Source organism: Aeromonas sp. CD (assembly GCF_033349375.1).
GTDB lineage: Bacteria > Pseudomonadota > Gammaproteobacteria > Enterobacterales > Aeromonadaceae > Aeromonas > Aeromonas hydrophila.
Genome location: NZ_CP137631.1, coordinates 90001 through 147671 on the forward strand (window position 1 = coordinate 90001; position 57671 = coordinate 147671).

45 protein-coding genes, 1 tRNA gene, 2 rRNA genes and 1 pseudogene (2 of these 49 only partly in view) are annotated in these 57671 nt (G+C 62.9%); 25 read left to right on the forward strand and 24 right to left on the reverse strand.

Annotated elements, in window-relative coordinates:
• From R2E40_RS00390 to tcdA, 4 genes are all read left to right on the forward strand, one after another.
• Positions 1–1119 (forward strand): 23S ribosomal RNA (locus R2E40_RS00390); it begins 1770 nt to the left of the window's first position.
• 122 nt (positions 1120–1241) lie between these two features.
• Positions 1242–1356 (forward strand): 5S ribosomal RNA (gene rrf, locus R2E40_RS00395).
• Between the two features lie 98 nt (positions 1357–1454).
• Positions 1455–1531, forward strand: a tRNA-Asp gene (locus tag R2E40_RS00400).
• A 147-nt stretch (positions 1532–1678) separates the two neighbouring features.
• A complete protein-coding gene (gene tcdA / locus R2E40_RS00405; RefSeq protein ID WP_318164489.1) occupies positions 1679–2515 on the forward strand; it encodes a tRNA cyclic N6-threonylcarbamoyladenosine(37) synthase TcdA in 837 nt (278 codons plus the stop codon).
• Between the two features lie 21 nt (positions 2516–2536).
• Here tcdA and R2E40_RS00410 read toward each other — a convergent pair whose 3' ends face one another.
• Together R2E40_RS00410 and R2E40_RS00415 are read right to left on the reverse strand one after the other, a co-directional pair.
• The gene (locus tag R2E40_RS00410; protein WP_318164490.1) at positions 2537–2971 is read right to left on the reverse strand and encodes a SufE family protein; all 435 of its coding nucleotides are present in this window, start codon (positions 2969–2971) and stop codon (positions 2537–2539) included.
• A gap of 13 nt (positions 2972–2984) precedes the next feature.
• Positions 2985–4205, reverse strand: a complete 1221-nt coding sequence (locus R2E40_RS00415; RefSeq protein ID WP_318164491.1) for a SufS family cysteine desulfurase — start codon at positions 4203–4205, stop codon at positions 2985–2987.
• 152 nt (positions 4206–4357) lie between these two features.
• Between R2E40_RS00415 and rep the strand changes: the two genes are divergently transcribed.
• The gene (gene rep / locus R2E40_RS00420) at positions 4358–6370 is read left to right on the forward strand and encodes a DNA helicase Rep (protein ID WP_016352380.1); all 2013 of its coding nucleotides are present in this window, start codon (positions 4358–4360) and stop codon (positions 6368–6370) included.
• Positions 6371–6377: 7 nt separating this feature from the next.
• Here the strand turns inward: rep and R2E40_RS00425 are convergent, their stop codons facing one another.
• From R2E40_RS00425 to R2E40_RS00445, 5 genes are all read right to left on the reverse strand, one after another.
• A complete protein-coding gene (locus R2E40_RS00425; RefSeq protein ID WP_318164492.1) occupies positions 6378–8663 on the reverse strand; it encodes a putative bifunctional diguanylate cyclase/phosphodiesterase in 2286 nt (761 codons plus the stop codon).
• Between the two features lie 85 nt (positions 8664–8748).
• Positions 8749–9204 (reverse strand): c-type cytochrome, encoded by a 456-nt coding sequence (locus R2E40_RS00430; RefSeq protein WP_187364575.1) that lies wholly within the window; start codon positions 9202–9204, stop codon positions 8749–8751.
• A gap of 200 nt (positions 9205–9404) precedes the next feature.
• The gene (tdh, locus tag R2E40_RS00435; RefSeq protein ID WP_318164493.1) at positions 9405–10433 is read right to left on the reverse strand and encodes an L-threonine 3-dehydrogenase; all 1029 of its coding nucleotides are present in this window, start codon (positions 10431–10433) and stop codon (positions 9405–9407) included.
• Between the two features lie 56 nt (positions 10434–10489).
• On the reverse strand, positions 10490–11680 hold the full coding sequence (locus R2E40_RS00440) for a glycine C-acetyltransferase (RefSeq protein WP_043163991.1): 1191 nt from the start codon (positions 11678–11680) through the stop codon (positions 10490–10492).
• Positions 11681–11795: 115 nt separating this feature from the next.
• Entirely contained in the window at positions 11796–12440 is a 645-nt protein-coding gene (locus R2E40_RS00445) for a TetR/AcrR family transcriptional regulator (RefSeq protein WP_011707886.1), read from the reverse strand.
• 156 nt (positions 12441–12596) lie between these two features.
• Here R2E40_RS00445 and rfaD point away from each other — a divergent pair, with 156 nt between their 5' ends.
• From rfaD to R2E40_RS00475, 6 genes are all read left to right on the forward strand, one after another.
• Entirely contained in the window at positions 12597–13553 is a 957-nt protein-coding gene (gene rfaD, locus R2E40_RS00450) for an ADP-glyceromanno-heptose 6-epimerase (RefSeq protein WP_318164494.1), read from the forward strand.
• A 109-nt stretch (positions 13554–13662) separates the two neighbouring features.
• Positions 13663–15426 carry a polysaccharide deacetylase family protein gene (locus R2E40_RS00455; protein ID WP_318164495.1) on the forward strand — a complete coding sequence of 588 codons (1764 nt, stop codon included), beginning with the start codon at positions 13663–13665 and terminating at the stop codon, positions 15424–15426.
• The gene (locus tag R2E40_RS00460; RefSeq protein WP_318164496.1) at positions 15427–16641 is read left to right on the forward strand and encodes an O-antigen ligase family protein; all 1215 of its coding nucleotides are present in this window, start codon (positions 15427–15429) and stop codon (positions 16639–16641) included.
• On the forward strand, positions 16638–17303 hold the full coding sequence (locus tag R2E40_RS00465) for a glycosyltransferase family 25 protein (RefSeq protein ID WP_318164497.1): 666 nt from the start codon (positions 16638–16640) through the stop codon (positions 17301–17303). The genes R2E40_RS00460 and R2E40_RS00465 overlap by 4 nt, the downstream gene beginning before the upstream one ends.
• Positions 17304–17385: 82 nt before the next feature.
• Positions 17386–18414 carry a lipopolysaccharide heptosyltransferase family protein gene (locus R2E40_RS00470; protein ID WP_318164498.1) on the forward strand — a complete coding sequence of 343 codons (1029 nt, stop codon included), beginning with the start codon at positions 17386–17388 and terminating at the stop codon, positions 18412–18414.
• Between the two features lie 55 nt (positions 18415–18469).
• A complete protein-coding gene (locus R2E40_RS00475; RefSeq protein ID WP_318164499.1) occupies positions 18470–19582 on the forward strand; it encodes a glycosyltransferase family 9 protein in 1113 nt (370 codons plus the stop codon).
• On the opposite strand, the gene R2E40_RS00480 is transcribed toward R2E40_RS00475, so the two are convergent.
• The 9 genes from R2E40_RS00480 to R2E40_RS00520 all read right to left on the reverse strand — a co-directional run bounded on the left by R2E40_RS00480 (position 19518) and on the right by R2E40_RS00520 (position 30845).
• Complete coding sequence (locus tag R2E40_RS00480; RefSeq protein ID WP_016352369.1) at positions 19518–20585, reverse strand: glycosyltransferase family 9 protein; 1068 nt, start codon at positions 20583–20585, stop codon at positions 19518–19520. The two genes, R2E40_RS00475 and R2E40_RS00480, sit on opposite strands and share 65 nt — an antisense overlap.
• Positions 20586–20754: 169 nt before the next feature.
• A complete protein-coding gene (locus R2E40_RS00485; RefSeq protein ID WP_318164500.1) occupies positions 20755–22935 on the reverse strand; it encodes a TonB-dependent receptor in 2181 nt (726 codons plus the stop codon).
• A 129-nt stretch (positions 22936–23064) separates the two neighbouring features.
• Complete coding sequence (locus R2E40_RS00490) at positions 23065–24021, reverse strand: siderophore ABC transporter substrate-binding protein (protein WP_318164501.1); 957 nt, start codon at positions 24019–24021, stop codon at positions 23065–23067.
• A complete protein-coding gene (locus tag R2E40_RS00495) occupies positions 24018–24800 on the reverse strand; it encodes an ABC transporter ATP-binding protein (protein WP_318164502.1) in 783 nt (260 codons plus the stop codon). Before R2E40_RS00495 ends, R2E40_RS00490 begins: the two co-directional genes overlap by 4 nt.
• Positions 24797–25732: an iron chelate uptake ABC transporter family permease subunit gene (locus R2E40_RS00500; RefSeq protein ID WP_318164503.1), complete on the reverse strand. Its 936-nt coding sequence runs from the start codon at positions 25730–25732 to the stop codon at positions 24797–24799. Before R2E40_RS00500 ends, R2E40_RS00495 begins: the two co-directional genes overlap by 4 nt.
• Before the next feature lie 11 nt (positions 25733–25743).
• On the reverse strand, positions 25744–26682 hold the full coding sequence (locus tag R2E40_RS00505; RefSeq protein ID WP_017764943.1) for an ABC transporter permease: 939 nt from the start codon (positions 26680–26682) through the stop codon (positions 25744–25746).
• Positions 26679–28418 carry an ABC transporter ATP-binding protein gene (locus tag R2E40_RS00510; RefSeq protein WP_318164504.1) on the reverse strand — a complete coding sequence of 580 codons (1740 nt, stop codon included), beginning with the start codon at positions 28416–28418 and terminating at the stop codon, positions 26679–26681. The genes R2E40_RS00505 and R2E40_RS00510 overlap by 4 nt, the downstream gene beginning before the upstream one ends.
• On the reverse strand, positions 28412–30217 hold the full coding sequence (locus R2E40_RS00515) for an ABC transporter ATP-binding protein (protein WP_318164505.1): 1806 nt from the start codon (positions 30215–30217) through the stop codon (positions 28412–28414). The genes R2E40_RS00510 and R2E40_RS00515 overlap by 7 nt, the downstream gene beginning before the upstream one ends.
• A gap of 115 nt (positions 30218–30332) precedes the next feature.
• A complete protein-coding gene (locus R2E40_RS00520) occupies positions 30333–30845 on the reverse strand; it encodes a sigma-70 family RNA polymerase sigma factor (RefSeq protein WP_253627211.1) in 513 nt (170 codons plus the stop codon).
• Between the two features lie 648 nt (positions 30846–31493).
• Between R2E40_RS00520 and R2E40_RS00525 the strand changes: the two genes are divergently transcribed.
• Entirely contained in the window at positions 31494–33200 is a 1707-nt protein-coding gene (locus tag R2E40_RS00525; protein WP_318165522.1) for a condensation domain-containing protein, read from the forward strand.
• A 36-nt stretch (positions 33201–33236) separates the two neighbouring features.
• Here the strand turns inward: R2E40_RS00525 and basC are convergent, their stop codons facing one another.
• Positions 33237–34541 carry a putative histamine N-monooxygenase gene (gene basC / locus R2E40_RS00530; RefSeq protein WP_318165523.1) on the reverse strand — a complete coding sequence of 435 codons (1305 nt, stop codon included), beginning with the start codon at positions 34539–34541 and terminating at the stop codon, positions 33237–33239.
• A gap of 66 nt (positions 34542–34607) precedes the next feature.
• Positions 34608–38893 (reverse strand): annotated as a pseudogene (locus tag R2E40_RS00535) (amino acid adenylation domain-containing protein).
• Between the two features lie 290 nt (positions 38894–39183).
• Between R2E40_RS00535 and R2E40_RS00540 the strand changes: the two are divergent.
• Positions 39184–39426, forward strand: a complete 243-nt coding sequence (locus R2E40_RS00540; protein ID WP_318164506.1) for a phosphopantetheine-binding protein — start codon at positions 39184–39186, stop codon at positions 39424–39426.
• Positions 39427–39492: 66 nt separating this feature from the next.
• A complete protein-coding gene (locus tag R2E40_RS00545; protein ID WP_318164507.1) occupies positions 39493–40692 on the forward strand; it encodes a histidine decarboxylase in 1200 nt (399 codons plus the stop codon).
• Between the two features lie 50 nt (positions 40693–40742).
• On the opposite strand, the gene R2E40_RS00550 is transcribed toward R2E40_RS00545, so the two are convergent.
• Positions 40743–41606, reverse strand: a complete 864-nt coding sequence (locus R2E40_RS00550) for a YicC/YloC family endoribonuclease (RefSeq protein ID WP_042067209.1) — start codon at positions 41604–41606, stop codon at positions 40743–40745.
• 147 nt (positions 41607–41753) lie between these two features.
• On the opposite strand from R2E40_RS00550, the gene rph reads away from it, so the two are divergent.
• From rph to R2E40_RS00595, 9 genes are all read left to right on the forward strand, one after another.
• Positions 41754–42470, forward strand: coding sequence for a ribonuclease PH (gene rph, locus R2E40_RS00555; RefSeq protein ID WP_024945517.1), 717 nt, complete (start codon positions 41754–41756; stop codon positions 42468–42470).
• A 75-nt stretch (positions 42471–42545) separates the two neighbouring features.
• On the forward strand, positions 42546–43199 hold the full coding sequence (gene pyrE, locus R2E40_RS00560; RefSeq protein ID WP_005356114.1) for an orotate phosphoribosyltransferase: 654 nt from the start codon (positions 42546–42548) through the stop codon (positions 43197–43199).
• A 179-nt stretch (positions 43200–43378) separates the two neighbouring features.
• Positions 43379–45811, forward strand: coding sequence for a heavy metal translocating P-type ATPase (locus tag R2E40_RS00565; protein ID WP_318164508.1), 2433 nt, complete (start codon positions 43379–43381; stop codon positions 45809–45811).
• Between the two features lie 10 nt (positions 45812–45821).
• Positions 45822–46211 carry a Cu(I)-responsive transcriptional regulator gene (cueR, locus tag R2E40_RS00570; protein WP_010635698.1) on the forward strand — a complete coding sequence of 130 codons (390 nt, stop codon included), beginning with the start codon at positions 45822–45824 and terminating at the stop codon, positions 46209–46211.
• A 126-nt stretch (positions 46212–46337) separates the two neighbouring features.
• Positions 46338–47492, forward strand: a complete 1155-nt coding sequence (locus tag R2E40_RS00575) for a diguanylate cyclase (RefSeq protein WP_017409683.1) — start codon at positions 46338–46340, stop codon at positions 47490–47492.
• 30 nt (positions 47493–47522) lie between these two features.
• Positions 47523–47786, forward strand: coding sequence for a YihD family protein (locus tag R2E40_RS00580; protein ID WP_005306857.1), 264 nt, complete (start codon positions 47523–47525; stop codon positions 47784–47786).
• Between the two features lie 199 nt (positions 47787–47985).
• On the forward strand, positions 47986–49434 hold the full coding sequence (gene ccoG, locus R2E40_RS00585) for a cytochrome c oxidase accessory protein CcoG (protein ID WP_016352365.1): 1449 nt from the start codon (positions 47986–47988) through the stop codon (positions 49432–49434).
• An 88-nt stretch (positions 49435–49522) separates the two neighbouring features.
• Positions 49523–50512: a serine/threonine protein kinase gene (locus R2E40_RS00590; protein ID WP_017409685.1), complete on the forward strand. Its 990-nt coding sequence runs from the start codon at positions 49523–49525 to the stop codon at positions 50510–50512.
• Between the two features lie 137 nt (positions 50513–50649).
• The gene (locus R2E40_RS00595; protein ID WP_043126077.1) at positions 50650–51258 is read left to right on the forward strand and encodes a thiol:disulfide interchange protein DsbA/DsbL; all 609 of its coding nucleotides are present in this window, start codon (positions 50650–50652) and stop codon (positions 51256–51258) included.
• A 91-nt stretch (positions 51259–51349) separates the two neighbouring features.
• Here the strand turns inward: R2E40_RS00595 and phnE are convergent, their stop codons facing one another.
• The 5 genes from phnE to R2E40_RS00620 all read right to left on the reverse strand — a co-directional run bounded on the left by phnE (position 51350) and on the right by R2E40_RS00620 (position 56529).
• Complete coding sequence (gene phnE, locus R2E40_RS00600; RefSeq protein ID WP_318165524.1) at positions 51350–52888, reverse strand: phosphonate ABC transporter, permease protein PhnE; 1539 nt, start codon at positions 52886–52888, stop codon at positions 51350–51352.
• Positions 52885–53646 carry a phosphonate ABC transporter ATP-binding protein gene (locus R2E40_RS00605; RefSeq protein WP_318164509.1) on the reverse strand — a complete coding sequence of 254 codons (762 nt, stop codon included), beginning with the start codon at positions 53644–53646 and terminating at the stop codon, positions 52885–52887. The genes phnE and R2E40_RS00605 overlap by 4 nt, the downstream gene beginning before the upstream one ends.
• Positions 53643–54488 (reverse strand): putative selenate ABC transporter substrate-binding protein, encoded by an 846-nt coding sequence (locus R2E40_RS00610; RefSeq protein WP_318164510.1) that lies wholly within the window; start codon positions 54486–54488, stop codon positions 53643–53645. The genes R2E40_RS00605 and R2E40_RS00610 overlap by 4 nt, the downstream gene beginning before the upstream one ends.
• Positions 54489–54613: 125 nt before the next feature.
• Complete coding sequence (gene pncB, locus R2E40_RS00615; RefSeq protein WP_318164511.1) at positions 54614–55792, reverse strand: nicotinate phosphoribosyltransferase; 1179 nt, start codon at positions 55790–55792, stop codon at positions 54614–54616.
• 101 nt (positions 55793–55893) lie between these two features.
• Positions 55894–56529, reverse strand: coding sequence for a nicotinamidase (locus R2E40_RS00620; RefSeq protein ID WP_045788782.1), 636 nt, complete (start codon positions 56527–56529; stop codon positions 55894–55896).
• Between the two features lie 75 nt (positions 56530–56604).
• Here R2E40_RS00620 and R2E40_RS00625 point away from each other — a divergent pair, with 75 nt between their 5' ends.
• Positions 56605–57255, forward strand: a complete 651-nt coding sequence (locus R2E40_RS00625; protein WP_011707866.1) for an NUDIX hydrolase — start codon at positions 56605–56607, stop codon at positions 57253–57255.
• A gap of 100 nt (positions 57256–57355) precedes the next feature.
• Positions 57356–57671, forward strand: the 5' portion of a protein-coding gene (locus R2E40_RS00630) for a DUF523 domain-containing protein (RefSeq protein WP_318164512.1). It continues 170 nt past the right edge of the window; only the first 316 of its 486 coding nucleotides appear in the window; it begins with the start codon at positions 57356–57358; the stop codon falls past the right edge of the window.

The following is a 57671-nucleotide window of genomic DNA, read 5'->3' on the forward strand; positions in this document are numbered from 1 at the left end:
ACACAGCACTCTGCAAACACGAAAGTGGACGTATAGGGTGTGACACCTGCCCGGTGCCGGAAGGTTAATTGATGGGGTTAGCGCAAGCGAAGCTCTTGATCGAAGCCCCGGTAAACGGCGGCCGTAACTATAACGGTCCTAAGGTAGCGAAATTCCTTGTCGGGTAAGTTCCGACCTGCACGAATGGTGTAACCATGGCCATGCTGTCTCCACCCGAGACTCAGTGAAATCGAATTCGCCGTGAAGATGCGGTGTACCCGCGGCTAGACGGAAAGACCCCGTGAACCTTTACTACAGCTTGGCACTGAACATTGAACCTACATGTGTAGGATAGGTGGGAGGCTTTGAAGGCGTGACGCCAGTTGCGCTGGAGCCGTCCTTGAAATACCACCCTTGTATGTTTGATGTTCTAACGCAGGCCCATGAATCTGGGTCGCGGACAGTGCCTGGTGGGTAGTTTGACTGGGGCGGTCTCCTCCCAAAGAGTAACGGAGGAGCACGAAGGTTGGCTAATCCTGGTCGGACATCAGGAGGTTAGTGCAATGGCATAAGCCAGCTTAACTGCGAGACGGACAGGTCGAGCAGGTACGAAAGTAGGTCATAGTGATCCGGTGGTTCTGAATGGAAGGGCCATCGCTCAACGGATAAAAGGTACTCCGGGGATAACAGGCTGATACCGCCCAAGAGTTCATATCGACGGCGGTGTTTGGCACCTCGATGTCGGCTCATCACATCCTGGGGCTGAAGTCGGTCCCAAGGGTATGGCTGTTCGCCATTTAAAGTGGTACGCGAGCTGGGTTCAGAACGTCGTGAGACAGTTCGGTCCCTATCTGCCGTGGGCGTTGGATGATTGAAGGGAGTTGCTCCTAGTACGAGAGGACCGGAGTGAACGAACCTCTGGTGTTCGGGTTGTCACGCCAGTGGCACTGCCCGGTAGCTAAGTTCGGAATCGATAACCGCTGAAAGCATCTAAGCGGGAAGCGAGCCCTGAGATGAGTCATCCCTGACCCCTTGAGGGTCCTAAAGGGCCGTTGGAGACCACAACGTTGATAGGTGGGGTGTGTAAGCGCGGCGACGTGTTGAGCTAACCCATACTAATTACCCGTGAGGCTTAACCATACAACACCCAAGAAGTGTTTCTGGCCTTGTAGCGAATGAGTGAACTACTAATTCAGTGATAGCGACCACCTCACCAGGTGACAGTTGTTATTCACGTCAGCTTTCCGAGATTGAAGAATTTGCCTGGCGGCCATAGCGCCGTGGAACCACCTGAACCCATGCCGAACTCAGAAGTGAAACGCGGTAGCGCCGATGGTAGTGTGGCATTCGCCATGCGAGAGTAGGACACTGCCAGGCACCCAATTAAACAGTGATGTGAAGAATCACATTACTGGCTGCGAGGATGACACCTCAATGAAGCGGCAGACAATTTAGCAAAAAGCTAACCAGACAGCGGAGCGGTAGTTCAGTCGGTTAGAATACCGGCCTGTCACGCCGGGGGTCGCGGGTTCGAGTCCCGTCCGCTCCGCCACTACTCAAGAAGCCCAGTCTAACGACTGGGCTTTTTTTCGTTTCCGACACCGCACTCCTTTTCCCTCACATCAACACCGCCATCATCCGATCATCGCCCCTGAGAGAGGTTGCCGCTATAATGGCCGCCCTCAAGCAAGGTGGTGGTATGAAAGCAGAGTATCTACAGCGATTCGGGGGCATTGCCCGTCTTTATGGTCAGAGTGCGCTGCGCTCCTTCAGCCAGGCGAAAGTCTGTGTGGTCGGGATCGGTGGCGTCGGTTCCTGGGCGGCCGAGGCGCTGGCTCGGGCCGGCATCAACCAGATCACCCTGATCGACATGGACGACATCTGCATCACCAACACCAATCGCCAGATCCACGCCATGCAAGGTACGGTCGGCCGTCTCAAGACGGAGGTGATGGCCGAGCGCATCCGTGCCATCAATCCGGATTGCGAGGTGATCGAGGTGGATGACTTCGTCACCGCCGACAACCTGGGCGAGCATATCAAGCGGGAGTTTGATTATGTGGTGGACGCCATCGACTCGGTCAAGGCGAAGGTGGCGCTGATTGCCTTCTGCAAGCGCAACAAGATCCCGGTGATCGTGGCGGGTGGTGCCGGCGGGCAGATGGACCCGACCCAGATCACCGTGGCCGATCTGGCCAAGACTATTCAGGATCCGCTGGCCGCCAAGGTGCGCTCCGACCTGCGCCGGCTGCACAACTTCAGCAAGAATCCGGCGCGCAAGTTCGGGGTTGAGTGTGTCTTCTCAACCGAGCAGCTGAGTTATCCGGATGGTAATGGCGGCACCTGCCAAGCCAAGGCGGCCAGCGACGGCAATATGAAGATGGATTGCGCCTCCGGCTTCGGTGCCGTGACGCCGGTGACGGCCACCTTTGGCTTGGTTGCCGCGTCACGGGTATTGAAGAAGATTGCCGAGCGGGGAGCCCGTGCCGAGAAAGAGGCCGGAAATGAAGACACAGGGTCGATTGGAGAAGCCTGATCGACCACTGCACAAGGCGGGTTAGACAGCCTGCTCCCGGATTGCCAACACGATAGCTCTGAGCCCGTTGCCTCGCGACGGGCTCAAATGTTTCTCAAGCCCCAGTTCGCTGAAATAGCCCTCCATGTCGAAGGAGTGGATCGCCGCTGCAGGTTGGTGGTTGAGTGCCGCCAGCACTATGACGATAAGGCCCCGCACGATGCGGGCATCGGAATCACAGGCAAAGTGCCAGTTACCATCCTCACCTTTCTCCCCCTTCAGCCAGGCCTGGCTCTCACATCCCTTGAGGCGAAATGCCTCCTGCTGCCATTCGCCGGGCAGGGCAGGCAGCTGTTTGCCGAGCTGGATGATGAGCCGGTACTGGTTTTCCCAACCGTTTGCTGCCGCAAACTGCTGACAAATGCTATTTGCGTCGGGCTCAACGCCTATCCGGGTATAGGTTGCGAGGCTGTTCATTGGATTGTCTGCCTTAGAAGAAGTCACTGAGTTTGTGCAGGGCGGCCAGCAGGGCGTCGACATCGTCCCGATTGTTGTAGCAGGCCAGCGAGGCGCGCAGGGTACCGCCGATACCGAGCGATTCCATCAGCGGCATGGCACAGTGATGGCCGACCCGCAGCGCGATCCCCTGCATGTCGAGCAGGGTGGCGGCGTCCTGCGGGTGGATATCCTCCAGCAGGAAGGAGACTGCGCCGGCGCGTCGGCGAGGTTCGCCGACCAGACGCAGCCCCGGCACCTGTTGCAGCCCGGCAACCAGATAGTCTGTCAGCGCCGCTTCATGGCTGGCCAGTGACTCCCTGTCCTGCTCCATCACAAAGTCGATGGCAGCGGCGAGGCCGATGGCGCCAGCAATATGAGGGGTGCCGGCTTCAAACTTGAAGGGCAGGGAGTTGAAGGTGGTGCCGGTGAAGCTGACTCTGTCGATCATCTCGCCCCCCGCTTGCCAGGGCGGCATCCGTTCCAGCCGTTCGGTGCGGCCCCACAGCACGCCGATCCCGGTCGGGCCATAGAGCTTGTGGCCGGAGAAGGCGTAGAAGTCGCAGCCGATGGCTTGTACATCCACTTCAAGGTGGGCCACCGCCTGAGCGCCGTCGATCAGGGTCAGGGCCCCGACCGCCTTGGCGGCAGCCACCATCTCTTTGACCAGATTGACGGTACCGAGGGCATTGGAGACGTGGGCCACGCTCACCAGCCGGGTGCGTGGCCCCAGCATGGCGTGATAGGCCGCCAGATCGAGATCGCCCCGCTCATCGAGGGGGATGACCCGGAGCACGGCGCCGGTACGCTGGGCAATCAGCTGCCAGGGGACAATGTTGGCGTGGTGCTCCAGGGTGCTGAGCACGATCTCGTCCCCCGCCTTGAGCTCGCTCATCCCCCAGCTCTGGGCCACCAGATTGATCGCCTCAGTAGTGCCACGGGCCCAGATCACCTCGCGACTGTGAGGCGCATTGATAAAGCGGGCAACCGTCTCGCGGGCGGCCTCGAAGGCTCGGGTGGCGCGGCCACTCAGGGCATGGGCGGCGCGGTGCACGTTGGCGTTGTCGGCCCGATAGTAGTGCGCGATGGCGTCCAGCACCACTTGGGGTTTCTGGGTAGTGGCAGCGTTATCCAGATAGATCAAAGGGTGGCCGTTGACCTCTTGCGCCAAGGCCGGAAACTGGCTGCGCAGCCGAGCGTGTTGTTGCTGGTTCATGCTCCCCTCATATCATCTGGAAAAGTCGGCCATGATCCGGAAAATGGCGGTCAAACACAAGACGCAGTGGCGGGATATTGCCTGCGGTTTCGGCTGCCTGCGGGATCTCTGTTACAATGCCGCCCCTCATCATAAGCCAAGAGATCCGGCCCATGAAGCTCAACCCCAATCAGAACGAAGCGGTCAAGTTTGTCTCCGGCCCTTGCCTGGTGCTGGCGGGTGCCGGATCGGGCAAGACCCGTGTCATCACCAACAAGATTGCCTATCTGGTACAGCAGTGCGGCTACAACGCGCGCAACATCGCCGCCGTTACCTTTACCAACAAGGCGGCACGAGAGATGAAGGAGCGGGTCGGCCAGACCCTGGGTCGCAAGGAGGCGCGGGGGCTGATGGTCTCCACTTTCCACACCCTGGGGCTCGAGATCATCCGCCGCGAGCACAAGAGCCTGAACCTCAAGGCCAATTTTTCCCTGTTTGACGATACCGACCAGCTGGCGCTGCTGAAAGAGCTGACCGAGGCGGAGCTGGACAACGACAAGGACAAGCTCTCGGCCCTCATCAGCCAGATCTCCAACTGGAAGAACGACCTCATCTTGCCGGCCCGCGCCATGCGCATCGCCCGCGGCCCGGAAGAAGTGTTGCTGGCCCAGCTCTATGAGCGCTATCACCGCCAGATGGTGGCCTACAACGCGCTGGATTTCGACGATCTCATCGTGATGCCGACCCTGTTGCTCAAGAGCAACGAGGAGGTCCGCACCCGCTGGCAGAACAAGATCCGCTACCTGCTGGTCGACGAATACCAGGACACCAACACCAGCCAGTATGAGCTGGTGAAGCAGATTGTCGGCGAGCGGGCCCGTTTTACCGTAGTGGGGGACGATGACCAGTCCATCTACTCCTGGCGCGGTGCCAAGCCGCAGAACCTGGTGCTGCTGAACGAGGATTTTCCCAGCCTCAAGCTCATCAAGCTGGAGCAGAACTACCGTTCCAAGAAGCGCATCCTCAAGTGCGCCAACATCCTGATCGCCAACAACCCCCACGTCTATGACAAGGCGCTCTTCTCCGAGCTCGATGAAGGGGTGAAGCTCAAGGTGCTGTTTGCCAAGAATGAGGAGCATGAGGCGGAGCGTATCGCCGCCGAGCTGATGGGCCACAAGTTCATGAACCGCACCCGGTTCAAAGACTATGCCATCCTCTATCGGGGCAACCATCAGTCGCGCATCTTCGAGAAGGCGCTGATGACCAACCGCATTCCCTACCGTATCTCCGGCGGCACCTCGTTTTTCTCCCGCACCGAGATCAAGGACATCATGGCCTACCTCAAGCTGCTGGTGAACCCGGACGAAGACACTGCCTTCCTGCGGGTGGTCAACCTGCCGCGCCGCGAGATAGGTCCCACTACCCTCGAAAAACTGGGCCAGTATGCCAACCAGCGCGGCAAGAGCCTGTTTGCTGCCAGCTTCGAGCTGGGGTTGGAGCAACACCTCTCCGGGCGCGGTCTATCCGCCCTGCAGGCCTTCACCAACTGGCTGGTGCGGCTCGGCGATCAGGCGCTGCGCGGCAATCCGGTGGAGGCGGTGCGGGACATGATCAAGGAGATTCACTATGAGGAGTGGCTCTACGAGACCTCTCCCAGCCCGAAGGCGGCAGAGATGCGGATGCAGAACGTCTCCACCCTTTACCGCTGGATCACCGAGATGCTGGAGGGAGATGAGCTGGAGGAGGCGATGACCCTGGCTCAGGTGGTTACCCGGCTCACCCTGCGTGACATGATGGAGCGCAACGAGGGCGAGGACGAGGCCGACCAGGTGCAACTGATGACACTGCACGCCTCCAAGGGGCTGGAATTTCCCTATGTCTACATGGTGGGCATGGAGGAGGGCTTGCTGCCTCACCAGACCAGCATCGACGAGGATAATGTGGAGGAGGAGCGGCGCCTCGCCTACGTCGGCATCACCCGTGCCCAGACCGAGCTGACTTTTACCCTCTGCAAGGAGCGGCGCCAGTACGGCGAGTCGGTGCGGCCGGAGCCGAGCCGCTTCCTGCTGGAGTTGCCGCAGGACGATCTGGAGTGGGAAAACCAGAAGAAGGTGACGGCCGAGGAGCGCCAACAGAAGGGGCAGGTCGGGGTCGCCAACCTGAGAGCGCTGTTCAAGAAGGATTGAGTGGTGGTTAGCCGCGCTCGTTCTTGGTCTGGGTGAGCAGGGGGGTGATATCGGCTCCGGGCATGGGGGGCGAGATATAGCGCCCCTGGCCCATCAAGCAGCCCAGGTCGATCAGTTTCTGCAACTGCTGCTGGTTTTCGATGCCTTCCACCACTAGGGTGAAGTCCAGATCCTGGCAGATGTCGCGCATGGCACGAATGAGGGCGAGATCCTTGGGTGACTGCAGCATGCGATGGGTGAAGCTGTCATCCACCTTGATGTAGTCCACCGGAAAGTGGAACAGGGCGTTGAGGGACGAAAACCCGGTCCCAAAGTCATCCAGACTGATCTGGATACCTTTGGCTCTCAGTTCGTGCAAAGAGGTGAGGGCATCGGAGTCCTGCCGTGACAGCTCCCGTTCGTTGAACTCGAAGATCAGATAACCGGGAGCTATCCCCTCGGATTCGATGATTTCAACCAACTTCATGATCTGCTCATGGCTGACCAGATGCTTGCCGGACAAGTTGATGGCCACCTTGAACTTGCTCTGGCCTGACAGCGGCAGCCACTCCTTCAATTGTTGGCAGGTGTGGCTCAGGATCTGGTAGTCCAGTTCCTGAATCAGACCACACTGCTCCGCCAGCGGGATAAAGTCGAACGCGTCCTTGAGCACTCCCTCTTCGGTGATCCAGCGGGCCATCACCTCCAGCCCGGTCAGCCGACTGTCCTTGAGCCGGATCACCGGCTGGAAATAGGGGACGATACGCCCTTCGCGCAATGCTCTTGCCAGCATCTCCTCCGGCGAGGCCCAGGTCTGGACCGAGCACTCTTCCGAATAGCTGACGATGCGGCTGCGGCCGTTGCGTTTGGCCTGATACATGGCCAAGTCGGCCTGATGAAGCAGCTGGCTGATGTCGGAAGTCTGTTCCGATACGCTGGCTACCCCCAGACTGACCGTGATGCCCAGCTCGTTGCCCATCAGTCGAAAAGGGTAGGAGAGGCGGCTGATGATGCGGTTGAGTACCGGGCTGATATCCTCCTCGGTCTTGCTGTTGTCCAGATAGATGACGAATTCATCCCCGCCCAACCTGGCCACCATGTCGTTCTGCCGAATGCAGGTCTGCAGGCGGCGGCTCATCTCCTTGAGCAGCTGGTCACCGGCGCTGTGGCCCAGGGTGTCGTTGACCTGCTTGAAGTGGTCCACATCGATGAAGATCAGCGAAAAACCCGGCGACTTGTAGCGGTGAAAGTGGGTCATGGCATGGTTGAGGTGATTCATCAGCAGGGCCCGGTTGGGCAGCTGGGTCAGCGGATCGTGCAGGGCGTCGAACTGCAGCCGCCGTTCCAGCTCCTGGTGCTGCTTGAGCTGCTTTTGCAGCCGGAGGTTGGTCTGACGCAACTGCTGCAGGCGCTGGTTGATGGAATCTTCCGAGTTGATGTCGTGCAGCTGCTGGCGGATCCGCCTCAGCTCCAGCAGCAGGGTGAGTTGACTGCGCAGGAAGTCGAGAAACAGCCGATCATCGGTTTCCAGCGGGTGCTGCAGGCTGATGAGAAAGTGGGCGAAGTACTGCTGCTGCAGGCGCAGCGGTTGGCTGTACCAGTAGAGCTGTTCCTTGTGCTGCTCCATGTTGTTGGTGTTGTGGCACAACCCGGTGATGAACTCGTCGCTGTGGGGGGGCTGCTCCGGATAGATCTTCTCGAGCCGGTGGCTGTCGATGCGCACCAGCAGCATGTCCTGAATGGCCAGCATCTGGCGCAGTACCGCCTCGAGCTGGGAGAACAGCGCCTGACTGGGCAGGGTGTTGGCCAGCCGGATGATGCGATTGATACTCTCGATCTTCTTCTGCCAGTCAGGGTCTTTGCGGATCAGCGGTGAGGCCAGTTCCGACAGCTGGGAGCCTGCCTGGGTCTCGTTCAACCGTTTGGCCAGGCACTCCAGCAACAGGCGCAGGGTTGGCAGCTCCTTGGGCTGGCAGCAGGCCAGCAACCACTGGACCTGACCGTGTTCGACCGGCAGCGAACACCAGCCATCGGCTTCATCGAGCTGGGTCAGTTGATCGGTGATGCGCGACTCTTCCAGCCCCAGCTGCAACTTGAAGCTGTCGGAGATCTGGTATTCGCATACCCACTGCAGGCCTGCTTCCGACAAGCCGAGCATGCCGAAATGCTGCAGCGGGCAGAGCTGGTTCAACTGCTGGATCAGGGTGTCGTAATCTTTGGAAGTGGCAGCGGAGGGGGCGGGGAAATCCATAATAGCGGAAACCAACGCCAGCAAGGGAGTCGAGTAATGGGGTGCTATTGGTTGCGCTGACATGAGTAACTCCCGGTTTGCCTACCCTACAAAGAGTAGCCGGAAGTCATCAGATTGAAAGGGCCGCAAATGCGGCCCTTTCAAACACTTAGAGCTTGTCGATCATGTAGTGAATGGCGTTTTCGATCTCTTCATCGCTACAGGTGGCGCAAGTTCCTCGTGGCGGCATCACACCGGTCTTGCCTGTGAAGCCGGCAATGGCGTGTTTCTTAAGCGTTTCAATGCCTTGGGCGATACGCGGTTCCCAGGCAGCTTTGTCACCACGCTTGGGTGCACCGGCGATGCCGGCATCGTGGCAGGCGAAGCAGGCGCCCTTGAACACGGCTTCGCCGTCGCGCGGACCAGATGCTGCTGCCGCCGCAGGGGCTGCGCCTGCGGTCGCAATCCCTTCCAGATCCTTGGCGGTATAGACTTGACCGACAGGCTTGATCCGCTCGGCAATTGCCTCCGGTGACATATCATCGGCAGCAAGCACCACGCCGGACAAACTGGCGGCCGTCATCCCGACCGCCAGCAAATAGCTCAGTTTTTTCAACACGCTCATGTACTCCCAGCAGGCTTTTATTATCCCTAGAAAACGACTGGATTATAACCGAATAGTTACAGCCATTTAAACGCTTGTGTGTGAAGTGTTAAGCACTCTGCGTGCAAAGTTTCTTCGTCAGATCACAAACTGGCGAGGCTGGCCTGAAAAAAAGAAACCCGGTTTTCACCGGGTTTCATCTCATGGGCGGGCCGAAAGGCTTATTTGTCCCAGCTGAGGATCACCTTGCCGGACTGGCCTGAGCGCATGGCATCGAACCCTTGCTGGAAGTCGTCGATGTGGAAGCGGTGGGTAATAATGGGGGAGAGATCCAGCCCGGACTGGATCAGGCTGGCCATCTTGTACCAGGTCTCGAACATTTCACGACCGTAGATCCCTTTGATAAACAGTCCCTTGAAGATCACCTTGCCCCAGTCGATGGCCATGGTAGCGGGGGGGATGCCGAGCATGGCGATTTTGCCGCCGTGGTTCATCTTGTCGATCATGTCCTGGAAGGCGCTGGGCACGCCGGACATCTCCAGCCCCACGTCGAACCCTTCGGTCATGCCGAGTTCGCTCATCACGTCGCTGAGCTGCTCCTTGGCTACGTTGACGGCGCGGGTGGCGCCCATCTTGCGGGCCAGCTCGAGCCGGTATTCGTTGACGTCGGTGATCACCACGTGGCGGGCACCCACGTGGCGGCAGACGGCGGCGGCCATGATGCCGATGGGGCCGGCGCCGGTGATCAGCACGTCTTCACCGACCAGGTCGAAGGAGAGGGCGGTGTGCACCGCGTTGCCGAACGGATCGAAGATGGCGGCCAGTTCATCGGGGACGTTGTCCGGCAGCTTGAAGGCGTTGAAGGCCGGGATCACCAGATACTCGGCGAAGGCGCCGGGGCGGTTGACGCCGACACCTATGGTGTTGCGGCACAGGTGGGTGCGGCCGGCACGGCAGTTGCGGCAGTGGCCACAGGTGATGTGGCCTTCACCGGATACCCGGTCTCCGACCGCAAAGCCGCGTACTTCCTGGCCGATGGCGACCACTTCCCCGACGTATTCGTGGCCGACCACCATGGGCACCGGGATGGTCTTCTGTGACCATTCGTCCCAGTTGTAGATATGGATGTCGGTGCCACAGATGGCGGTCTTGCGGAGCTTGATCAGCAGGTCGTTGTGGCCGAGTTCGGGGGCCGGTACGTCCGTCATCCAGATGCCGACTTCTTTGTGCAGTTTGGAGAGCGCTTTCATGGTTGTTCCTTCACGATGAATGCAGAAAGAAGGGGCGCCAGGCCCCTTGATTCAAATCAGATGATGTCGAGTTCGCGGCCGATACGAATGAAGGCATCGATAGCCTTGTCCAGTTGCTCACGGGTGTGGGCGGCAGACATCTGGGTGCGGATGCGGGCCTGGCCCTTGGGCACCACCGGGAAGGAGAAGCCCACCACGTAGATGCCGGCGGCCAGCATGCGGCTTGCCATCTCGGCGGCCAGTTTGGCATCGCCCAGCATCACCGGAATGATGGCGTGATCGGCACCGGCCAGGGTGAAGCCGGCGGCGCTCATCCGCTCGCGGAAGTATTGGCTGTTCTCCTTGAGGCTGGAGCGCAGCGCATGCCCCTCGGCCAGCATGTCGATCACCTTGATGGTGGCGGCGACGATGGAGGGGGCCAGCGAGTTGGAGAAGAGATAGGGGCGGGAGCGCTGGCGCAACCAGTCGATCACCTCCTTCTTGCCGGAGGTGTAGCCGCCGGAGGCGCCGCCGAGCGCCTTGCCCAGGGTGCCGGTGATGATGTCGACCCTGTCCATCACGCCACAGTATTCGTGGGTGCCGCGGCCGTTTTCGCCGATGAAGCCGACGGCGTGGGAGTCGTCCACCATCACCAGGGCGTCGTACTTGTCGGCCAGATCGCAGATGGATTTGAGGTCGGCAATGACGCCATCCATGGAGAAGACGCCGTCGGTGGCGATCAGCTTGAAGCGGGCGCCGTCGGCGTCAGCCTGCTTGAGCTGGGCTTCCAGCTCGGCCATGTCGTTGTTGGCGTAGCGATAGCGCTTGGCCTTGCACAGCCGAACACCGTCGATGATGGAGGCGTGGTTGAGGGCATCGGAGATGATGGCGTCTTCGGCACCGAACAGGGTTTCGAACAGACCGCCATTGGCATCGAAGCAGGAGGAGTAGAGGATGGTGTCTTCGGTGCCGAGGAAACCCGACAGTTTCTGCTCCAGCTCCTTGTGCTGATCCTGGGTGCCACAGATGAAACGGACCGAGGCCATGCCGAAGCCGTGGCTGTCCAGCCCCTGATGAGCCGCCGCGATCAGGTCCGGGTGGTTGGCCAGCCCCAGATAGTTGTTGGCACAGAAGTTCAGCACCTGCTCGCCGCCCACCGCAATCCGGGCCTGCTGGGCCGAGGTGATGACGCGCTCCTGCTTGTACAACCCTTCAGCCTGCACCTGCTCAAGCTGCTCGGTCAGGTGACGATAGAATCCGTTAGACATCCTCGATCCTTATTGGCTATTTCAGCTGATTATCAACAATGGGCAGTATTTTACTGCAATCTGTTGCGGTGAATTCAAATGATTGTGCTGACATTCAACAATTGTGAAACAGATCTCACCCGGCTGGTTGGGCCAGTTGACGATAGTGCTGTTCCAGCTGGCGGATCTGGTCGGCCACCTGGGGCTGCACATAGGGGCGCAGCAGGAACAGCACCCGCAAGACGCCCTGATAGAGCAACGGCTTGGTGATGCGGGTGTTGGGGGCCTGGGCAATCTGGAACGGGATCCAGCAGGTGACCACCATCTTGATGGTCTGGCCCAGATCCGGCAGATCCTCGTCGCTGACATTTATGATGCCGCCCTCGCGTAGGCTTCTGAGCAGGGCCACCACGGCGGCACGCAACTGCTCCTGGGCCTTGAGGTATTTTTGCTGCAGCGGCTCATCGCGGCTCAGGATGTCCGGCAGATTGGCGTAGAAGAAGCGGAACTGCCACATCAGATAGAAGATGGCGTCCAGATAGCCCATCAGGTTTTCCAGCTTGATCTCGTCGCTGCGCGCCGGTGTGAAGCTCTCGCTCAGGTGGCGGGCGTACTGGTCGAAGATGGAGTGGATGATGTCTTCTTTATTGCGGAAGTGGTAATAGAGGTTGCCCGGGCTGATGCCCAGATGGGCGGCAATGTGGTTGGTGGTGATGTTGCGTTCACCCTGATCGTTGAACAGCTCGGTGGCGCTGTGAATGATCCTGTCTCTGGTTTTCATCGCTGTTCCCTCTGCCGGGCCCCTGGCCGGTGAAATCGTCAAGGTCGAATCCCCTTGCGGCCCGTGATAAACTTTTCGGCAATTTCAAATTGGCTCACTATACACAGCTTTAACAGGCAGTCACACGTGGCCATCAACGTACGCGAGGCAAACTCCATGATCGTAGTAACTGGCGGTGCTGGCTTTATCGGCAGCAATCTGGTCAAGCAGCTGAACGCTCAAGGACGGACCGATGTGGTGGTCATCGATGACCTGACCGACGGCACCAAGTTCGTCAATCTGGTCGATCTGACCATTGCCGATTACATGGATAAGGATGAGTTCCAGGCGCGGATCGTTTCCGGCGACGAATTTGAAGAGTGGGATGGCGGCATCGAGGTGATCTTCCACGAAGGTGCCTGCTCCGCCACCACAGAGTGGAACGGCAAGTTCATCATGGAGGTCAACTACGAGTACTCCAAGGATCTGTTCCACTACTGCATCGAGCGGGAAATTCCGTTTATCTACGCCTCTTCTGCCGCCACCTACGGCGGGCGCAACGACAACTTCATCGAAGATCCGAAGTTCGAGCAGCCGCTCAACGTCTACGGCTACTCCAAGCAGCTGTTCGACCGGTACGTGCGTCGCTGGATGCCGGAGATCAACTCCCAGGTAGTCGGTCTCAAGTACTTCAACGTCTATGGCCCGCGCGAGCAGCACAAGGGCTCCATGGCCTCGGTTGCCTTTCACCTCAATACCCAAGTGAAGAAGGGTGAGAATCCCAAGCTGTTCGAAGGCTGCGACGGTTTCCCCAACGGCGGCCAGATGCGCGATTTCATCTATGTGGATGACGTCTGCAAGGTGAACCTCTGGTTCTGGCAGAATCCGCAGCACTCCGGCATCTTCAACTGCGGTACCGGCCGGGCCGAACCGTTCCAGAACGTGGCCGAAGCGGTGATCAAGCATCACCAGAAGGGTGCCATCGAGTACATCCCCTTCCCGGATCACCTCAAGGGGCGCTATCAGAGCTTCACCCAGGCAGACATGACCAAGCTGCGCGGCGTCGGTTATGACGCCGAGTTCAAAACCGTGGCCGAAGGGGTCGCGGATTATATGGCGTGGCTCAACCGCTAACGGGTGAGTTTTACATCGCTATATGCAGACAAGCCGGAAGCAGGCCATACCTGCTTCCGGCTCTGTTGTTTGTCACGGCTTTTCTCAGTCTCTACCGGGTAACCACGCAATGAACATATTGATGGCACTCTCCCAGCTCGAAGTGACGGGCGCTGAGGTCTATGCCACTACGGTCGGTAACGAACTGACCCGGCGTGGCCACCAGGTTTTCTACGTATCGGACACCCTGACCAAGCCCACTCTGGGTGAGGTGTTCAAGCTGCGATTCAACAAGCGCAGCATTCTGCGCCGCTTCTGGCACGTTTTCTACCTCATCTATCTGATCAAGAAGCATCATATCCAGCTGGTGCATGCTCACTCGCGTGCCTCTGGCTGGAGCAGCTATGTGGCCTGCAAGCTGACCGGCACCCCCATGATCACCACGGTGCACGGCCGCCAGCCGGTACATGCCTCCCGCAAGGCCTTCCATGCCCTTGGGTTCAGGGCGGTTGCCGTTTGCGAGGATATTGCCCACCAGATCATCGACAACCTTGGCGTTGACCCGGCTATCGTGCAGGTGTTGCGCAACGGCATCGAAACCGACAAGTTCCAGCCAGTGCCGGCCCCGACCAATGCCAGGCCGGTGATCGCCATCGTAGGCCGGCTGAGCGGCCCCAAGGGTGAGCTCTGCTATCGGTTGCTGGATGAGGTGCTGGATCTGGACACCTGCCAGGTGAAGGTGGTGAGCGGCAGCCAGCTGCCTGCGCGTTTCCAGCATTTTCAGGAGCGGGTTGATTTCGTCGGTTATGTGGAGGATGTCCCTGCGCTGATGGCGCAATGCGATCTGGTGATCGGTGCCGGTCGGGTGGCGATGGAGGCCCTGCTCTGCGGCCGTCCCGCCTTTGCCATCGGTGAAGCCAAGGCCATCGGGCTGGTGACCGAGCAGAATCTGGATGAGGCGTTGGCCAGCAACTTCGGCGATATCGGCCCCCAGGATCTGGCGATCGATTTTGCCGCACTGAAGGCGCAGATTACCCCGGCCCTGGCCAGTGGCACCGTTTCAGACACAATTCGTCAGCGCATTCAGGCCGAATATGGCTTGGCGGGAGTCGTCTCCGGCCTGGAATCCATCTATCAGGATGCGGTGGTCGAGACCCTGCGCCGCGAGATGCCGGTCATCATGTATCACCGCTTCATCGCACATGACCGCGAGAAGGGGGTACACGGTACCTGGATGCCGATCGCCATGTTCGAGAAGCACCTGCGCCTGCTGAAGTGGCTGGGTTATGAGACCCTGACGTTCCGCGATCTGGCGGACAAGGGCTTCATTCACCGGCTGCAATACGGCAAGAAGTACCTGATGATCACCGCCGACGACGGCTATCAGGACAACCTGACCCGCATGCTGCCGCTGCTGGAAAAATATGGTTACAAAGCCGTGGTATACGTGGTCACGGGGGAAGGGTATAACCGCTGGGATGTGGAGCATGCGAGCAACCCCGACACCCGGGTGGACTTGATGAATGGCGAGCAGCTCAAGGCGCTGACGGCCTCCGGTCATGTGGAGATCGGCGGGCATACCCTGACCCACCCCAGGTTGAGCAAGCTTGCACCCGAGCAGCAAGCTTATGAAATCAAAGAGAATAAACGACAGCTCGAAGCCCTGCTCGGCCACCCTCTGCTGTCGTTCGCCTACCCTTATGGGGATATGGACGAGAGCGCAAAGGCGCAGGTGATGGCGGCGGGCTACCGTTTTGCCGTTGCCACCAACAGCGGGCCCAGAGCCATGCACCAGGACCCCTTCAGGATCCGTCGCATTGCCATTTTCCCGCGTACCGATGTTTTTGGCCTGTGGCGCAAAATCCGGGGTAACTATGTCTTCAGGAAGTCTTGATTGATGCTCAGCAGAAGCCTTGCCTTGCTCGATAGAACAACCACAGCCCTGTTTGCGCTGACCATCCTGTTCTCCTTTTGCGGCTTGTTTCTGGCCCCTTTCGGCCAGAGCATTCAATCCAATCTGCTGGCCGTGACCGGCATATTCGGTTTGTTGAATTACTTTGTCGGCAAACAACGGGATGTGGGGCTCAAAGACCGTCGCATTCTCTGGGGACTGCTGGTCTATGCCGCCATGATCTTCGTCAACCGGTTGATCCACGGTGATCAATACGGAGTCATGCGAGGGCTGTTTTATGTCGTCGTCTTTGCACTGATGATGCCGCGCAAGCCGATCTTGCTGGTGCTGGGTTATCTGGCCATCGTGCTGGGCGGGATGGGATTGGGCATCCTCAGCATCTGGCAATACCAGCATGGCATTGCCAGGGTGGAAGGGTTTACCAACGCGATCCTCTTCTCGCAGGCTGCGCTGACGCTGGCCATCCTCAACTGGTTTGTCTTCCAGCAAAAACAGTTGCCTGGATGGTTGAGGGGGGGGAGCCTGTTTGGCTTGATTGCGGCCCTGTTTGCACTTTATCTCTCCCAGAGCCGGGGGGTCTGGCTCGCCTTCGGGATCATTCTTGCCTACGTCATCTGCTACAAGGCCTACTTCAAACCGTGGAAATACATTGCGGTAGCCATATTGTGTACGGCCACAACGGGCGCCATTTATCAGACCAACCAGCTGGTTCAGGTTCGGGTCGCAGAGGCAGTCTCGGATCTCAACTCGGCAGAAAAAGGTTCATACGACTCATCGTGGGGCTTGCGCGTCATTGCCTGGCAGAGTGCTTGGCTGGGTTTTTTGGATTCACCTGTGGCAGGGGTGGGCACGGATGGCTTCGACGCATTGAAGATAAGCCAAGTTAGGAATGAATTAGTCCCTGCGTCAATTCTGAACCCAGTACTAACTCATGCCCATAATCAATATATGCAGAATCTGGTGATCCGCGGCAGCATAGGATTTATTGCACTGGTGATATTTCTTGGCCTGCCGTTCTATCTGGCGGCGAACAATATAAGCAGGATTTCTGCGGGTGTGCTGGTTCCCCTCGCGTTTGCAATTAACTCGCTAAGCGATGTGCCGTTTGAGCATCAAGGGGTGCTCTATCTGTACACGCTCAGCCTGGTTTTCATCTGGTTTGCCCATGAGTTGAAAAAGGATACCTGCACGTCATGATTCCGGTTTTTGTTATCAGTTTGGCTCGCAGCGTTGAGCGACGGGCGATGGTTGTTCAGCAGATGGCGCATCTGGGCATAGATTTCGAGTTTGTAGATGCAACCGACGGGAAGACGCTGAGCAGTGCCGAGCTGGCCAAGGTGGATTTGGAGCTGGCGAAAGAAGTGTGTGGTCATGCACTGAGTTTTGGCGAGATTGGCTGTGCCATGAGCCATATCCGAGTTTATGAGCGCATCGTCGCCGAAGGTATCGAACGGTGCGTGGTGCTCGAAGATGACATCTACCTGCACATGCACAGCAAGGCGATCATCGAGACGATAGTACACTCCTGCCAGTCCGAGATCGTCTTTCTGCATCATGGCAAAGCCAAACGCTGGCCATTCCTGTCATCTCTGCCCGGCGGCTACCGGCTTGCCAGATACCTGACGCCCAGCCGTTCCTCCAGGCGAGGGGTACTCTCTACCGCTGGGTATGTACTGACCCTGGCCGGGGCGAAAAAATTATTGCAGTGCGCCTATCCGCTGCGAATGCCCTCCGACTATTTGACTGGCCGCTTGCAGCTCAACGGCCTGACCGCCTCCGGGGTGGAACCCTGCTGTCTGGATGTGGATCTGTTCACCACCACCATCGATGACAGAGCCTACGGTCACTATCTGAAATAGCACTGGGCGTGCCGCTGGCGGCTGTTGGTTGGCAGCCCTGTCAGCCTTGCCGACGCTACGGGCCATACAAGCTGGATAATCCATGAATCTCAAGAAGTTGCTTACCCACTCCATTGCCAGATGGCTGATCGGCAGAGCGCCTGACGCCGCCCCATGCCCCGCCGGGACGGAGTTGGAGAGGGTGCTGGTGGTCGGTTATGACGCCATCGGTGATTTCATTCTCACCCTGCCCGCCATTGCCCGGCTCAGGGAGATCTACCCCGCCGCGCGCCTCGAGCTGGTGTGCAGCCAGCGCAACCAGCTGCTGGCGGCGTCGGTCGCCGGGATCGATGAGTGTCACGTGATCACCCTGAACGACACCCTGTGGCCGGCGAGCATGTGGTGCAAGCTGCGTGAACTCAGGCAACGGCAGTATGACCTGGTGATCAATCTGTTTGACGAGCCCGACGATATCGCCATGGCCAAGTTGCTGTTGCTGGCCAACGGTCGCTTGCAGTCGTTGCCCCTGCGCTTCAAGAGCGAAGGGCAGCAGAAGTTGCTGCCGCTGTTCAACAAGAAGGCCACCATAGTGTCGTCACGTCCAGTCAGGGATCACTTCGTCTATCGCATGCTCAGCGTGGCAGGTGATGCGGCTGGCGTGCCGGCCACGGTACCGTCACCCTGCAATGAGCAGCTCGATACCAGCGCGTATGGCCGCTATCTGCTAGTCAACCTGACGGGCAGCCAGGTCGGCAACTCGATGACGGAGGCGCAGATCGACGGGATCCTGGCTCAGTTGCCGACCTATCAGGGGATCTCCTACCTGGTGTTCTCCAGGCAGCCCGTGGCGTGCCCGCGGCAGGATATGACAGCCCTGTTTCCTGACACGATTCTCGATGCCGCCAAGATCATCAAGGATGCGCGAGGGGTCATCTCGACCGATACCTCCATCATCCATATCTCCTCTTCCTTCGGGGTGCCCACCCTGGTGTTGATGAACAACGAGCGCTGGCGCGATGCCTTCATTCCGCTGGCGGGTCGCAATATCATACTGCGCTCGACCACGGACAATCTGGCGGCCCTGTCACCGGCCGAGATCAGCCGCCAGGTCGATGCTCTGATGGCGCTCTAGTCGCGTCAGCCTGTTATCATCCTTTTTCCAATTCAACGGCCCTTCTGGTGGATTCATGTCATTAATCAACGATCTGCAACTCCAGCGTGACATTCTTCGCCGCAAGCTGGGACTGCTGCTGTTCGATCGCAAGCGGCCGGCCCCGCTGCATGAGCGCAAGGGGAAGATAGTGCTGCTGCGCTGGGATGCCAAGCTGGGCGATGCCATCGTCTCGTCCTGGGTGGCCCGCGAAATCAAGCGCGCCAGCCCGGAGCGGGAAGTGTGGATCGTCACGACTGCGGCCATGGCTCCCCTGTTTCGCGATTATTTCGGCATGGACAAGGTGATAGAGGTGCCCAAGCGGCCTGGCTATGGCCAGCTCAAGCGCCTGGCACACTCGCTGGGGGAGGTGGAGTGTCTGGTGCACTTTGGCAAGATGCTGAAAATGAAGGACATCTACTTCATCAGCCAGGTGAGGGCGGATTGGGTTGCCGGCATGGATGATGCCTTGCAGGCGGTCAACCTCAAGCTGGGCAAGGCCTCCAGCGGCATGCACTTCTCCGACAAGTTTGCCCTGCTGTTGCAACGGCTCGGCGTGACAAATCCGGACCAGCAATACATAGTCCCGACCATGAGCCCGCCCGAGGCGCTGGCTAGCTGGTGGCCGGCAGAGCCGGTCCTCTGTTTCAACCCGTACGGCAGTGGCAGCTCCCGCCGTCTGCGGCCCGAGCTTATCAGCCAGATGATTGAGCAGATGCTGGCGGCTGGCTCTTGCGCCATCTGTTTGCTCTATCCGCCGGGCATGGAGGAGGAGGTGACCGGGATCCGGGCCGGCTTGAGCCGACCGGAGCGCCTGCTGCTGTCACCGGATGCGCCCTCGCTGGCCGGGTTGTTTGCCCAGCTGCGCCAGTGTCAGGGGCTGATCTCGGTGGACACGGCGACGGTGCACATCGCCGCCGGGTTGCACAAGCCCATTCTTGGCCTCTACAATCCGGACGTAGGTGGCGGCAACGAGAACTTCCTGGAGTGGCACCCCAACTCCCCGTCAGCCACCGTGCTGTTCTCGACCAATACCCGGGAGCAGGATATCAACTCCCTCGATCTGGCCGAATTCGAGCGTACTTTCAGGGCGTGGCTGCTTGCCAACCAGGCAGCGCTGTCAGCCGCTCAATCACCAGCTCGGGCGTGATGGCGCGCAGCAGGGCTTCGTCGATGAAGTCCTTTTCCGCGTTCTGCGGCAGCTGGAAGTCGGGTCCCTTGGCATCGAACACATCGATGGCCTGATAACGGGGGTGGTTGACCGGGTTGGCGATGATCTTGTCGCCGCCCGGGGCCACTATGGTCAGCAGGGGCAGGTCGATGGCCTGCGCCATGTGGCGGGGGCCGGTGTCATTGCCGACAAACAGCCGGCAGTGGGCGAACAGCCCCACCAGTTCCCGTACCGAGCGGGTCTTGATGTGGTCGAAGACGCTGGCTTGCAGGGCGGCGGGCAGCAGCGGTTTCAGGCCGCGGTTGTACTCCTCTTCCCCCGGCCCGCAGTAGATCAAAATCTGGGCATCGTGCTGCTCGATCAGCCACTGGGCGACCTTGGCAAAGCAGTCGATGGGCCAGCGCTTGTAGTGCCCGAGCGAGTTGACGCCCATGGCGATCAGCGGGCGGCTCAGGTCGACGCCGGCGGCCAGCAGGGCATCCTTTCCTTGTTGCTTCTCTTCTTCACTCAGCCAGAGGTAGTAGTTGCGATCCTCGCTGGCCAGCTTGAGCGGCTTGAGCAGCGAGAAGCGATCGTCGACCAGGGTGCTGTTGCCCTGGAATTCGGTGTCTTTGCGAAAACGCACGATGCGGTTGTGGCCGAGCCGCCAGGGGAAGGAGTCAAAGCCGATGCGCAGGCGGGCACCGGAGAAGAGGCAGCTGAGCAGGCCGATCATCTGGCCCTGGCTGTTGACCACCACGTCGTAGCGTTCGCGGCGAATGGCCAGCAGCAGATCCTTCATGTAGCGCCACTCATTGCGCCTGGCCTTCTCGATGATGATGAGCCGATCGATATTGGGATTGCCCTGCGCCATACCCGCGCAATAATCCATGACCAGATAGTGAACCTCTCCGCTTGGGTCATTCTGCTTGAGGTTGTTGCACAGCGCGGTGGAGATCAGCACATCCCCTATCTGTTTGGTTTGAACTACAAGGTATTTCATAAGGCAGGCCTCAACAGAGGTCATGGTTGATCGTCAGCGTGACAGCATACCGCACAAGTGAGTCAGATGCTGTCGGTGCAACGTGAAAATCCGATCTGGCGCAAGCCGGCCGGGCCGGCATCCGAGGCACATAAAAGAAAAGCCATTTTGACAATGGCTTTTCTGCTGCTTAGAAGGTGAGCGAGGTGGAGAGCTGGAAGGTGCGTGGCGCCCCCAGGCCGCCGGAGAGGCCGCTGCCGTCGCCGCCGGACCAGGAGCCGATCCAGTAGTCGCGCCCGGTGAGGTTCTGCACCGCGGCCCGCACGGTCAGCGCGTGATCGGCGATCCGCAGGGTGTAGCGGGCCCCCAGGTCGAAGGTGGTGTAGGAGGGCAGCGAGAGGCGGTTGTCATCGGTGACGAAGCGCTCGCCGATGAACTGGGTGTTGCCGGTCAGGGTCAGCCCCGGCACGGCGGCCAGATCGTACTCGGCGCCGAGCTTGGCCATCCACTTGGGCACCCCGGTGGCCTGGTGGCCGACGTTGCTCTCGTTGAGCGCCTTGGTCAGCTCAGCCTGGGTGTAGGAGGCCCCGCCCAGCAGGCGCAGCTCAGGGGTGAGCTCGCCGAACAGATCCCACTCGATGCCGCGGTTGCGCTGTTCCCCGTAGACCCCGTAGACGTTGGAGCTGGGGTCTGTGTAGGCGCTTGGCTTGGCGATCTGGAACAGGCTCAGGGTGTGGGCGAAGTGGCCCAGATCCAGCTTGGCACCGACCTCATACTGCTTGGTCTGATAGGGCTTCATGATCTCGCCGGCATTGCTGGCGGTGTTCGGCGCCGCGCCCCCCTGACTCAACCCCTCGATGTAGTTGGTGTAGACGGCGAAATCGTCGCGCAGCTTGACCAGCAAGGTGGTGGCGGGCGAGACCCGGCTCTCCTCGTAGCGGGCGGTCTGGTCGCCGCTGCCGTTGAAGTTGCTGCTCTCGACCGTCTGGCGGCGGGCCCCCAGGGTCCACTGCAGGTCGCCATCGAGGAAGGAGAGGGTATCGACCAGTGCCACGCTCGCCAGGGTTGCCTCGCTGCGCGAGGTGACGGCACCGTACCCGGCGAGATCCGGCGCGGGCCCGAAGTCCAGCCGGTCGTAGTTGGTCATGGCGTGGTTGAAGAACATCTTGTCCCGGAAGGTCTGCTCCGAGGTGTAGCGGGTGGCGGCCAGCGACCAGGCGTGATCGACCGGGCCGGTGCCGAAGGTGCCGCGCAGACCCGCCTCGCCGGAGCGTTGGGTGCCGTCCCGCTCGGAGCGGGCCGCCATGGCATTGATGTCGCCGGCGTCGTTGAGCAGGGTGTTGCGGGTGATGAGGGCGCTGTAGCCACCGTCACGCTGGCCCCAGGCGATGAAGGCGGTGAGGTTGTCGGTCAGGTCATACTCGGCACGCAGCACGGCGGCCTTGGTGTCGTTGATGGTGTAGGCCCAGGCCGGTGCTAGGGAGTAGTCACCACGCTTGGGCTCGGGCAGCTGGGTTACCTGGCTGGCGACCGAGAAGATGCCGAAGTAGTTCACCCCGTCCACCCGCTCGTGCTGACGGTAGAGGTCGGCCGAGGCGCGGGCCCGCTCACCGCGCCAGTCCAGCCCGACCGAGGTGAGTTCCATCTTGTGCTGCTGGTCGTTGACCGCGGTGTCTCCGTCCCGATAGACACCGTTGAAGCGCACCCCCCACAGCTGCTCTTCACCGAAGCGGCGGCCCAGGTCCAGGTGAACACCGCCGAGGCCGTCCGATTCATTGCTGGCGGTGACCTTGGCCAGGGGGGTCTTGCCGGCGCGCTTGGGCACTATGTTGATGTTGCCGCCCACGCTGCCATCCGGCGGCATGCCGTTGAGCAGTACCGAGGGCCCCTTGAGCACGTCGACCCGCGCGGCCATCTCGGTGGAACTGCGCATGTTCGGTGCCATGCCGATGAGGCCGTTGAAGGTGATGTCGTTGGCGTTGGTGTTGAAGCCGCGGATGTAGAAGGTCTCGAACAGGCTGCGCTTGCTCGGCACATAGACCGAGGGGTTGGTGGCACCGGCCACGGCGCCTATGTCCTGGGCCTGGCGATCCTCGATGTACTCCTCGGTGTAGCTCACCGTGTTGAACGGCGTCTCCAGGAAGGGTTTGTTGCCGAGCAGGCCGACCCGGTTGTCGGCGGCGACCTGGCCGCCGGCATAGGCCTTGCGACCCTCCACCACGACGACCTCGTCGGGACGGGGGGCGGCTTCTTCACGGGGAGCCGGAGCGGCCCAGGCGCTGCCCAGTTGCAGGCCGGCCAGGATGGCCAGCGTCAGGCGGGAGAGTCCGTGGCGCGGCACGGCAAGGGAGGATGAGTGCAATGTCTGCATGCAGGATTCCTTTCAGGGTGAGGAGTGCGTTTTTGTCTCCTTATGCTTTCCGGATGACACTCTTAAATCCTCAAATAAAAATAACTCTCATTTGCGTATTGGTGCCCGGCGTGGGCCGGGCACGGGGGATCAGCTGCGATAGGCGGACATCACCTCGTCGGCGATGCGGTTCAGGCAGGTGAAGCTGGCGGTGCAGAGGTACCAGGTTTCGGGGTCGACGAAGCGTACCTTGCCGTTGCGCCACGCCTTGGTCTGGCGCAGCAGCGGGTTGTCCAGGGTGCCAGCGTCGATGGCTGTGCGTCGCTCCATCACGGCGGTGCGGTCGATGACGAACAGGATGTCCGGGTCGGCCTGCTGGATGAACTCGTTGGAGATGGGTTGACCGTGCAGGCCGGTATCCCGCTCCAATCCGGCCGGCTTGACCCCCAGGGTGTCGAACAGGAAGCCGTAGCGGGATTGGGTGCCATAGGCGGTGAAGGCGCCGTTGTTGTGCAGCACGATCAGCGCTCTTTCCGGGCGATCCCGCGTCAGCGCCTGCACCTCGGCGATCTTGGCGTCCATCTGCTGCACCTTCTCTTTGGCCAGCGCTTCCTGGCCGAGCAGGGTGCCGAGGGTGAGCAGGTGGGCCTTGGCGGCCTCCAGGATGTGGCCGTCGCGGTTGGTCATGTCGATGTCGTAGTGCAGGGTCGGGGCTATCTGGCTCAACGCCTCGTAGCTTTGGGCCTGCAGGGGGGAGATGAGGATAAGATCCGGCTTGAGTTTGTGCAGCCGCTCCAGGTTGGGCTGGATGGTGGTGCCCACATCCATCACGGCCGGGTCGTCCCGGTAACGCTGCAGGAAGTGTGCCACGTAATCCTTGGCGATGCCGGCCACCGGGGCCTGCAGCTGATCCAGGGTATCGAGTTCGCTCATGTCAAAGGCCACCACCCGCTTGGGCGGGGTAACGACCCGGGTGGTGCCGAGCTGGTGGGTCACGGTGACCACGGTGCCGTCGGCTCCGGTGGTGGCTTGCTCCCTGGGCGCGTCGCAGCCGGTGAGCCCTGCGATGGCGGCCAGCAGCACGGCGGTGAGCGTATTGATCCTCATAACAATTCTCCAGACGGGGTTGGGTTGAAGTAGTTGCACAGCAGGCCGCGCTGGCTCGGCAGTATGTCGAAGCGCAGGTCGTAGAGCGCCTCCAGGTTGGCCGGGGTGACCATCTCGGCGACCGGGCCACTGCCCGCAAGCTCGCCCCCCTTCATGGCGACGATGTGGTCGGAATAGTTGGCGGCGAAGTTGATGTCGTGCACCACCAGGATCAGGGTGCGCCCCTGCTCGTCGCTGAGGCGGCGGATCGCCTGCATCAGCTGCACCGCGTGCTTCATGTCGAGGTTGTTGAGGGGCTCGTCGAGCAGCAGGCAGTCGGTCTGCTGGGCGACGGTCATGGCGAGGTAGGCCAGCTGCCGCTGCCCGCCGCTCAGCTCGTCGAGGTAGGCCCGGCGCAGGGGAGCGAGGGAGAGAAAGTCGATGGCCTCGTCGACCGCGATGCGGTCTTCCCGGGTCAGGTTGCCTTGGCTGTAGGGGAAGCGGCCGAAGGCGACCAGCTCGTCGACCGTCAGTCGCAGCCCCACGTCCGGCGACTGGCGCAGGGTGGCGACCCGCTTGGCGTAGTCACGGGCGCTGAAACGGTGGAGGTCGGTGTCCCCCAGGCGTATCCGCCCCTGGCTGATGGGCAGCAGGCGGGCCATGGCCATCAGCAGGGTGCTCTTGCCGGCGCCGTTGGGGCCGATCAGCGAGGTGACCCGACCGGCCGGGAAGTCGACGGTGATGTCGCGCAGGACGGCACGATCGCCGTAGTGCTGGTGAACCTGTTCGAGGGAGATCATGGCGATCCTCTGGTTTTGACCATCAGGGCGAGGAAGTAGGTGCCGCACACCAGGTTGATGAGGATGCTGACCGTGGTGCGGTAGTTGAAGATCTGCTCCACCAGGAACTGGGCCAGGATGAAGAGCGCGATGGCGATGGCGCAGCCGAGCGGCAGGGTGACCCGATGGCGGAAGGTGCGCGCCAGGGCATAGCTGATGTTGGCCACGAACACCCCCATGAAGGCGGTGGGGCCGACCAGGCTGGTGGAGACGGCCACCAGCACGGCGATGAGCGCCAGGTGCAGGCGTACCGCCCGCCGGTAATCCACCCCGAGCGAGCTGGCCTGCTCGCGCCCGAGCGCCAGCACGTCGAGCTCGGCCTGGCGGCGGGCGATGACGAGACAGATCAGGGCGACCAGGCCGCCCCCCATCAGCAGCTCCAGCGGCTGGGCCCGGTTGAACGAGGCATAGCCGAACCCCTGCAGGATGGCGAACTCCCCCGGACTGGTCTTGAGCTGGACAAACTGGGTCAGGGTGCCAAACACCATGGTCAGCACCAGCCCCGTCAGCAGCAACTGGAACAGGTCGGTCTGCCCGGGCCGGAACAGCCAGCGGTGGATGATGGCCGAGTACCCCAGCATCAGCAGCAGCGACAGCACGCCGTTCTCCTCGCGCCCGAGCAGCAGCAGGCTCTGGCTGCCGAGCAGCAGCACCAGCAGGGCTTGCAGCAGCAGATAGACCGCCTCGTACCCCATGATGGCGGGGGTCAGGATACGGTTGCCCGCCAGGGTCTGGAAGCTGATGGCCGAGACCGCGATGCAGACGCCGGCGACTGTGATGGCGGCCAGGCGCAGCAGCCGCTGGGGGATGATGTAGCCGGTGTCGAGATCCGACCCGAACAGCACAAAGGTCGCGGTGAGCAGGGCCAGCAGCCCCCAGATCCCGTAACGCATAAGAGTCTCTCTCATCGGCGCTGCCAGAGGATCAGCAGCAGGAACAGCACGCCGCCGAGGCTGCCGGCGGTGAGCCCGATGGGCACCTCGAAGGGGTGGATCAGCAGCCGGCTCAGCAGGTCGCACGCCAGCAGTAGCAGGGCACCGTAGAGGGCCACCAGCGGCAGGGTCTTTCTCAGGTGCTGGCCGTGGCGCAGCACCACCAGATTGGGGATCACCAGCCCGACGAAGGGGATGGCGCCGACCGTGATGACGGTGGCGGCCACGGTGACCGCCACCAGCAGCAGGCCGAGGGTGGCGGTGGCCGAGTACCCGAGCCCCAGGCTGGCGGCGGCCTCCTCCCCCATGCCGAGCACGGTGAAGCGGTGGGCGTAGAGATAGGTCAGCAGGGTGATGGGCAGAATGAGGTAGATGATCTCGTAGTTGCCCTCGACCACCTTGGAAAAGTCCCCCAGCATCCAGCCCTGGATACTCTGCAGGATGTTGTGCTGGTAGGCGTAGAACTCGGCGAGGGCGCTCAGCACGCTGCCATACATGAGCCCGATCACCGGGATCAGCACGGTATTCTTGAAGCGGATGCGGCGCACTATGACGATGAACAGCAGGCTGGCGGCAAAGCAGAAGGCGAGCGCCACCAGCATGCGGCCGGTGGTGCCGGCGGCGGGCAGCTGGGTCAGGGCGATCAGGATGCCGAGCTTGGCGGCGTCGAGCCCGCCGGAGGTGGCGGGCTCGACAAAGCGGTTCTGCACTATCTGCTGCAGGATGACGCCGGCCACCGCCAGCCCGGCGCCGGTCAACAGCACCGCCGCCAGCCGCGGCAGGCGACTGGCGGTGAGGGTGAGCAGGCCATCCCCGGCGAAGAGCTCCGCCAGCGGGAGGGGGCGGGCCCCGATCAGCAGGGAGCATGCGGCCAGCACCAGCAGGGTCGCCGGCAGCAGGAGCGCCCTCACGCGTCCTCTCCGGTCAGGCGCCACCCCTTGGCGCTGGCGCGCTGCGCCAGGAAGTGGGCATAGCACCCCGGCTGGCGGCTGAGAACGGCGTGGGGGCCCTGCTCGCACACCATGCCATCGTCGAGCACCACTATCTGATCGGCCATGGCCACGGTCGAGAGCTGGTGGGCGATGACGATCAGGGTGCGTTTGCCCCGCAGCCGGGCCAGCGTCTCTGTGATGGCGGCCTGGTTTTCCGCATCCAGCGCGGCGGTGGCCTCATCCACCAGCAGGATGGGGGCGTCCTTGAGCAGGGCACGAGCGATGGCGATCCGCTGGCGCTCGCCCCCCGAGAGGCGCGCGCCACCCTCGCCGACCTGGGTGTCGAGCCCGAGCGGCAGGCGCTCGACGATCTCGCTCACCCCGGCCTGATGGGCGGCATGCAGCAGCTCGGCGTCGCTGGCCTCGGGCTTGCCGATGCGGATGTTGTCGGCAATGGTGCCCTGGAACAGGTAGGCATCCTGGAAGATCTGGCTGATGTGGCGGGCCAGGGTCTCCCCGCTCATGGCGCGCACGTCCACCCCTCCCACCAGCACGGCCCCCTCGTCGACGTCGAAGAAGCGGGCGATGAGCCGCAACACAGTGCTCTTGCCCGAGCCAGAGGCGCCGACCAGCGCCGTCATGCTGCCGGGCGCCACCGCCAGATCCACCCCCTTGAGCACCTGTGGGTGGGCCGGGTCATAGCCAAAGTGCACCCCGCGCAGCACCACTGAGCCATCCAGCGGGGCGGCAGGAGTAACCGGCTGCGGCTGGGCCGGGTAGTCGAACATGGTTTGCAGGGCAGCCAGCTGGGCACGGGCACCGCGCAGCACGTCGCTGTAGCCGGCCACGTCGAGCAGGGGATCGATGAAGCGGTTGATGAGCACCAGGGTCACCAGGGCGGCGATCAGGCTCTCCTTGTCGGCACCGCCCAGGTGCTGGGCGGCCACCAGCAACAGGGTGGCAAAGCAGGCTTGCACCGCCCAGACGTTGAGCCCCGAGGCCAGGGCGGTGAGCCGGATCAGCTGCCTGCCGGAGGCTTGCTGCTGGGCGATGGCCTGCTCGAGGAAGCGGGTGCCCCCCTGCTCGCCGTTGAAGGCGCGCAGCACCGACTGGGCCTGGGCAAACTCCACCATGCGCTGGCTGGTATCGGCGGCATGCTGGTGGAAGGTCTGGTCGGCGTGCTGGTTGAGGCGGGTGGTGAGCAGGAAGACAGCCACCAGCAGCGGCAGGGCGATCAGGGCGATCAGGCCAAGCTGCACATCGAGGGCAAACAGGGCCACCAGCACCACCAGCGGGGTGATCACCCCGCTGAGCAGGGGGGTGAAGACGTGGGCCGGCAGCTGGGCCAGCTCCATCATGCCTTGCGAGGCCAGGTGGTTGAGGCGGGCTGTGTTGGCCGGGGTGAACCAGCCGATGGGCAGGCTGCCCACGTGCTCGCCCAGGGCGTGGCGACCGGTGCGCAGCACCGCGATCCCTACGGCGATGCCAGCCTTTTCCACCCGGCGGCGCAGGTTCCAGCAGAGCAGCACGCCGATCAGCTGCACCAGCAGCCAGCCGGTGGCGGCGTCGGTCTCGGCACGCAGCAGGTGTGTGAGCACCGGGATGAGGCAGACCAGGGTCAGGCCGCAGAGCAGCCCGTAGAGCAGGGCCAGCAGGCCGTAGCGGCGCAGCAGGACGGCATCGTCGCCGAGCAGGCGCAGGAAGGTGTTCAGCATGTGGAGACGGCCTCCTGATGAGGGATATGGGTCGGGGTGGGAGTGTCGTATCCCCCCTGTTCCCACAGGCGGGCATAGCGGCCGCGGCGGGCCAGCAGTTCGTGGTGGCGTCCCTGTTCGCACAGGACGCCGTTGTCGAGCACCAGGATCCGGTCGGCGTGCATCACGGTGTCGAGCCGGTGGGCGATGACGACTAGGGTGCGGCCACGGGCGAAGGTGGAGAGCGCCTGCTGCAGCTTCACCTCGTTGTCGGCATCGGCGGCGGCGGTGGCCTCGTCGAGCACCAGTACCGGCGGGTCGAGCAGCAGGGCGCGGGCGATGCTGACCCGTTGCAGCTCGCCGCCGGAGAGGTTGGCGTCCTCGCCGACCACGGCGTCGTAGCCCCGCGGCAGGGCCAGAATGCGGTCGTGGATGTTGGCGCGGCGCGCGGCGGCCTCGACCTCCTGGCGGCTGGCGCCGGGGCGGCCGAGGGCGATGTTGTCGTGCAGGCTGGCGTGCACCAGGCGCACCTCTTGCAGCACGAAGCCGATGTGGCGATAGAGCGCGCGGCTTTCGAGATCGCGCAGGTCCACTCCGCCCAGGGTGATGCGCCCCTCGCTCGGGTCGAAGAAGCGCAACAGCAGTCTGGCCAGGGTCGATTTGCCGGCCCCGGAGGCGCCGACGATGGCGGTGACCGTGCCCGGGGTCAGGGTGACGGTCAGCTCGCTGAGCACCGGGGTCTGGTCGTCGTAGCGGTAGCTCACCTGCTCGAGGCGCAGGGTGTTGTCGGCCGGCTGCAAACCGGTGCCGGCGGCGGGCTCCGTCAATACCGGAGTGGCGAGCAGGCCGTGGAGCCGTTCGGCGGCCGCGGTGGCGCTGCCGAGATCGTGCTTGAGGTAGCTCAGCAGCATCAGGGGGGCGCACAGCCCCGGTGCGACCAGCACAAAGGGCAGCACCTCGGCCGGCACCATGGCGCCCGTTCGCACCATCACCACGGCGCCGGCCAGCACCACCCCGAGGACCGAGGCGGGGGCCATGATGGCATTGGCGTTGGCCATGGCCGCGACCAGCGGACGGGTGAAGTCGGTGAAGGCGCGGGCAAAGTCATCGATGGCGTTGCGGTAGCTGGTATGCAGCCGGCCCTGTACGCCGAAGGCCTTGACCACGGGGATGCCGCTCACGAACTCCACCACGGCGTTGTTGATGCGAGCCATGCCGGCGCCGAACTGCTGCATGTTGGCGGCGCTGGCGCGGTGGGCGCGGGCGGAGAACAGGAAGAAGAGCGGGAAGGGAGAGAGGGCGATGAGGGCCATCCGCCAGTCCATGGCGAAGAGGTAGATCAGGGAGATGAGTACAGCGCCGCTGCAGCGGCCCAGGGTGGTGTAGAAGTGGGCCGTCAGGCTGTGCAGGGTGCCGATGTCGTCCTGCATCGCCTGTTTGACCTCTCCCGAGGCGCGGGCAGTGAACCAGCCGAGGGGCACCCGGGCCAGCCGCCGGGTCAGGGCCAGGCGCAGCTGGCCGGTGATGCAGTTGTCGGCCAGGTGGGCCACCAGATCGCCGGCGCTGAGCAGGATCATGCCGGCGAACAGGCTGGCCAGGCTGACCCCGAGCACTGTGGTGATCGTGTCGCCTGGCACGGCGGCATCGGCCAGCATCAAGCCCGCCAGGTGGGCGATCCCGGCCAGCGGGACCAGGGTCAGCATGGCGCCGATGGCCGCCAGCAGGGCGGCGGCGATCAGGTGGCCGCGAATGGGGGCCAGCACGCGGCTGATGGGCCCGCCAGCATTGGCCTCGGGGCACTGCACATCGTCTGCCTTCATGGCTATTTCTCCACGGTGAAGTGATGGTGGCCGCGACGAGCGACCGGATCTCTGTGGTTTTCCGTACGGGGGACAAAAAACCTCAAATGAATCTTTTTCATTTCCCCCATCCTGGTCAGATGCCGCCGCCGGGCCGACTGCGATGGCAGCTTTGCACACCCTGGGCGATATACTTCTCGACCGATGAAACGGACACCTGCAACTGGCTGGCGATGTCCTGATAGCCGAGGCCGCCGAGGCGGGAGAGCAGCAGGGCCTGGCGTATCTTGGGAGACTGGCGTTGCAGGGCCGATGCGACGGCTCCCAGCGCCTCGCGCTGCATGGCGCGCAGCTCTTCCGAGGGGGCTTGAGCGTCGGCTTGGTAGCTCTGCTGCTCTAGGTAGCGTGCCTCCAGCGCGCGCCGGCGATAGAGATCGATCACCTTGCCCTTGGCTATCTGCATCAGGTGGCGACGGCACTCAGCCGCGGAGGGAATATGCCCCTTACGCAGCAGCTGAAGGTAAATGTCGTGTGCCAGATCCGCGGCGTCGCAGCTATTGCCCAACCTGCGTCTTAGCAGCGAGCAGAGCCATCCGTGATGTTCCTGATACAGACGATGCAACTGCGCCTGGAAGGAGCCTGTGCCCATTTCCACGATTTCTCTCCTGAACCTCGTGTTATTTTTATTTGAGAATGAAAATCATTATGGTAATCATTTGCACGGTATCGTGTTCATCGATATATCGCAATGCCTTTCCCGCCAATTAGGGGGGAGGGGCATGCGTCCGTAGTTATTTCAAATAAAACAGACGTTATTCACAGGGTTATATTTCCACAGAGAAGGAGATGGCTTTTGCTGCAATTCCATAATGAGGGGCTGCTTGAGCTGCCTGTCAGTACCCATGAAGAGAGCTGCTGGTTGTTACAACAGCAGCAGCCCGAGCAGATAATTAAACAGGTGATGTGTTGGCCGCTCCCTGACGATATTGATATTTCGCTGTTGATATTGAGTGTCGAGTTATTAATAAAGGAGCAGCCGGAACTCAATGCCCGTTATTTTTTCAGTGCCGATGGCGATCTATTTAAATATCAGATAAATGGCTGGTATCCCTGTCTGGAATTTCATCGTCTGGTGGCTGACGAGGTGGATGAGCTGGTACGGCGAGTGCAGCATGCACCCTGGGACAGTGCCCGCCAACCGCCTTTCAAGGCATTGATTATCAACGAAGAAAGCAGTGTGGTACTGGCCTTGGTGCTGCATCCTGTGCTTGCGGAACATGGCTCGCCACAGACCCTGATGGCGGCGCTGAAGAAGCATTACGATCGGTTGGCTACTGGTCAGGCCGGACAAACGCCGCTGCTGGTAGCATCCCCGACACACCTTGCCGAATCAGCCTCTTGTGCCCCTGCTCATGATGCCGGCAGGAATATTTCACGGATTATTCTTGAGGAATTTCGCCGTGCCTTGTCATCGCCCGATATGGGACCGGATGATGACTTTTTTGATAATGGTGGTCACTCCCTGTTGGCGACCAGAATTATTGGTAAATTACTGAGCGAGCACGGCATAGAGTGCCGCTTCAACGACTTTTTTGAATCGCCGACGGCGGCTGCCCTGGCACGCAAGGCCGTGATATCAGAGCAGGCTTCATTACAGGAAGCCGTTTTGGAAAATAACAGGGCACCGGCTCCGCTCGCTCTGGCGCAGGCCTCTCTGTGGCGGGCCTATGAAGCCCACGACTTTGGCACCATTTTTAATCTGCCGTTTGCCCTCGATTTTATTGACGAGGTGGACGAGCCCCTGTTTGGTCAGGCCTTTGCCGATATTATCGAGCGCCACGCCAGCTTGCGGACCCTGTTCATGACGCAGGATGGCGAGGTGCGGCAACGTATTCTCCCGGTCGATCAGCTGGCTGGCTATCGCTGGTTCTGGGGTAGTGCCGAGTCGAAGGGAATGACTCTGGCCGACGCAGCGGCCCATCGCTTCGATCTGACCCGGGAGCTGCCGCTGCGGATCCGTTTCCTGCGCGATCCGGCCACGGGGCGCCAGCAGCTCTCCTTGCTGGTGCACCACATGGTGGTGGACGAGTGGTCCATCAACCTGATGATGGGGGAGCTGGCCCAGGCTTATCTGGCTCGTGCCGCCGGGGTCGCTCCCCGCTGGGATGCTCCGGCGCCGGCGTTTCATGATTTTGCTCGCCGGCAGGCGGCGGATGGTATCAACGAGACGCATCTTGCTTACTGGACTCGCCTGCTGCACGGCGCCGTGCCGGCATCCCGCCGTCCTCCCTTGCCGGTGATGCCCCTGCAGGGGGAGACCTGGGCCGCCCGCTGGCACGAGTGGCTGCCGGCCGAGGGCACGCTGGCCCGGCTCTATGAGCTGGCCCGTGGCCACGATGCCTCCCTCTTTACCCTGATGTACACGGCCATCGCCCTCTCCTTGCACCAGTTGGGTCAGGCCGAGGAGATCCTGATCGGTACCTCGACCTCGGGGCGCACCGATCCCGCCTTCTTCGACTCGGTGGGCTATTTCACTACCATGGTGGCGCATCGGGTGTCGTTTGCCGCGACCACCCGGTTTGGCGATCTGCTGCGTCAGGTGACCCGCACCATCAACGACTCACTCTGCTACGCGGACGTGCCGCTCGAACAGATCCAGCAGGGATTGGGCATGACGCCGGCCGACGGCTTGCTGTTCGACGTCTACATCCAGATCCACGCCAGCAATGCCCTCAACGGCCGTTTGCCGACCCCGGCGGGCGAGGGGCTGCGCTACCGCCAGATCGATGCGGACAAGACCGAAACCATGTTCGGCCTGCAGTTCGAGATCATGGAGGATGTGCTGGACGATGAACGGCGGCTGCGGCTGGTCATCACCTACCGGGATGGTCGCTACAGCCCGGCCCAGGTACAAACCCTCTGCACCCTGCTTGACCGGTTGCTCGAACGGCTGATGCGGGAGGGGACCGCCAGCCCGCTCGCGGCCCTGGCCCCACAGGTGTGATGGCGTGAGCCCCCGCAAGGGGGCTCACAGTTTGGCTCAGTCGGTCGGCAGACCGTAGTGCTGGAAGGTGGTGCGGGCGGGCAGGTGGTAGTGGGCGCGGCCCAGCAGCTGGTTGAGGATGCGGGCATTGCGGTTGGGCCCGAGCCCCAGATCCGGCGAGCCTACCCCCTGCTGGAAGATGTCGGCGTTGTGGATGAAGATCCGGCCTGTGCCCCGATCGGCGCGGCGGGCAGTGAAGTCCTCCTGCATTATACAGTCCCCCTGCTGGTCCACGGCCAGCACCTCGCCCTTCAGTTGCTCGAACCAGGCGGGCCAGGCATGGGCATAGCCGGTGGCAGCCACCACGGCATCGGCCTCGAGAGTGCAGCGCTGATCGAGCTGGGTGTGGTGACAGGTCAGGCGCAGGGCACCGTCGCTCAGCGCTTCGGCCGCTTCTACGTTGCAACTGGAGAAGAGGGTCAGCCCGGGTGTCTGGCCGCCGATGGAGCGCTCGTAGATGAGATCGAACAGGGCGCCTATGGTCGCGAAGCTGATCCCCTTGTAGAGCATCCCCTGTCCGGCCACGATGGCGCGCCGTTTCTCCCGCGGGATGCGCTGGAAATAGTCCATGTAGCCGGGGGTGAAGCACTCCTGCCCCAGCTTGGAGTACTCCATGGGGTGGAAGCCGGGGGCCCGGGTGATCCACTGGATGGCCGCCCCGGCGGCCACCCGCTCCGGCGTGAGCGTCTGGAACAGAGCCAGCACGCACTCGGCCGCACTCTGCCCCGAGCCGACCACGGTCACCCGGCGGTTGGCGGCCAGGCGCTCCCTGGCGTGCAGGAAGTCGGCGGAGTGCAGCAGATTGGGGTGATCAATGCCCTGCGCCCAGCTCGGTAGGGCCGGACGGGTGCCGATGCCGATGGCCAGATCACGGCTCTGGTAGTGGCGGGCCCGGCCGCCGGCGTCGCGGCTCTCGAGGCAGAAACGCTCCTTGCCCGCATCGTAATGCACCGCCACCACCTCTTCGCCGAAACGGCAGCTGGGGAGCTGCTCGGCGGCCCAGCGGCAGTAGTGGTCATACTCGCGGCGCGGGATCTGGAAGTGGTCGTAGTAGTAGAAGGGATAGAGCCGGTCGTGCCGGTGCAGGTAGTTGAGGTAGCTCAGCGGATGGGTCGGATCGGCCAGGGTGACCAGATCGGCCAGGAAGGGCACCTGCAGCGTGGTGCCCGGCAGCAGGAGCCCCTGGTGCCAGCTGAAGGCCGGTTTGCGGTCCAGAAACACCCCGCTCAGCTCGGGATGCCGGTCCAGCAGGGCCGCCAGCCCCAGGTTGAAGGGGCCGATGCCGACCCCGGCGATATCCACGTGTGTGGTCTCCATAAACACTCCCAAAAGAAAGGTGATGCGCCCCGGCTATGCCGGGGCGCAGGGTCAGGCGTGCAGGCTGGCCAGCAACCCCTCGACGTCGGCCGCCGTGCGGCAGGCCAGCAGCTGGCCCGGCGACAGCTCCACGGCAAAGCGTTCGCGCAGCCGGGCCGAAATGGTCTTCAAGTGTTGGGGCCGCAGCCCCAGCGCGGTAAAGGGCTGCCGGCTATCGGCACTGCCCGGCGCCGCGCCCAGCACCTCCAGATAGATGTCGATCACCCCGTGACGGGGGGCGGGTTGCGCCAGCAGGGTGCGAGCGGCGGGCCTGTCCGGCTTGCCGTTGGCGGTGAGGGGCAACTGCGCGACGGCCAGGGCCCGGGTCGGCACATGGGAGGCCGGCAACCGCGTCCGGGCAAACTCGCGCAGGGCGGCCGGGTCCAGCCGGTGGCCGGTGGCGCAGACGTAGAGCAGCCCGATCCCCAGCTCTCCCTGCCGCTCGTCGCCGTACTCCACCACCAGCACCTGGGCGAGGGCCGGATGGGTGATGAGGGCACTCTCGACGTCGGGCAGCGAGACACGCACCCCGCGCACCTTGATGTAACCGTTGACCCGGCTGTCGAACAGCAGGGTGCCATCGCGGCGGTAGCGGCCCCGGTCGCCGGTGCGAAACGCACGCACCGGTTGGCCCTTGTCATCGGTGAGGGTGACGAAGTCGGTCTGGACGAGCTGCCCCTGTTCGAGGTAGCCGAGGGCCAGGTTGATGCCGCTGGTATGGATGCGGCCCGCCACTCCGAGCGGGCAGTGTTCGCCGCGCTCGTCCAGCAGCCAGTAGGCATTGCCCGGCAGCGGTGTGCCGTAGGGGATGCGCTGCCGGTCGTCCGTGGTTATCTCGTGCCAGATGCTCCAGATGGTGGTTTCGGTCGGCCCGCCGAGGGAGAAGAGGCGGGTGGCAGGCAGGCCGGTGCGCAGGCGTTCTATGATGCCCGGCTTGATGTAATCCCCCCCCTGGGCGACGAGCCGCAGACTCTGCAGCGTGTCGGCCGGGTGGCAGGCGAGCAGCATCTCCAGCATGGCCGGCACCGAACACCAGAGGGTGACGCCGTGCCGCGCGATGAGCCGGCCCCAGTGCACCGCATCCTTGTCTGCACCGGACTCCGGCAGCACCAGGGTGGCGCCGGCGGTCAGGCAGCCAAACACGTCGAAGACCGACATGTCGTGGTGCAGCGGGGTGACGGAGAGAAACCTGTCCTGCTCTGTAATGTCCCAGCGCTGCAGGGTGCTGCCGATCACGTTGGCAGTGGCCTGGTTGCTCAGCACCACGCACTTGGGGCGCCCCGTGGTGCCGGAGGTATAGAGGTAGTAGGCCGGCGTGGTGTGGGCACTGCGCCCAGCCCAGGGCGTGCCGAGGGGGGCGTCGGAGCCGGCCAGCAGGTTGGCCGGGGTCAGCGTGGGGTGGCTCGTCTCTGCACCTGGCTCTGCCACCACCAGGTCGGGGCAGCAGTTGTCGAGCAGATAATGGCGGCGTTCGGCTGGCGAGGCGGCATCGACGGGCACCCAGATGATGCCGCTGAGGGCGCAGGCCAGGGTCACCATGGTGTGCTCGGGACTGCGCGGCAGGCAGATGGCGACGACCTGCCCGGGCCCGATGCCGGCCTCGCTCAGGGCATGCATCACGCGCCCCACGCCGTGGCCGAGCTCCCGGTAGCTGAGCTGTCGCTCCCCCTGGATCAGGGCCACAGCCTCGTGCTGCGAATGGAACAGGCGATCGGCGATGCGCTGCAAGAAGTCCGTGTGGCAGGCGGCGTCCGGCAGGCTGTTGTGACGGGCATGGGTGGGGGTGAGCAGATCCGGGAGGTGAAATCCCTTGCCCTCCGCCAGCCGGGCCACGGCATGTGCCATGGCCGCGAGCAGATCGCTCACCAGCGCGGCCTCCAGGGCCTCGCTGGCATAGTCGATGTCGAGCACCAGAGTGCCGTCAGCCTGCTGGCTGATGCGGATGTCCATGGCGACCTGGGGTGTCTGGGTCAGCCCCCCTTGCCACTGCATGGGACTCTCTGGCGCGGCCACCGGCCAGGCCAGCCCGTTGGTGATCACCACGGGCAGGGCGGGCCCGCCGCCATGGGTTTCCACCAGCTGGCGGGCGATATCGACCCCGGAGAACGCGAGCCGATCCAGCCCCTCCATGACGTCCTGCTGTAGGATGTGGGCCCGCTCCAGCAGGGTGCCCTCCGCGGGCTGCCAGGTGAGGGCGATAAAGCTGGATCGGTTGGTCAGCGGCCCGCCGGGAGGCGGGGCCACCGGCACGGCCACGCAGAGATCCCCCTCGTCGCGCCAATGGGAGAGCACCTCCAGGATGACGGCCATCAGGGTGGTGTTCTTGAACAGGTGCTGGCGGGCGCCCAGCTTGTAGAGCGCGCCTGCCCGGCAGGTATGCGTTGCCGCTGGCGTGCGTAGCGGGCACTGCGCAGACTTTCGAGCGGCTGCGTCCAGGGCAGGCGCGGTGGCCCCTCCAGCCTGGCCAGCTTGCGCCGCCAGTAGTCCCCGGCCTGCTCCCGCTGCGCCGCCGTGGGCTCGTGAGCGGGCGGGGAGGGCAGCTCAGGGGCCACTATCCCTTCGAACAGCTCGCACATCAGGGTAGCGATGGCGTGTCCATCCAGGATCAGGGCATCGATGCGCACGAAGGCGACCAGCTCGTCTCCCGGCAGGTGCAGCAGGGTCAGATCCCAGGGGGATTGCGTCAGGTCGAACAGGGCATGGCTGTATGCCTCCCGGTGGCGAGCGAGCTTGGGTGCCACCTCCTCTTCCGTCAGATGACGCAGGTCCTGCTCGTGCAGATTGAGACGCGCCTCGTCATCGACGATCTGTACCAGACGGTCGGCATCGATGCGGGTACGCAGCGCATCGTGGCGCTGTACCATCTCCCGCAGGCGGGAACGCAGCAGCGCCGGCTCCATCTTGCCGCGGTACTCCCGGTACTCCTGCATGGCCACGCCCCCGAGCGGAAACTGGGTGGTGCGCCCGAGCAGGTAGGCCTGCTGCAGCGGCGTCAGGGGGGCCTCTCGGCGGCGATGCAGCTGGGTGTCGAGCAGGGCGGGATCCCGTGCCAGCTGGCGCAGTTGTGCCACCAGATCGTCGAAGAGTGCGGTGATCCAGGGGCGCGGCAGGGCATCGAGGCGGACGTCCCAGTTGATGAGCAGTTCGCCGCGCAGGCGCACCAGCTGGGCATCCAGCGCCACCTGGGGGCCCTGGGAGATGACCCAGTTCATGGCGCCGAAGATCCTGTGCACCCGTTCGTCAAACAGCGAGCCCCCTTCCAGATCCAGGGCGGCGGTGAAGACGATGGGGGCCAACTGGGCCGAGCCGTGGTGGCGGGAGAGATCGCGCATCACCGCCACGCCGGAATAGGCGCCGTGCCCGAGGCGCTGGTGCCATTGGGCCGCCAGTTGACGACACAGCGCATCCAGCGTGCCGGCCTGGTCAAGATCCACGTCCACCAGGGTGAGGTTGGCGAACTCGCCGACGATCCGCTGCTCGTTGCCGAGCACGGGCTCGCGCCAGAAGAAGGGGACATTGAGGCGAAAACGTCTGTCGCCGGTGGCCTTGCCCAGCGCGTGGGCGAAGATGCCCAGCATCAGGCTGGAGAGGGTCAGGCGCCGCTGCCGTGCCAGGGTGGTGAGGGCCTGGCAGGTGGCGGCATCCAGGGTGGCGCTGAGACGCTCGCTGGCGGGGGGCGCCTGCTGCGGAGTGGTCGGCAGGGCGGGCGCCGGCGCCAACGCTGGCAGTTGTTGTCGCCACCACTGCCGATCCTGTTCCCGGCGCGCGCGCAGGCGTGTCTGCACCGCCTCGTGCCAGGCAAAAAACGAGGGGGCTGGCGGCGGTGTCCACTCCGGCTCTTCGTACCATTGGGCCAGATCGGCGAGCAGGATCCGTACGCTGGAGGGGTCGACGGCCATCATGTCGGTGTCGATGTGCAGCCGCTGGCGCTGGTCTGCCAGTCGGGTGACGGAGAAGCGGGCCGCCTGACCCCGGTTCAGATCGAGTTGCTGGTGGGTCCACTCCTGCCGCTTGTGGGCCAGGGCATCGGCCAGCGGCTGGCCGCTCAGGGAGCGGAAATCATCTATCTCCAGCACGACAGGGGTAGGGTCACCCAGCGTCTGGGCGCCGTCCCGGGTGACGGTCAGGCACAGCATGGGGTGCGCCTGATAGAGACGTTCCAGCGCACCGTGCAGGCGCGCCAGATCGAGGGCCGGGCCGTCAAACTCGGCGTAGAGGTGGGCACTGACGCCCCCCAGATGAGCATGCGCGCTGCGTCCCATCCAGCAAGCCGCCTGCATCGCGGTCAGTTCTTTCATCTCATTCATGGCGTTGACAACTTGTCGTGTTTCGTTGTTTATATATTTAAAGGTGAGAATGATTTTCATTTCAAGATTAATTTAATCCGTCAACCCATATGGTTATATCGATAAGTCGCTTAATTAAATTGGCATCAGTCGTGGCAAGAGATGACCCTGGACGGTATTTAAGAACGGTATAACGGGACCTCTTTTCTGGCAGCCGCCGAGCCAGTTTTCAGCAATTGGGTGGGGGCGTTGATTAAAAAATCACGACTAGAAATAACCATGACAGACAGTGAGGAAATAACATGAGCAGGCCAACATTCATGACCCGTGAGTGGTTGAATGAACGAGTACAGAGTTTGGTGGAGGAGGGGGAGCTGGATCCGGAGGAGAGCCTGGTGCTGTATGGGCTGGATTCCCTCAGCATCATGCGCTTTAGCGCGGAGCTGAAGGCGCAGGGGGTCAATGTCGGCTTTGACGAGCTGGCGCGCAGGCCCACCTTGTCAGCCTGGTGGGCGCTCCTGAGCGGCTCACCAACGGCGGCCTAACAGGCTGTATATATTTAATTAATTTCACGTATTGCTCTTATCATTCAGCAAGGGCGGCGCCAGGTCATGGCGCTCGTCACGGACATCATCATGACGCTGTCAGCAGAAGATCAGCACAGGCTCGAGCAGTTTTGGCAGTTCTGCCTTGCCCATCAGTATTTCAATGTCGGTTATCCGGAGGCTGCCGACTTTGATTATTCCCAGCTACACAAGTTTTTACAGTTTTCTATCAATAACTGTGGCGACTGGGGGGCGCCTGGAAATTATTTGCTCAATACCTTCGAATTTGAGCGAGAGGTCATGAACTATTTCTCATCGCTATTTTCAATCCCGCCAGAGCAGAGCTGGGGTTATGTGACCAATGGCGGCACCGAAGGCAATATGTTTGGCTGTTATCTTGCCAGAGAGTTGTTTCCTGAAGGCACCCTCTATTATTCACAAGAGACACACTATTCGGTTGCCAAAATAATCAGGTTGCTGCGGATCAAGGCCAAGGAAATTCCCACACTGCCCAGCGGGGAAATAGACTGCGATAAGTTGGCAGACCAGATAGTGGGTGATGGCGAGCGTCATCCCATCATATTTGCCAATATCGGTACCACCATGAAGGGGGCGGTCGACGATATCGATGCCATTCAACGGCGGCTGTCGGCCATCGGCATTCCCCGTCAGGACTACTATCTGCACGCGGATGCTGCTTTGAGCGGCATGATCCTACCATTTCTGGACGATGCGCCGGCCTTTTCATTTGCCGACGGCATCGATTCCATCAGTGTCTCGGGCCACAAGATGATGGGGTCGCCGATCCCGTGCGGCATCGTGCTGGTCAGGCGTCATCTGGTAGATCGGATTGCGGTAGAGGTGGACTATATCTCGGCCAGCGATCAGACCATCAGCGGATCGCGCAACGGCTTCACGCCCCTGTTGATGTGGGCCGCCATCAAGGGACGGACGCCGGCCCAGTGGCGCGAGCGGACCAGGCACTGTCTGGCCATGGCCCAGCAGCTGGTGGAGCGGCTGAATCAGCAGGGGGTGCCGGCCTGGCGGCATCCGCACTCCATTACCGTGGTCTTCCCGCGCCCCTCGGAGCGCACCTGGAAGCGCCATTGCCTGGCGACCTCGGGTGAGCATTCCCACCTCATTACTCTGCCTCATCATCACAGCCTTCATCAGCTGGATGCGGTGATCCGCGACATAGCGCGGGATCTCGGCCCGGCGGCCGGGCCCACCGCCTGCGCGCTCCCTGTGCTCGCCTGCTCCGCATAAAAAGAAAAAGCCATTGTCTCCAATGGCTTTTTCACGCTATCGAACCGGTATCATTCGATGTTCTGGATCTGCTCGCGCATCTGCTCGATGAGCACCTTCAGCTCGACGGCGGACTGGGTCACCTCGGCGTTGATCGACTTGGAGCCGAGGGTGTTCGACTCGCGGTTGAACTCCTGCATCATGAAGTCGAGACGACGGCCACAGGCGCCACCCTTCTTCATGATCTTGTTGGTCTCGCTGATGTGCATCTCCAGGCGATCCAGCTCTTCGGCCACGTCGATCTTCTGGGCAAGCAGCACGATCTCCTGCTCGATGCGGGCCGGATCCAGCTCCACCTTGGCTTCGGCCAGACGGTCGGTGAGCTTCTGGCGCTGCCACTCGATGATCTGCGGCAGGTGCACGCGCACCTTCTTCACTTCTACCTGAATGCCGGCCAGACGCTGTTCGATCAGGGCCTTGAGGTTGGCCCCTTCGCTGGCGCGGGAGGCGAGGAAATCTTCCATGGTCAGGTCAAACCCGCCCAGCAGCTCGGTGGCGACCGCATCCATGTCCTGCTCGGCGGCAGCCATCACGCCTGGCCAGCGCAGCACGTCGACCGGGTTGAGCTGGCCCTGGCCCGCCTCTTTCATCACCCAGTTGGCGCTGTCGATTATGAGCCTGGCCAGCTCTTCATTGATGTGCAGCTGGCTGGCAGCGGCTTGGGCGGCCTCAAAGCGCAGGTTGCACTCCACCTTGCCGCGCTGCAGCTTGGCGCGGAAGCGCTCACGCAGAACCGGCTCCAGGCTGCGCAGTTGTTCCGGCAGGCGAATGTAGGTCTCCAGATAGCGCTGGTTGACCGAACGAATTTCCCAAACGGCTGTGCCCCAGTCGCCCTTGAGTTCCTTGCGGGCGTAGGCGGTCATGCTGTGAATCATTGATTGTTCCGAGCTTGATGAAGTGTGGGGCCAGTATACTCAGCCAGGCCTGCTCCGTCAGCCGACAGCGTGGTTTTAGCGGCTGATATTTGGGGCGGGATCACTTATAATCGCCCGCCAATTTGAGCCAGCCCAGAGGTCCGTCCCATGTCACGTCCCAGCGATCGCACTGCCGCGCAGCTTCGTCCGGTCACCATTACCCGCCACTTCACCAAGCATGCTGAAGGGTCCGTGCTGGTGGAATTCGGCAACACCCGCGTGCTCTGCACCGCCAGCGTCGACACCAGCGTGCCGCGCTTCCTGAAAGGGAAGAATCAGGGCTGGGTCACTGCCGAGTACGGCATGCTGCCGCGCTCCACCCACTCCCGGATGAACCGCGAAGCGGCCTCCGGCAAGCAGAGCGGCCGCACTCTGGAGATCTCCCGGCTGATCGCCCGCTCCCTGCGCGCGGCGGTAGACCTGACTGCGCTGGGCGAGCACTCCATTACCGTTGACTGCGACGTACTGCAGGCCGACGGCGGTACCCGCACCGCCGCCATCACAGGTGCCTGCGTGGCGCTGGTGGACGCGCTGAACTGGATGGTCGAGAAGGGCATGCTCAAGCAGAGCCCGCTCAAGCAGATGATCGCTGCCGTCTCCGTCGGTATGTATGAAGGGGAAGCCATCTGCGATCTGGAGTACATCGAAGACTCCGCTGCCGAGACCGACATGAACGTGGTGATGACCGAAGATGGTCGCATCATCGAGGTGCAGGGCACCGCGGAGGCCGAACCCTTCACCCATGAAGAGCTGCTGGAGATGCTGGCGCTCGCCAAGGGCGGCATCGCCGACATCATCGCGCTGCAGAAGCAGTCGCTCTCCTGATTTTAAAAACGCGGCATTGACCGCGTTTTTTTATACCCCCACGCAAGACAACGACAAGCCAAGCAAGGAGCCAGAATGAAAGCCTACCAGCGTCAATTTATCGAGTTCGCCCTGGAGAAGCAGGTCCTCAAATTCGGTGAGTTTACCCTGAAATCCGGTCGTAAAAGCCCCTACTTCTTCAACGCCGGCCTGTTCAACAGCGGCCGCGATCTGGCCCGTCTCGGCCGCTTCTATGCCGCCGCCCTGATGGATGCCGGTATCGAGTTCGATGTGCTGTTTGGCCCGGCCTACAAGGGGATCCCCATCGCTTCCGCCACCGCAGTGCAGCTGGTGGAGCAGCACGACGTGGACGTGCCCTGGTGCTTCAACCGCAAGGAGGCCAAAGATCACGGCGAGGGCGGCAATCTGGTGGGCAGCCCGCTCAAGGGGCGCATCATGCTGGTGGACGATGTCATCACCGCTGGTACCGCCATCCGTGAATCCATGGATCTGATCCAGGCCAACGGCGCCTCGCTGGCCGGCGTACTGATCGCGCTGGACCGTCAGGAGAAGGGCAAGGGCGAGCTCTCTGCCATTCAGGAAGTGGAGCGTGACTACGGCGCCCACATCATCGCCATCATCCAGATGAGCGACCTGATCGCTTATCTGGAAGAGAAGCAGGCTGAGCAGCCGGAGCTGGCGGCACAACTGGCTGCGATGAAGGCTTACCGCGCCCAGTACGGCATCTGAGTCGCAGTTCACACCGCGCAATAGTTGAAGGCGGCGCCCGTTGGCTCTTTGGCAGCAAACGGGCGCCGTTTTTTCATCTGCAAAAAGTGGATGATGTGGCTTGAGCTTACCCTTACAGTAAAGGTTAGGGTTTGTTGGTCGGCGCTCATTCTGGCCGACTGGTTCCGGGGAGGAACAACATGACCACTCATCTTCAATCACCCATTCATCTGCAGTTGCCGCTCAGCGGCATGAGCTGCGCCAACTGTGCCGGCCGCATCACGACCGCCCTCAACAAGCTGGAGGGGGTAGAGGCCACCGTCAACTTCGCCCTGGAGCAAGCCGCCATCGACCTGGCCAGCCCTGACCGCCTGCCTGCGGTGCTGGAGAGCATCAAGGCGCAGGGTTACGACTACGGCAGCGAGACCATACTGTTTCAGATCACCGGCATGACCTGTGCCGGTTGCTCGGCCCGCCTGAACAAGATGCTGGCGGCGCTGCCCGGTGTCATCTCCGCCGACGTCAACTTCTCCATCGAGCAGGCCCGTATTGTGCTGGTACCCGGGATGCAGACGCCCGCCGCCCTGCGCGAGCAGATCGAGGCGCTCGGCTTTGGCGCCCAGCTGGCGCAGGGCTCGACCAGCGGTCGCCGTCAGCAGTTGCTGGAGCGGGAAGCGCAGGAGGTGGCCAGCGCCCGTCAGGCTCAGACCCGGGTCATCGTCTCGGCCCTGCTGACCCTGCCGCTGCTGGCGGGCATGCTGGCCATGGCCGGTCTGCTGCCCTGGCATCTGCCCGCCTGGCTGGAGCTGGTGCTCGCCACCCCGGTGCAGTTCTGGATCGGCGCCCGTTTCTATCGCGGTGCTTGGCTCGCCATCAAGAACCGCTCCGCCAATATGGATGTGTTGGTGGCAACAGGTACCAGTGCGGCCTACTTCTACAGCCTCTATTTACTGCTGACGCTGGGGATGGCCGCGAGCGGCCAGCTCTATTTCGAGGCGAGCGCCATCATCATCACCCTGATCTCCCTCGGCAAGTTGCTGGAGGCACGGGCCAGGCGCAGCACCCAGTCCGCCATTCGCGAACTGATGGCGCTGCGGCCGGAAACCGCCACCGTCTGGCGTGGCGAAACGTGGCAGAGCGTCGCCATCGACGAGGTGCTGCGCGGCGATCGGCTGCGGGTACTGGTGGGTGAGCGGGTGCCGGTGGACGGCAGAATCGTGAGCGGCGCCAGCGAGCTGGACGAGTCGATCCTCACCGGCGAGAGCCTGCCGGTGCCCCGCGGTGAGGGTGACAAGGTGCTGGGCGGTGCCATCAACCGCTCCGGCGTGCTGGAAATTGAAGCCACCACGGTGGGGGAGGACTCCAGCCTCAGCAAGATCATCGCACTGGTAGAGAACGCCCAGATGGGCAAGGCGCCGCTGCAGCAGCTGGTGGACAAGGTCTCCGCCGTGTTCGTGCCGGTGGTGATGGCCATCGCCCTGTTCACCCTGCTGGTGTGGTACGCCATCAGCAACGACTTCGGTCAGGCGCTGCTGGCGGCGGTGGCCGTGCTGGTGATCGCCTGTCCCTGTGCGCTGGGGCTGGCGACACCGGCGGCCATCGTCACCGGTACCGGGGTGGCGGCGCGCCACGGCATTCTGATCAAGGATGTCGATACCCTGCAGAAGGCCCACGCCATCAAGGCGCTGATCTTCGACAAGACCGGTACCCTGACCCAGGGCCGGCCGGTACTGGCCAGCTGGAGCGGCAATGACGAGCAACTGCGCCTCGCCGCCGCCCTGCAGCAGGCGAGTGAACACCCGCTGGCGCTAGCCATGCGCGAGGCGGTCGGCAAGGAGGCTGCGCTGCCCCAGCCGGAGGCGGTGGAGGTGCGGGTCGGTGCCGGTATTATCGGTCAGGTCGCCGGCCACACGGTCGCCATCGGCAATGGATCTTTGCTGGCCCAGCTCGGCATCGACGTACCACAACAGGATGAACAAGCCGCCGACGGCGCGACCCGGGTCTGGGTGGCCATCGACGGCGTGGTGGCCGGCATAGCCGCGCTGGCCGATACCCTGCGCCCCGAGAGCCCGGATGCCATCGCCACCCTGCGCCAGCGCGGCATCGCCAGCTGGCTGGTGAGCGGTGATGCGCCGGCGCCGGTGGCCCATATCGCCGCCAAGCTGGGGCTGGACGGGGCCTTCGACTCAGTCCTGCCGGCCGGCAAGGTGGAAAAAGTGGAGGCGCTGCGGGCGCAAACCAGCGGGCTGGTCGCCATGGTGGGGGATGGGGTGAACGACGCCCCGGCGCTGGCGGCGGCGGATGTGGGGATCGCCATGGGCTCCGGCTCCGACGTGGCGATGGAGACCGCCTCCATCACCCTGATGCGGTCTGACCCGCGGCTGGTGGCCGATGCCATCGACATCTCGGCGGCGACCTGGCGCACCATCCAGCAGAATCTGTTTTGGGCCTTCGTGTTCAACATCATCGGCATTCCGCTGGCGGCGCTGGGTTACCTCAGCCCCGAGCTGGCGGGGGCGGCCATGGCCCTGAGCAGCATCACAGTATTGAGCAATTCCCTGCTATTGAAGCGTTGGCAGCCGCGGGCTCTCGCCCAGGTCAGCCACAATCTCAGCACAGAATCGAACCGTTAAGGAGTCATCCATGAACATCAGCAAGGTAGCCAAGGCGACGGGACTGACCGCCAAGACCATTCGCTACTACGAGAGCATCGGCCTCATCTCGGCGCCGGTCCGCAGCGACAACGGCTACCGCAGTTACACCGAGGGGGCGCTGCGCGAGCTGCGCTTCGTCAAGCGGGCGCGGGAGACCGGCTTCAACCTGGAGGAGTGCCAGGAGCTGCTGGCGCTCTATCGGGACGAGCACAGAACCAGCGCCCAGGTGAAGAAGCTGGCGCAGGAGAAGATCGTCGATCTGCGCGCCCGCATCGCCGGCTTGCAGGCCATGCTCAGCTCCCTCGAGGGGCTGGTCGGCTGTTGCCACGGGGATGAAAACCCCGAGTGCCCGATCCTCGACGAGCTGGAGCGCGGCTGAGCCGTCTCTGCCGGCAGGCCGGGGCCTGGCATCATCGACTGACTAACCGCTTAATAACGGACGTTTTATTGTTGGCTCCGAAGGGGTAGTGGTAGACTGTGCGGCTCTTGTACAGGGAGTACGCAGTTGACCCAGAGTGTGACACGTCAGGTGAAGCAGGCCATCATGGCCCAGCTCTATACCCACGCCTCATTCAGCCTGCCTTGCCTGGGTCTGTTGGCGCTTGGCTGGAGCCTGCTGTTCCACGACTACCTGCCCGCCGCCGAAGCGCTCGGCTGGCTGGCCGGGGTGTTGCTGCTGCTGATCTGCCGAGGCTGGCACCTGCGCTGGCGTCAGCCCAGGCTGGCGCAGATCCCGCTGCCGGTGCTGGAGCGGGAGCTCTTCATCGGGGTGACCATCACCTCCATCATCTGGGCGCTGGGTGTGCTGCTCTACATGGACAAGCTGCCCGACACCTATCGCGCGGCCATGATGATGCTCTCCAGCCTGATCCTCACCGGCAGCGCCATCATGCTGTTCGGCAGCCGCCGCTCGCTTTACGGCGCCGTGCTTCCGCTCGGGCTGGCCATGCTGTTCGAGCTGGGGGCGGGCAACGAGCAGGAGCGGATCGTCTCCTGCATGCTGGCCGGCTACCTGTTCGTCTTCCTGCCGACCCTGCTGCGCCGCTTGCGGCGGGATCAGGTAGCCTCGCTTTACCACCGTTTCTCCAACGCCGATCTGGTGGCCGAGCTGAAGGCGGTCTCCGAGCACCTCAAGCTCACCTCCCGCTTGGACGGGCTGACCGGTATCGCCAACCGGGCCCACCTCGACTACTGCCTCGAGCGCGCCTGGCGTCGCTGTCACCGGGCCCGGGCGCCGCTGTCGCTGGTGCTGGTGGATGTGGACTACTTCAAGCAATTCAACGACCTGTACGGCCATCAGCTGGGGGACGAGTGCCTGCAGCAGGTGGCGGGCCTGCTGGCCGAAGTGCAGCGGCGCGAGGACGATCTCGCCGCCCGTTACGGCGGCGAGGAGTTCGCCCTGCTGTTGCCCTGTACCAGCATGCAGGGGGCGCTGCAGATCGCCGAGAACGTGCGGGTGGCGCTGAAGGATTTGAGCATTCCCCATCAGAAATCCCTGGTTTCCGGCCGGGTCAGTTGCAGCTTCGGGGTGGCGACTTTGGTGCCGGATCAGAGCCTCTCCATCAGCGAGCTGATTCAAAAAGCGGATGCGGCCCTCTACCAGGCCAAGCATAATGGGCGGGATCGTATCGAAGTAGCCTTGATGGGTAAGGTTGCCTGAGTTTCACAAGACAGATTAAAGAGGTCGTCTATGCAATGTCATCGTATCGAAGAGCTGCTGGAGTTGTTGCAGCCTGCCTGGATCAAGGAACAGGATCTCAGCCTGGTACAGTTTGTTGCCAAACTGGCCGAGGAAGCGGGATTTGAAGGTCCTCTGTCCGAGCTGACCGACGACATGCTGATCTATCACCTCAAGATGCGGGAATCCGACAAGCAGGCGATGATCCCCGGCCTGGCCAAGGATCACGTGCCCGACTTCAAGGAAGCCCTGCTCAAGGCCCGCGGCATCAAGTAAAGATTGCTCCAGCTGGAGCCTTTATTGGTGTTCAAAAGAATCTCTCAAAAAGGCGTTTCGTCAACTGGCGATACGTCTTTTTTGTTGCTTGAAATTGCGACACCACTCGAACATTAGATACATTTTACCCACACAATTAGCAGGCTGTTTAAGATATAATCCGCTCCATAACAATTAATGAGTGGAGCGAAGTGTTGCAATGGCCGACCAGGACAAGATCGATATCAAGGATGTCACCGGCGATGTAACGGGGACATACAACCCCAATACCTTCAAAGCGAGCGATGACAGGTTCAATCCCGGCAACCGCATCTACGTGAGGGCCCAGACCGGCTACTGGCAGCGGGTGCGCAAGGCCATGGGCTGGTTCTTCGTGGTGCTCTTCGTCGCCATTCCCTGGTTGCGTTATGACGGTCGTCAGGCCGTGCTGTTCGACATCGGTCACCAGCAGTTCCACATCTTCGGTGCCACCATCTGGCCGCAGGACCTGACCCTGCTGGCCTGGATCTTCATGATCGCCGCCTTCGGGCTCTTCTTCGTGACCACCTTTCTCGGCCGGGTCTGGTGTGGCTATCTCTGCCCGCAGACGGTGTGGACCTTCATGTTCATCTGGTTCGAAGAGAAGCTGGAAGGGGCGGCCAACAAGCGCCGCAAGCTGGATGCCTCGCCCTGGAACGCCGAGAAGCTGGCCCGCAAGGGTGCCAAGCATCTGGCCTGGATCCTGCTGTCGCTGGGTACCGGCCTCACCTTCGTCGCCTACTTCCAGGATGTGTTCCAGCTGGTGCCGGACTTCTTCACCCTGCAGGCCAGCGGCTGGGTCATCTTCTGGGTGGTGCTGTTCGCCGCCTGTACCTACGGCAACGCCGGCTGGATGCGCGCCATCATGTGCATTCACATGTGCCCGTATGCTCGCTTCCAGTCCGCCATGTTCGACAAGGACACCTTCATCGTCGGCTATGACGCCAAGCGCGGGGAAACCCGTGGCGCCCGTGCCCGCAAGGCCGATCCCAAGGCGCTGGGGCTGGGGGACTGCATCGACTGCGACCTCTGCGTGCAGGTCTGCCCGACCGGCATCGACATTCGCGACGGCCTGCAGTACGAGTGCATCAACTGCGGTGCCTGCGTCGATGCCTGCGATCAGACCATGGAGCGGATGGGCTATCCGAAGGGGCTCATCAGCTATACCACCGAGCACAAGCTGGCCAACGACTCCACTCACGTGGCGCGGCCCAAGCTGATTGGTTACGGCCTGGTGATGGCGGTGATGCTGGGGGTGTTCGTCTACAACGCCATGTCCATCATGCCGATGGGGCTCGATATCCTGCGGGATCGCAACCAGCTGTTCCGCGAGAACAGCGAGGGGCTCATCGAGAACACCTACACCCTCAAGATCCTCAACAAGACCCTGCATCCCCAGACCTATCAGCTGGATGTGGAGGGGCTGCCGGAGCACGAATGGTTCGGCCCGCGCGAGGTGACCTTGAAGGCGGGCGAGATCTTCACCCTGCCGGTGAGCGTGGCGGTCGACCCCTTCAATCTGAAGAAGCCGACCCTGGACATCCGCTTCGTGCTCAAACGCGAAGGGGCGGCCGCAGACGACAGCAAAGGGATCCTGCGCCAGCCCAGCAAGTTCATCAGCCGGCTGTGACCGCCGCCATGGCTGGTTTTAGCCGGTCATCGGGCGCGGCAATGATAAGCAGTAGTGATAGAATGGGGCGCAACGGCGCCCCTTTCTCATGGTGGATGACATGCGTTTCAACTATTCCGACCTCAATCCCGATCTCATCATGGATGCGCTGGACCTCAGCGGCCTGCGTATCGACTCCGGTCTCATCGAACTCAACAGCTACGAAAACCGGGTCTACCAGTTTCAGGATGAAGATCGTCGCCGCTACGTGGTGAAGTTCTATCGTCCCGGTCGCTGGAGCCGGGCCCAGATCCTCGAAGAGCACGACTTTGCTGCCCGCCTCAATGAGGCGGAGATCCCGGTTGCCGCCCCTATCGCCTTTGCCGGCGAGACCCTGCTGGAGCATCAGGGCTACCCCTTCGCCATCTGGCAGAGCGTGGGAGGGCGTCAGTTCGAGGTGGACAACCTCGACCAGCTGGAGTGGGTGGGGCGCTACCTCGGCCGCATCCACCAGATAGGTGCCAGCCGTCCCTTCCACCACAGAGTCCGGCTCGATGTGGAGAGCATGCTGCACGAACCGCGTCAGCTGCTGGCGTCCGGCGAGTGGCTGCCGAGCGGGCTGGCCAAGTCCTTCTTCGGGGTACTGGACGAGCTGATCAAGCATGTCAGTGACGCCATGACTCTGGACGTGGCCCAGATCTCCCTGCATGGTGACTGCCACCCGGGCAACATCCTCTGGCGCGACGGCCCCATGTTCGTCGATCTCGATGACTGTCGCAGCGGCCCTGCCATCCAGGATCTCTGGATGATGCTGAGCGGCGAGCGGCACGAGCAGCTGATCCAGCTCGATACCCTGCTGGCGGGCTATGAAGAGTTCATGGAGTTCGACCCGCGCGAGCTGGCGCTGATCGAGCCGCTGCGGGCCATGCGCATCGTCCACTACATGGCCTGGCTGGCCCGGCGCTGGGAAGACCCCGCCTTCCCGCGCCACTTCCCCTGGTTCAACACCGATCACTACTGGCGCCAGCAGATAGCGACCCTGCACGACCAGCTGGAAGCGCTCAAGGCACCGCCCCTGACGCTGACGCCGGGCTGGTGATGAGGGAAAGAGAGCGGGCGGCAGACGGGACTCGCGCACCCAGCTTGACCATTGACTGCGCAGTGGTGACGCAATAGGCTTGGCACTGCTTCGGTTCGCCGGGCGTGCCTCACAGTGATCCCTTAACAGGAAACGTCATGAAAAAAGTACTATTTTTCCTTGCTGCCATGCTGATGATCCCCATGGTTCACGCCGCCCCCGAATTCAAGGAAGGCGTCAACTACGATGTGGTCAAACAGACCGGTAGCGCCCAACCGGAAGTGCTGGAGTTCTTCTCCTACTACTGCCCCCACTGCGCCAAGTTCGAGCCGATTGCCGAGGATCTGAAGAAGAACCTGCCGGAAGGCGTGCCGATGAAGAAAAACCCGGTGGCCTTCCTGGGCCGCGAGATGGGTCCGGAGATGCAGCGTGCCTACGCCGTTGCCAGCCTGCTGAACGTTGAAGGCAAGCTGACCCCGGCCATCTTCGACAAGATCCACACCCAGCGTCAGTACCCGCAGAGCCGTACCGACGTGAAGCAGATCTTCGTGGACAACGGCGTGCCGGCCGAAGAGTTCGACGGTGCCGTCGACAGCTTCGCCGTCTCCGGCATGGTCTCCCAGTTTGACCGCAACACCGAGAGCTACAACATCCGCGGTGTGCCGGCCTTCCTGGTCAACGGCAAGTACATGGTGAAGATCGAATCCATTACTTCCCAGGAGCAGTTCAACCAGCTGGTGAAATTCCTGCTGGCCAAGAAAGACTGATCCCGCCAGACCCGATGAAAAAAGCCCGCCGGTGCAAACCGGCGGGCTTTTTGTTTTTTTTGGGCCTGAGCCTGGCCAGCATGGCGCTGCCTCAGATCTGGCAGTCTCGCTGGGAGGGGGCGGGGCGCGGCAACCGGGTGCGTCTGCTGATGGCCTCCGCCAGCCAGACCAGCAGCAGGATGGCCAGCATCAGGGTGGACGCCTGATCGTAACGGAACAGGCTCAGCGACACATAGAGCTGCTGCCCCAGCCCGCCTGCGCCCACCACCCCGAGGATGGTGGCGGCCCTCAGGTTCATCTCGCCGCGATAGAGGCTGTAGGCCAGCCACTGGCGTGACACCAGCGGGAACAGCCCATACCAGAAACTGGCCGTGGGGCCGGCGCCGTTCAACTGCAGGGCGAGGCGAGGGCTCTGATCCGCGTTTTCCAGCGTCTCCACGAACAACCGGGCCAGCACGCCCGTGGTGTGCAGGGTGAGCGCCAGTATGCCCGCCACCGGCCCCAGCCCGACCGCGATCACCAGCAGGCTGGCGAAGATGAGCTCAGGCACGGATCGCAGCAGGTTGAACAACAGCCGCAGCGGCCAGCAGTGGCGGGCGAGGCAGGCCAGCGGCAGCGCCAGCAGGGCGCTCAACAGGGTACTCAGCAGCGCCATCTGCACCGTATCGAGCAGGCCGGTGCCGACCGTCAGCAGGAAGGGGGGTGACCAGTCCGGTTGCAGAAACTCGCCGATGAACTGGCCCAGTCCGCCGAGGGAGAAGCTCAGCATGCGCCAGTCGAGCTGATGCAACGCCATGGCGCTGGCCAGTCCCAGGCAGGCCAGCAGTTGCAGGCCGGGGGAACGGGTGTGGCGCAGCCAGGCGCTGAGGCCATCCGCCAGGGTCACCAGCAGGATGAAGGCCAGCAGCAGGGTCACCACCTCGCCGCCGGCAAACATGCGCAACGAGAGTTCGAGCTGCTGGCCGAGCCCGCCGGCCCCGACGAAACCCATGATGACGGAGGCGCGCAGGGCACACTCCCAGCGATAGACGGTGTAGGAGAGCAGCTCTTGGCGCACCGCGGGCAACACGCCGTACCAGAGCGCCTGCAGCCGGCCGCTGCCGCCGAGCAGCAGGGCGCGGGCCGGTTGCAGGGCTCCGCTCTCCATGATCTCGTTGTAGACCTTGGCCAGCATGCCGCCGTAGCTGACGGCGATGGCCAGGATGGCGGCCAGCGGTCCGAGCCCGGAGAGGCGCACGAACAGCAGCGCCCAGATGAGCTCGGGCAGGCTGCGCAGCAGGATGGCGATGAGCCGGCTGAAGGCGCGCAAGGCGCCGCGCAGCGGGCTGGGGATGGGGCCCAGCTCGGCCAGCGACAGGGCGCGGGAGCCGAGCAGGGCGAACGGGATGCCGAGCAGCAGGGCGCCGGCCAACCCCAGGGTCGCCACGGCCAGACTCTCCAGGGTGGCGGTCAGGGTCAGGGCGAGAAAGTCCCGATCAAAACGGGGTGGCCAGCTGGTGGCGAGAAAATTGCCCATCTGCCGCCAGCTCTGGCCGTCGAACAGGCCGAGCCAGCCATCGGCTTGTTGCCACAGGCTGTAGCCGATCAGCAGCAACAGCCAGGGCAGGGGATGGCGCCAGCGGCCGATCAGTCGCTGCACGGCAGTGCCTCTTGCTCGCCGGCATAGAGGGCGGCCAGCATGGCCGGGGTGACGGCGGTGGCGGGGCAGTCGAACTGCACTCGCCCCTCGCGCAGGCCTATGATGCGGGGAAAGCGTTCGAGCGCCAGTTCGACCGCGTGCAGGCTGGCGATCAGGGTGCTGCCACGGGCGCGGGCCTGGGCCAGCAGGGCATCCAGGCTGCTCTGGGCGAGCACGGGATCGAGGGCGGAGACGGGTTCATCGGCGAGCATCAGCTCCGGCTGCTGATAGAGTACCCGGGCGATGCCGACCCGCTGCAACTGGCCGCCGGAGAGTTCGCCGCAGCGCTGCTGCCACTTGTCGGCGAGGCCGAGGCGGGCCAGTTCGGTTCGTGCGCCTTCGGGGTCACAGGGACGCAGCAGGGAGAGCAGGGCGCGGCCGAGGGACCACTGGCCGAGACGACCGGCCAGCACGGCGGTCAGCACCGGCTGGGAGGCGGGCAGCGGAGGCTGTTGCCAGACCATGCCGATCCGGCTGCGCAGCCGCTGGCGGGCCCGGGTGGAGAGGAACCAGGGGTCTTCCCCCCACAGGGAGAGGGTCAGCTCACCGCGCAGTTCGGTGCCGATCAGCCGCAGCAGGCTGGTCTTGCCCGCCCCGCTCGGCCCTATGATGGCGACACACTCTCCCGCCTCGATCTGCAGGCAAAGCGGATGCAGGATGCGATTCTCGCCGAGCCGCAGCCCTGCCCCGTCCAGCGCAACGGCGATCACTTCAGCAGACCAGCCTGGGTCGCGGCCGCTTCGATGCCCTGGTAGTTCTCTGGTTTGGTCTCGATGAAACGGCTGGCCCGTTGTAGCTTGAGGATCTCGGCCTGGGCCGGGACGGCAGGATCCAGGCTGAGGAAGGCCTGCTTGATCTTCTCCTGCAGGGCCGGGTCCAGGTCGCCGCGCACCGTCCAGTTGTAGTCAAAGTAGGTCGGCGTGGTCCAGATCACCTTGACCTTGGCGGTGTCGACCTTGCCCTCTTCCACCAGCTTGTCCCACACCGAGGCATTGAGCGCGCCGGCCGGTACCTTGCCGGAGGCAACCCAGGCGACGGTGGCATCGTGGGCGCCGGAGAAGGCGACGTGGGCGAAGTCACGCTCTGGATTGATGCCCTGTTCGGCCAGGAAGTGGCGCGGCATCAGGTGGCCCGAGGTGGAGGAGGGGGAACCGAAGGCGAAGTCCTTGCCTTTGGTGTCGGCCAGGGTCTTGATGCCGCCGTCGGCGTTGGCGATGAACTTGGAGGTGAACTGGGCGTCTTCCTGACGCTGTACCAGCGGCACCACCTTGTCGGCCCGGCGATGGGCCTGCACATAGGTGAAGCCCCCGAGCCAGGCCATGTCGAGCTTGCCGGCCGCCAGCGCCTCGACCACGGCGGCATAGTCATTGACCGGCACGAACACCACCTCGCGTCCGGTCTGTTCGGCCAGATACTCACCCAGCGGGGCAAACTTGCGCTGCAGTTCGGTGGGGGCCTCGTCCGGGATGGCGGAGACCCGCAACGGCTCGGCGGCGGTGGCGCTCAGGCTGGCCAGCAGGGTGGTGAGGGCAAATATCCATTTTGAGGTCATGGGCAGTTCCTTGTGGTCTGTCGTGCGGGCAAGAGAAAGGCCCGACACGAGTCGGACCTTTTCAGTGGGGTCATGGTAGGGGGCCACTGGCGCTCTGCGCAAGATGGGCCCCGCAAAAAGGCGCGTTACACCCCGATGTGGAAGGCCTGCTTGAGGTTGCGGATGAAGTCCGCATCCCGGCACAGGGTCTTGCCGGGGCTGTCGGAGATCTTGGCGACCGGACCGCCGTTGCACTCCATCAGCTTGAACACGATGTTCATCGGGCTCACGCCGGGCAGATCGCAGGTGAGTTTGGTGCCGATGCCGAAGCTGGTGTTGATGCGACCGCGGAAGTGGCGGAACAACTCGACCGCCTTGTCGAGGTTGAGGCCATCGGAGAACACCAGCGTCTTCTCGGTGGGGTCGATGCCGAGCCGCTGATAGTGGCTGATGGCCTTCTCGCCCCACACCACGGGATCGCCGGAGTCGTGGCGCAGCCCCTGATAGCGGCTGGCCAGCTCGAAGTCGAAGTCGCGCAAGAAGGCATCCATGGTGATGCAGTCGGTGAGCGCGATGCCGAGGTGATTGGTGAACTCATCCAGCCAGCTGGTGAGGGCGGCCCGCTGGCTGTGCTCGAGCGGGAAGCCGAGCTGCTGGTGGGCCTGGAACCACTCGTGGGCCTGGGTACCCACCGCCGGCAGGCCGTATTTCTGGGCCAGCAGGTAGTTGCTGGTGCCGCGAAACGCCGGCAGCCGCTCCTTGAGGCGACCCACCACCGCATCCTGCACCGCGAGGGAGAAGCGGCGCCGGGTGCCGAAGTCGATGAGGTTGAACTCGTTCATCTCTTCCCGGCTCAGCTCCCGCTCCAGCTTGTCGATCTTCTGATCGAGCCGCTCCAGCGCCTGAGTGAGGCCGAACTGGGGGTAGCGGAAGCGGTTGCGCATCTCGCTGATGATGGCGAGCACCGGGATCTCCCACAGGATCACGTCCTGCCAGGGGCCCTCGACCCGCACGTTGATGCGACCGTCCTGCTCGAACACCTTGAGCAGGGAGGCATCGAGCGGCTTGCGGCGCAGGTGGTCGAGGTAATCGGCGGTAAAGAAGGGGCGCTCGGCCAGGAAGTTGAGCTCGGGCCTGGTCAGCCGCAGAGAACCAGCGAGGTGCAGCTGCTCCTCGATCTGTCCCATCATGGGCAGCAGATCCTCTTCGTTGCGGCTGTGGAACTCGGCCACCACCTCGGCATCCGGATAGCGATGGAACACCGCCTGCTGCATGTGCAGCTTGTAAGCATCTGTATCGAGCAGGCTGTTGAGTATGGGTGGCATATCAGACTCCCCGCAGGCGGGTGAACGCAAGAGCACTCCCCCGCCGCTTTTGTAGATTGCAGACGCCGGTATCGGGCAGGCTGATGAGAATGAGGGGCATATCAGGCGTCCAGCAGGCGTTGTACATCGATCAGGCTCTGGGCGAGTTCGGCGCCGGCCTCGATCATCTGGGTGTGGGCGCTGGCAACCGTCTCGGGAGCGATGCCACGGCAGGCATCGAGATGGACGATCACCCGGAAACCGGCGCGGCGCAGCTGCAGCACGCTGGTCTTGACGCAGTAGTCGGTGGCGAGGCCGCCGGCCAGTACGGTAGTGACGCCGCGGGCTTGCAGAAACTCGATGAGTCCGGTGCTGCGGCGCTCGGCCAGATCGTGGAAGCAGGTGCCGTAGGGGTGCAGATCCGGCTCGACCCCCTTCCAGACGAAGAAGTCGTAATCGACCGGGGCTGGCAGGCCGTCGAGCAGTTCGAAACCGCGGGTACCCGGCACGCAGTGCACCGGCCAGGTGAGGTCGGCGTTGGGCAAGTCCAGCGGCAGCAACATGCCGGCGGGATCGCTGACGGCCCAGGCGGCGTTGGCGGGATGCGAATCCTTGCTGCCGATCCGCAGGCTGGCGAGGGTGGCCTGAGCGTTGAGCGCAGCCACAATATCATCCCCGCCCGCGACGGGCAGTTCGTTCGGGCAGAGGGGGGTAAAGCCCTTCTGCGCATCAATATCCAGGCTGGCGACGGTTCCCATTGAGTGGCTCCTGCACATACTATTCGTGTGATATTATCTACCAAACATTAATCGAAGGCGAGCAGGGCGATCGGCATGTTGAGAATGAGTCTGGATATGGTGGTGCTGCGGTTGAACGAGGAGCGGCTCGAGCTGCTGCTTGAGACCCGCGATCGCCCACCCTTTGCCCACTGCTGGCAACTGCCGGCGCTGCGCATCGACGAGACTCGGGATCGGGATCTGGACGCGGCTCGCCATCGCCTGCTGACCGAGTGGGGGCTGGGCCACTGCTACAGCGAGCAGGTCTGCACCCTCGGCAATCTGGAGCGGGATCCCCGTGGCTGGTCTACCACCCTGGTCTATCTCTGCCTGGTGGACTCCGAGGTCGAAGCCGTGCACGGCTGCTGGCACCCGCTCTGTGATCTGCCGGGGCTCAGCCTCGCCTTCGACCACACCCAGCTGATCGCCAGGGGGCTGGAGCGGCTGCGGATCAAGAGCCGCTACAGCACCTTGCCGCTGCAACTGCTGGGGGCCGAGTTCACCCTCTCCGAGGTGCAACGGGCTTTCGAAATCATCCTGCAGACGCCGATGAACACGGCGGCATTTCGCAAGCGGATCCACCGCGCCGGCATCCTGCTGGATACCGGTCGCAAGCGCACCGGCAAGCAGCGCCCCGCCATTCTCTACCGGATGGAGAGCCCCTGCTGCGTGATGTTCGATCAGGTGATGAACGGAGCGGAAGCATGAGTGGCGCAGGTGTGCACAAGGTATTGGTAAGCGCTTGCCTGCTGGGCCCATGTTCGTTGCGCTACGATGGCCCAGGTTTTAGCCAGCGGGGGAGCAAAGCATGAGTGAGACCAGCGTGCACAAGGTGCTGGTCAGCGCCTGTTTGCTGGGCCAGCCGGTGCGCTACGACGGCCAGAGCAAGGGGATCGTCAGCGACTGGCTGCGTGAGCTGGGGGCTGAAGGACGAGCGCTGGCGTTTTGCCCCGAGGTGGCGGGCGGCCTGCCGACCCCGCGCCCCCCTGCCGAACGGCAAGGCGAGCGGGTGCTGACCGAGGGTGGACTGGATGTGACGGCCGAGTTCGATCACGGCGCCCGGCTGGCACTGCAACTCTGTCAGGCTCAGGGCATTCGCTTCGCCCTGCTGAAGGAGGGGAGTC

Bases quoted from the DNA above. Each gene is read 5' to 3' on its own strand.
- tcdA (WP_318164489.1), top strand. From the start codon at position 1,679: ATGAAAGCAGAGTATCTACAGCGATTCGGGGGCATTGCCCGTCTTTAT.
- R2E40_RS00410 (WP_318164490.1), bottom strand. From the start codon at position 2,971: ATGAACAGCCTCGCAACCTATACCCGGATAGGCGTTGAGCCCGACGCA.
- R2E40_RS00415 (WP_318164491.1), bottom strand. From the start codon at position 4,205: ATGAACCAGCAACAACACGCTCGGCTGCGCAGCCAGTTTCCGGCCTTG.
- rep (WP_016352380.1), top strand. From the start codon at position 4,358: ATGAAGCTCAACCCCAATCAGAACGAAGCGGTCAAGTTTGTCTCCGGC.
- R2E40_RS00425 (WP_318164492.1), bottom strand. From the start codon at position 8,663: ATGTCAGCGCAACCAATAGCACCCCATTACTCGACTCCCTTGCTGGCG.
- R2E40_RS00430 (WP_187364575.1), bottom strand. From the start codon at position 9,204: ATGAGCGTGTTGAAAAAACTGAGCTATTTGCTGGCGGTCGGGATGACG.
- tdh (WP_318164493.1), bottom strand. From the start codon at position 10,433: ATGAAAGCGCTCTCCAAACTGCACAAAGAAGTCGGCATCTGGATGACG.
- R2E40_RS00440 (WP_043163991.1), bottom strand. From the start codon at position 11,680: ATGTCTAACGGATTCTATCGTCACCTGACCGAGCAGCTTGAGCAGGTG.
- R2E40_RS00445 (WP_011707886.1), bottom strand. From the start codon at position 12,440: ATGAAAACCAGAGACAGGATCATTCACAGCGCCACCGAGCTGTTCAAC.
- rfaD (WP_318164494.1), top strand. From the start codon at position 12,597: ATGATCGTAGTAACTGGCGGTGCTGGCTTTATCGGCAGCAATCTGGTC.
- R2E40_RS00455 (WP_318164495.1), top strand. From the start codon at position 13,663: ATGAACATATTGATGGCACTCTCCCAGCTCGAAGTGACGGGCGCTGAG.
- R2E40_RS00465 (WP_318164497.1), top strand. From the start codon at position 16,638: ATGATTCCGGTTTTTGTTATCAGTTTGGCTCGCAGCGTTGAGCGACGG.
- R2E40_RS00470 (WP_318164498.1), top strand. From the start codon at position 17,386: ATGAATCTCAAGAAGTTGCTTACCCACTCCATTGCCAGATGGCTGATC.
- R2E40_RS00475 (WP_318164499.1), top strand. From the start codon at position 18,470: ATGTCATTAATCAACGATCTGCAACTCCAGCGTGACATTCTTCGCCGC.
- R2E40_RS00480 (WP_016352369.1), bottom strand. From the start codon at position 20,585: ATGAAATACCTTGTAGTTCAAACCAAACAGATAGGGGATGTGCTGATC.
- R2E40_RS00485 (WP_318164500.1), bottom strand. From the start codon at position 22,935: ATGCAGACATTGCACTCATCCTCCCTTGCCGTGCCGCGCCACGGACTC.
- R2E40_RS00490 (WP_318164501.1), bottom strand. From the start codon at position 24,021: ATGAGGATCAATACGCTCACCGCCGTGCTGCTGGCCGCCATCGCAGGG.
- R2E40_RS00495 (WP_318164502.1), bottom strand. From the start codon at position 24,800: ATGATCTCCCTCGAACAGGTTCACCAGCACTACGGCGATCGTGCCGTC.
- R2E40_RS00500 (WP_318164503.1), bottom strand. From the start codon at position 25,732: ATGCGTTACGGGATCTGGGGGCTGCTGGCCCTGCTCACCGCGACCTTT.
- R2E40_RS00510 (WP_318164504.1), bottom strand. From the start codon at position 28,418: ATGCTGAACACCTTCCTGCGCCTGCTCGGCGACGATGCCGTCCTGCTG.
- R2E40_RS00515 (WP_318164505.1), bottom strand. From the start codon at position 30,217: ATGAAGGCAGACGATGTGCAGTGCCCCGAGGCCAATGCTGGCGGGCCC.
- R2E40_RS00520 (WP_253627211.1), bottom strand. From the start codon at position 30,845: ATGGGCACAGGCTCCTTCCAGGCGCAGTTGCATCGTCTGTATCAGGAA.
- R2E40_RS00525 (WP_318165522.1), top strand. From the start codon at position 31,494: ATGGCGGCGCTGAAGAAGCATTACGATCGGTTGGCTACTGGTCAGGCC.
- R2E40_RS00540 (WP_318164506.1), top strand. From the start codon at position 39,184: ATGAGCAGGCCAACATTCATGACCCGTGAGTGGTTGAATGAACGAGTA.
- R2E40_RS00545 (WP_318164507.1), top strand. From the start codon at position 39,493: ATGGCGCTCGTCACGGACATCATCATGACGCTGTCAGCAGAAGATCAG.
- R2E40_RS00550 (WP_042067209.1), bottom strand. From the start codon at position 41,606: ATGATTCACAGCATGACCGCCTACGCCCGCAAGGAACTCAAGGGCGAC.
- rph (WP_024945517.1), top strand. From the start codon at position 41,754: ATGTCACGTCCCAGCGATCGCACTGCCGCGCAGCTTCGTCCGGTCACC.
- pyrE (WP_005356114.1), top strand. From the start codon at position 42,546: ATGAAAGCCTACCAGCGTCAATTTATCGAGTTCGCCCTGGAGAAGCAG.
- R2E40_RS00565 (WP_318164508.1), top strand. From the start codon at position 43,379: ATGACCACTCATCTTCAATCACCCATTCATCTGCAGTTGCCGCTCAGC.
- cueR (WP_010635698.1), top strand. From the start codon at position 45,822: ATGAACATCAGCAAGGTAGCCAAGGCGACGGGACTGACCGCCAAGACC.
- R2E40_RS00580 (WP_005306857.1), top strand. From the start codon at position 47,523: ATGCAATGTCATCGTATCGAAGAGCTGCTGGAGTTGTTGCAGCCTGCC.
- ccoG (WP_016352365.1), top strand. From the start codon at position 47,986: ATGGCCGACCAGGACAAGATCGATATCAAGGATGTCACCGGCGATGTA.
- R2E40_RS00590 (WP_017409685.1), top strand. From the start codon at position 49,523: ATGGTGGATGACATGCGTTTCAACTATTCCGACCTCAATCCCGATCTC.
- R2E40_RS00595 (WP_043126077.1), top strand. From the start codon at position 50,650: ATGAAAAAAGTACTATTTTTCCTTGCTGCCATGCTGATGATCCCCATG.
- R2E40_RS00610 (WP_318164510.1), bottom strand. From the start codon at position 54,488: ATGACCTCAAAATGGATATTTGCCCTCACCACCCTGCTGGCCAGCCTG.
- pncB (WP_318164511.1), bottom strand. From the start codon at position 55,792: ATGCCACCCATACTCAACAGCCTGCTCGATACAGATGCTTACAAGCTG.
- R2E40_RS00620 (WP_045788782.1), bottom strand. From the start codon at position 56,529: ATGGGAACCGTCGCCAGCCTGGATATTGATGCGCAGAAGGGCTTTACC.
- R2E40_RS00625 (WP_011707866.1), top strand. From the start codon at position 56,605: ATGTTGAGAATGAGTCTGGATATGGTGGTGCTGCGGTTGAACGAGGAG.